A 57,671-nucleotide genomic window follows, 5' to 3' on the forward strand; every position below is an offset into this window, starting at 1 on the left:
GAGTAAGCAAAGATCGCAGTACAGATCAGCAATACAAGCACTTGACTGTAAGTATTTTTAGGCATGCCGAAGAGGTAATGCAGACCTTCTCCGATCAAAGGTGCAGCTAAGCCTAAACTGGTTGCTGCGCCGCCAAGTAGACCGAAGATAAACAGTACGTCAACAATCTTGCCAGCGGTACCTTTGCTGCGTTCTTCGCCAAGTACTGGCATCAATGCACTGGAGACTTTCAGTACGGGTTGTTTTCTTACGTAGAAGAAGTACGCAATTGGTAATGCAGGAATAAGGTAGATAGACCAGGCAATTGGTCCCCAGTGGAACAGACCGTAAGTTGCAGCCCAACGTACAGCTTCTTCGCTACCAGGCTCTAGTTGAAACGGAGGAGACTGGTAATAGTATGCCCACTCGATACAGCCCCAATAGAGGATACTTGCCCCGATGCCGCCACAGAACAGCATTGCGGCCCACGATGCCGTGGTGAATTCTGGCTTTTCATCAGGATCGCCTAACTTGATTTGGCCCATGTCGCTAAAAACGACATAAATCATGAAAATAAAAGCGGCAAGTCCTAGTGCAAGGTATAAGAAACCGAGCTTGTCAGTCATAAAGGTTTTAGCAACGGCAATCCATTGTGCACCTTCAGCCGGAAACAAAATTAAAGGGAAAACAATCGAAAGGAGCAGCGCGATTGCGCCAAAAAAAGTGGGTTTGTCTATAAGCGAAAATGCGTTTTTCACAGTTCATCGTCCGTTAATGAATAGTTTTCCATTATGGACTTGGACAAAAAAAGCGTTCAAATGAGGTTACTTATCGTAACGAAAGAAACTCTTGTTTAACCTGATGCTAAACGGTTAACCCCTAAACAAGAGCTAAGATGATACCACCAACCGTGAGGGCTGCTGAAAGATATTGACCTGCTGAGTAAGAGCCATCTTCCTCTTCTTCGATAGTGTGAGGATGGTCCATACCCAGCGCTCCATGAGCAAAAGATTCGACTTTGTCGCCAACGGTTTGGTTTTCGAGTTCCGCTTTCTTGCTTTCATGATCGATTTGCTGAAGCGCAGCGAGTAGTGCTTTCCCTTCACTAGAGAGTGATACTTTATTTTGCTCAATCTTTAATGGTGCGCCATCGGTGATTTTTTCGCTGGCTTTCGCTTGTTCAACTTTATTTTGTTGAGCAGCGTATGTATTGACTGAATTGCTTCCTACTGGATTCATCTGTTACCCCTTCGAACAACGACACTCTCTGATTGAGTGCAGGTAAAAAGCAGTTATCTTTATATCGACGGCAATAGATATATCTTGAATCAATCAGAAAAAAATAGGTCTGTTTTTGCCGCTTCTTAGGTATACAAACCAAGTTGCTTGCAAAAAGCAGACCTATTTCTCTATATCGGTTGTAAGATGCTTCTGATTACTTACATTGAAGGTCACTGTTGCGTGTTGCTAGGTGCTTGTACGCTGCCATTCGGTTGGCATCTTGTACATAACGAACTGGTGGAGAAAGTACTTCTAGTTGGTAATCCGAACTTTCCGAAGTAACCTCTGCTGTTGGGGTAATAACAACGACTTTTAGGTCTGGGTTACGGCGTAAAATGGAAGCAGCAGTGCCCAAACCATCTTCTGTGTGGAACTTACCGGCTATATGCACGACTTGAGTGTCAGGGTGTTTTGCAAGGTATTTGACGATCGAGTCCGCCATCGTTTCATCCCAAGTAACCTGAGCGGCGTATTGTTTCTCTGTTTGCTCTGGCTTGCCATGGTGCATAGATGCCATGAACTTTTCTTTGTATGGGCTGTTTGCCGTATTTACTTCATCAGCGATGAAGCTGCGCTCGTCACTGTCGAGCTTATTTATGTATTCCGCACCCTGACGACCGATACAGCGAACGATGTTCTTCGGTGCGTTTGCTGCGATCACAGGAATATCGGCTTGCTTAGCAAATTCCACCAAAGGACGGTAATCGCTTTCGTAGTTCGGCCATGCGTTGCTCTGCTTCATGAAGTACTGCTCGCCAATCTCTCCATCAAGGTAAGCGTCTAAGATAGCTTGTTTGTCGCGAGTAACTTGTTCCATTGAAAGTGCTATAGGACGGTCTGTCTTTGACAGCTGTTTGAGCATATCTGTTTGAAAACGATGGATACCTGCGTGAGTGTGCCATTCACCAATTAAAATAACGTCTGCTTGTTGTAATTCAGAGGGTAATTGATTGATTGAGATGGCTTTACCAGCAGGGTCATGTAGCTGGTAGTCATAGAAACTGGTTACGTCACCAGTTATCGCGTCAGGAGCGGTGGGTGCGTTTGAAGCACAGCCAGTTAGCAAGCCTGCAAAAATCAGACTTAGTGTAGAAAAGCGCATTAAAAAGCCTCCAAAAATGTCCGAACGATATTAATGGAGGCTGATAAATGAATCAATGGTAATGAGAATAATTAGCGTTACATTTATTCTTCGGTACCTGCTTGAGTCGTTTTCTTACGGTAGACACGCAACATAAAGTCAGCCTCACATTGGAAAAGTGTAGATGACTTTAGCTCGTCACGAAGTTCATCGCTGGCTTTCCATGCGAATGGTGTCATTTGCAGCAAATCGAATGCGACGCCATCTTTTAAGTCCATGGTGTAGTTCAGCTTCTGTTGGTACTCTAATTCGAAACCTTCGATGTGCTCTGGCTCTTCATTGTGCAGGCGAACTTCTTGATAAATGCGTTCGCGGAACTGATACAAGTGGCGACCCGCTGGCGTCACAGTGATCACCACACCATTGTCTTTGATAACACGCTGCAATTCTTCTGCTTTGCATGGTGCATAGATGCGCAAAATAGCATCCAGAGACCGATCTGCATATGGTAGCCGATGGCTTGATGCAACACTGAAATCGCAATGTGGGTAGCGTTTAGACGCATAACGAATAGCGACTTTTGAGATATCTAACCCATAGACATTGGCGTTTTCATCTTGTGCATGTAATGAGCGCTGAACTTGGTCTGTGTAGTAACCTTCACCACAGCCAATATCCAATAACTGATGACTTGTACCTTGAGTATAGGTTGCACAAAGACGAGCGACTTCTTGGCGCATTGGGTCGTAATGATTTCCCTCAAGAAAGCGACGACGCGCCTGCATCATCTCTTTGTTGTCACCTGGATCTTTTGAGCGTTTGTGGTGTGCTGGCATCAAGTTTACGTAGCCTTCTTTCGCTAGGTCGAATTGATGATTGTTTTCACATTTAAACGTCTTTGCGGTGAGCTCAAGAGGTTGATGACATAGAGGACATTGATAGTTCATGACGATCTCTGGACAAGAAGTAGGGCGGCAGATTCTATCAAAAAGGGGGTGGGTAAGCGAAACAAAAAAGAGCCGAAAATATCGGCTCTTTGATGGTTTTACTTGATGGCTTAGTGGAAGAAGTCCACTTGGTGTTTCAAGTTTTGTGCTTGCTGTTGCAGCTCGGTCGCACTGTGTGATGTTTTTGCACTCGTGTCACGGCTTTCACGGTTCAACTCACTGATAGAGTGAGCATTTGCCGCGATTTCTTGAGAAACTTGTGCTTGTTCTTCAGACGTTGCCGCAATTGCGTCTGCTTGAGAGGCGATGGATTGAACTTGACCCGCAATGGCTTCAAGCGCAGTGCCTGCTTCTTGTGCTTTATCAAGTACCTTATTCGCGTTTTGCTGACTTTCCGTCATCATGCTTACGGCATTGCTTGTTGAGCCTTTAAGTTTCTCAATGATTTCCACAACGTCTTTCACCGAGGTTTGAGTGCGATGAGCCAGTGTACGAACTTCATCTGCTACGACCGCAAAGCCACGACCCTGCTCACCAGCTCGCGCCGCTTCAATTGCAGCATTAAGAGCGAGTAGGTTAGTTTGCTCAGCAATTTCATCAATCATTTTCGTGACAGTTTGGATGCTTTCACTATCACGGTTTACTTGCTCAATCGCTGCCGCAGATTGGTCTAGCTGATCGTTGAGCTGTGCCACATCAATGCAAACCCCTTCAACTACGCCCAAACCAGATTGGCTATCTGTGTTTGCAGAGCGGACGTTTTCTGCAATTTGTTCAACCTGTTGTGCGACAGATTGAGCGGATGATGCCATCTCCTCAATCGCAGTCACAACTTGTTCAACCTGTTCTTGCTGAAGATCGGATTGCATCAAGTTGCGGTTCGCATCATCCACAACACTTGTTGAGTTGCTCTCAACTTGGTCGCTTGTTGTTCGAATTTGACCAACTAACTCGTTCAATTGCCCCGCCATGTTAGCGACGCCGTTGTTCAGGTTAATGATTTCATTTTTAGACGCTTTTCCTGATGCAGGAATATCAATACTTACTTCACCTTTCGCTAAGCGGTTCATATAACCGTTCAGTACAGTGAGTGGGTTTAGCATGCGGTTTAGAACCAATGTCAGCACCAAAAATGTCGCCGCAGCAACAATGACAGAGATAGTCGCGATCAGTTTAAGCAACGTTTGGCTGCCTTTGGTCACTTCGTGGATAAATGTGCCACCCAACAGCTTCCAATTCCAACCAGGCACTTGAGTGTAAACAAGGTATTTCTCACCTACCGTTCCTTGATATTCAAATGGGTATCGAATCAGACCACTGTCTTGTTCGAATAATTGGTGGAAAGGCTTGTTACCGTTGTAGTCAGCAACTTCTTGAATCGGTGGCTCACTTTCTGTTCGTGTTGGATGAAGAAGGTAGTGACCTTGGTTACTTTTCTCATTATCCAAGATAATGGTGTAACCCGTATCTCCCCATTTTACAGTCTTTAATGAGTTGAAGAGATCTTGTGTCGCGCGCTCAACAGGGAGACCGATAAAAGAAATTCCTTGGACCTTACCATTTGCATCTTTTAAAGGGGCGTAGTAGGTGATGTAGCGCTCACCATAAAGTTTGATTTGTGCGTAGTAAGGCTGACCACTCATAAGTTTCTGATAGCCCGGGTGATTTTGACCAAGTGTCGTTCCCAGAGCTCGCTTACCTTGAGGATCTTTTAATGATGTTGCAACACGAATGAAATCATTTCCTAGTGGGGCAAAAAGCGTTGCGATAGCGCCAGTATCACGCGTAAAGGTATCCACCAATTTTGTATCACCAATCAGGCTTTCGCTGTATTGGGTAATGTTTGGAACCTGGTGACCTTGAAAGTCGACAGTGTAATTCTCTACATATACACCAGCTAGATACCCATTACGGAAAGTTGATTCCAGAACTTCTGCCGTGTGTAAATAAGCGTTGAATTGACCGGCAATGGTTTTTGCCATCGATTCAACTTTAGATTGGTGTTCTTTGAGGGTGTTTTCTAAAAGTACGTTAGAAGCGTTTTGATAAACAAGCGCAGCAATGCTTGAAAATGCGATGAGTAGACACAGCGTGATTACCAGCTTTAGCTGAAAACCGACACTTTGGTTTCGATAATTGTCTAGCATGTAGTGTCATTCCTGATATTTTTCGATGTTATAAATCTTGTATCGGCATGCTATCGATTTATATGACGTGTTTTTTTGATTTTTATTAAGTTAGTTGTCAAAAAACCACCGCAACCAATAGCTTAGGCACTAACTGACCGTTAATTAAGCAATTTTCTTTCAAAAAAAGCTCGAAACTTTGATTTTAAGTTGGAGCAATGATGACCAATTTCCTTTCGCTAGATCGAGTTGTCGCCTAGAGATGTAAGATGACAAAACTCATACCTTAGATTTTTGTCACGTTTATCCTTGTTTTTTATAGGTATTGTTAGTGTTTTCTTGCGTGAAATAGATGCTCATATGACAAAGAAAATCATTCTAGACACAGACCCAGGTATCGATGATGCGATGGCTATTCTTTTTGCAGAAGCTCATCCGGATATCGAGCTTATGGGTATCACTACCGTTTATGGTAATGCGACCATAGACAATGCGACTCACAACGCGCTGTACCTAAAACAGAAGTTTGGTATGAATGCTATCGTTGCCAAGGGGGCGGATAAACCTTTAATAAAAGCACCTGTCGGAGCGACGGTTGTCGTGCATGGCGAAGAAGGCTTTGGCGATGTGAAGGCACCAAGCTCACTGAATGTAACTGCTATTGATAAGCCCGCTTATCAGTACATTATCGATAGTGTTCGTGAGCAGCCGGGAGAGATTACCTTAGTGGCTGTTGGCCCACTTACTAACCTTGCTCTGGCACTGGAAGCGGACCCTGAAATTGTTCACTTAGTTAAGGAAGTGGTTGTGATGGGTGGCGCTTTTGGTGAGAACGACCATAGAGGCAATGTCACGCCATACGCAGAAGCAAATATTCATGATGATCCTCATGCCGCAGACAAGGTATTTACTGCATCATGGCCGGTGGTGATTATTGGGTTAGATGTCACAGAGGAGAGCTTCTTTACTGGTCAATACCTTGATCAACTTCGAGATGATGCAGGGGAAGTGGGGCAGTTTATTTGGGATGTGAGCCGTTACTACCTGAAGTTTTATTCGGAAAAGGTAGGGATGGATGGATGTCATGTTCACGATCCTTCCGCTATTGCCTATGTGATTGACCCAACACTCTTCAATCTGCGTTGTGGGGCTGTAAGAGTGGTTACTGATGGACCGGCAGAAGGTATGACGATCCAGAAAGCCGATCAGCGCAAATATATGAATGATGAATGGAGCGTATTCTCTGCACAAAATGTCGGGGTAGGAGTGAAGAATGAGGCACTACTTTCGCTTTATCGAGAATCGATTATTCGTTATGGCACGAAATAACACAGATGAGCTTATCGGTAATAGTCGATGACTTGGACTGATTTCCACTGGTTGTCTGACTCGACGGGACGTATGAAAGCATTCATCTTTGAAGCTTGGTTCTGATTGTCGAAGGTTAGCCCTTCAATTTTCTTAAACGGTTTGTTCGTCTCGTAGAACCTTTCAAAGGTTACTTGGGTATACATCCAAATAAAAGGGTAGCGAACAGTGGTATCAAGAAAACAGTGTGTTTCATCATACGGACCTTATTTAGACGAATGTGCTTTTGCTCCGATGCTTGTACTTTAAAGTATGGCACTGGCTACCCAAACCTTGTGCCTGCTGGTGGCAAAAAGGTCGGTTGAACCGACCTTTGAGTAGTGTTAATGGGCAGAAATCACAGTAATAAGCTCGTGAGTCTCGCCTGGCTGCAAGGTTTTGCCTTGCTTGATACTTGGTGCATGTACCGTGGACTCAACACACAGCATGGTCTCGTAACCATTGTCTGCCATATCACCCATACCTTGTGCGCCTGTAGCCCAAGGGTTCCACAATACCGCAGAGTTATGACCTTGGTTTTCTACACTTAGTGTGCGATTCAGTACCGCGTCTTTCACCAAGATTTGTGCTTCTGGTTGAGTGTAAACACGGTCAATCGTATCAGTCAGTTGAAGGACATCACCGCCTTGGCAGATTTCACCTTCTTTTAAGCTGTCGATGTATTCAGGTCCCATGCCTGTTGTTTGTGCTTGCTTGATATCACCAACGTTTAAGTAGGTATGCAGTGCACCAGAGAATGTCCACTCTGCATCATCGATGTTGGTGACTTTTAATGTCACTTTCAATTGGTCGCTGATTTCAACCATCAAGCGAGCATCAAACATGTGTGGCCAGATGTCGTGAGTTTCTTCAGTTGGGAATAGAGCGAGTTCAACGATCACGCCATTATCATTTTCGCGGTGTTCAACTAGTTCCCATTCCGCCGTGCGAGCAAAGCCATGAGCCGGTGCCGCAATGCGACCAAACCAAGGCCAACAGACAGGAATACCACCGCGAAGTGCTGCTTTACCATCAAAAATTGCTTTCTCACTCATCCAGATGAGGTCTTCTTTACCCGCTGGTGTAAATGACACAACGTGACCGCCATGTAGCGCGATGCCTGCCGTTGCTTTCTCATGAATAATGCGGACGACTTTAACCTGATCAACTTCAACGATAGTGACATTGTCAGATAACACAGTGAGTGCTGGGAGAGTTTTTAAATCCATGTGTTATTTCCTATAGCTGGGGGAGAGCGTTGTCGATACTTGCAGAACAGATGTTATATCGATTTTATATTCTCTCAAATTCCAGATACAAAAAAGGCGACTCTAGAGCCGCCTTTTCTTTAACGAAGTTATTCGCTAATTGCTAACTGTCTAATTACTTAGAGATGTGAGCGATTAGGTCTAGAACTTTGTTTGAGTAACCGATTTCGTTGTCGTACCAAGATACAACTTTAACGAAGTTATCAGTTAGAGCGATACCAGCTTTAGCATCAAATACTGAAGTTTGAACTTCGCCGATGAAGTCTTGAGAAACAACTTGGTCTTCAGTGTAGCCTAGTACGCCAGCTAGTTCGCCTTCAGAAGCTTCTTTCATTGCTGCACAGATAGCTTCGTAAGATGCGCCTTCTTTTAGGTTAACTGTTAGGTCAACTACAGAAACGTTAGCTGTTGGTACGCGGAAAGCCATACCAGTTAGTTTGCCGTTTAGTTCAGGAAGAACAACGCCTACAGCTTTAGCAGCACCAGTTGATGATGGGATGATGTTTTGAGAAGCACCACGACCACCGCGCCAGTCTTTAGCAGAAGGACCGTCTACAGTTTTTTGAGTTGCTGTAGTAGCGTGAACTGTAGTCATAAGACCAGATTCGATACCGAACTTGTCGTTAAGAACTTTAGCGATAGGCGCTAGACAGTTAGTAGTACAAGAAGCGTTAGAAACGATGTCTTGACCAGCGTAAGTAGCGTGGTTAACGCCCATTACGAACATTGGAGTAGCGTCTTTTGAAGGACCAGTTAGAACAACTTTCTTCGCGCCAGCAGTGATGTGCTTACGTGCAGTCTCGTCAGTTAGGAAAAGACCAGTTGCTTCAGCTACTACGTCAACACCGATTGCGTCCCATTTTAGGTCTTCTGGGTTGCGCTCTGCAGTTACACGTACAGTTTTACCGTTAACGATTAGGTTACCGCCTTCAACTTCAACAGTACCGTTGAAACGGCCGTGAGTTGAGTCGTACTTAAGCATGTATGCCATGTAATCTACGTCGATAAGGTCGTTAATACCTACAACTTCGATGTCGTTGCGCTCTTGCGCTGCACGGAATACGAAACGACCGATACGGCCAAAACCGTTAATACCTACTTTGATAGTCATTATAGTTGCTCCACAACTTAATTTCTGATTAAAGATAACTGGTAGTAAAATTACAAAATCCAGTAAACATCTGCAACAGATAATCGGACTTAACTTGTTTAAAGTCAAAAAAAAGCGACGCTTTTTTTAACAATTCTTCGCAAATGCTCGTTTTTTAAACTTTTAACTGGTTATTCTACATTCCAGTTGGCGTAATATAACTTTCGAGATAAGAACTCGTATCAAATTAATTACACATGGTGTCCTGGTGAGAAAGTATGTGCTACAACTGTTACGAGAAGCAAGTTTTTTGCTAAAAAAGTCATTGCCAAAAATAAGAAATAAGGAACAGAAATTGGTAGAACAAAGCGGAAGAAAAGTAACGAAGTCCGATGAACAGTGGCGTGAGCAGCTTTCAGAGGAAGAGTTTCGCGTGTGTCGTGAGCATGGTACAGAGGCTCCGTTCAGCGGTAAACTGCTTCACAATAAAGACACAGGTGTGTATACCTGCACATGTTGTGATGCCCCTCTATTTATCTCCGATAACAAGTACGATTCAGGGTGTGGATGGCCAAGTTTTGATGCACCAATTAATGATACCGCGGTGCGCTATCTAAAAGATCTAAGTCACGGAATGGTTCGTACAGAGATCCGATGTGCGGCTTGTGACAGCCATTTAGGTCACGTTTTTGAAGATGGACCGCAAACAACAGGCGAACGCTATTGTGTAAACTCAGTGTCGTTAATTTTCAACAAATCCGACCAATAACGCCATTTTGGACTGAAAGAATGTTTCATCCTTTCAATTAATATAAGACAAACGATTACTCTACAAATAAAAAAACTCCCTATATGAATGGGAGTTTTTTTATTTTATAAATCGCTTGGGATCATCCTTGGTGAATAATTTCCTTTCTCTATTGCCTTAGATATTGATTTAGCAAGATCGTCTAATTGTTCATATTTCTCTGGCTGTGCAAAGTTGAACATGCGTTTTAACTGCTGCTCATCTGCAAGGGGAACATCGAAGCGTTTAGCCACCATTGCCCACAAGTACGCTTGTGCTTTGTTTCCCTGACCTTGGTTGATGCTTGCTAAGGATTTTAAAATCTCAGGGTTTAAGTTGTCCTCATTCGACATCGATAGTGAATTATGAAGTAATGTTAATGTTTTTTGCTGATCGCGGTTGGTATAGAACGTTGCCAAGGCGTATTGCATTTCTGCTGTATTCAGTTCTGGCGAACCTTCCATTTGTAAAAACTGTCGGCGAGCTTGTGTGTCACCTGTTTGCGACCATAAAAAATAGAAAGTGGCAGGGTCTTTTGTACCTTTGAGTTCATTCACAATGCGATCTAGTTCATCAATGCTGTGCACCAAGGCATCAAAGCGTTTACGTTTTAACGCACTTTGATCGATAGGCGTGATTTGCGAAGCGAGTTCTAGACACTTGCGGTACTCTGCCACCAAGCCATATTCGATCACTTGATTGGCTTCGGTCGGGCTCTTGAGCAATTCAAAACGATGCCAGACAAGATTCGTTCGCGGAATTCGACATTGACCATCGTCCATATTTAACTTCTCGCAGCGAAGTTTGGGGTTGTTTTGACACAATTCTTCCGTTGTGACATTGCCTTCAAAGCAGCCAGTTAATGTTAGGCTGAAAAGGCTTGCTAGTAACCAGTATGTTCGTTTCATGGTTTTGCTTGTGATCCGTTACACCAATTCATTTTCAGGTTCTTGACTCTGTTTTCTATACCGTTATGTTCTGTAAATAGAATGTAATAAGAAGGTACATTATGGACGCAGAACAATTATTAGATGCGATAACTCCAGAAGTCTATGATCGATTGGTTTACGCAGTAGAAACAGGTAGATGGCCCGAGGGTACACCACTTTCTCAAGAGCAGCGAGACTCATGTATGCAAGCTGTGATGTTGTATCAATCAAAACATAATACTGAAGCTCAACATATGACGGTTGCCGCTGGTGGTGAAATCAGCTTTAAGTCCAAGCAAGAATTGAAAAAACAGTTTAAACAAGAAGAGAGTGACATCGTTCGAGTTAATCCAAACCTCAACTGATTCACCTTTTAGATGTAAAAAGCCCAATCATTTCGATTGGGCTTTTTCGTGTTCGGTGGAGTCATTAACGTGTTATAGACTCATTTCACCTTGAAGCACTTCTTGCATCTTCAGTTTGATCTCTTCATACGACAAGTTTTGGCTTAGAAGATAGTGAAGTTTCGCAAGTGCCGCTTCTGGTGTCATATCAAAGCCGCTGATCACGCCAGAATCTGCCAGGGCACAACCTGTCGCATAGCCGCCCATGTTCACTTTACCTGCCAAACATTGAGTCAGGTTTACGACGATCACTCCACGTTCTGAGGCTTCTTTTAAATGGCCAAGTAGCTCAGGGTTTTGTGGTGCGTTACCTACACCGAACGTCAACAGGATCATAGCGTTAACTGGTTGGCGTAGCGTGTTGCGGATTACTTCGTGTGAAATGCCAGGGTACATGGTGATCACACCAATTGGCTGTGGCGTGATGTTGTGTACTTTGAACTCACCTTCTGGTTTTGCACCAACCGTAACATTGTTACTGATTTGGATATTGATCCCTGCTTCCAAAAGCGGTGGCAGGTTAGGTGAAGTAAAGGCATTGAATCCATCTGCGTGAGATTTGGTACTACGGTTACCACGCATCAACTGGTTGTTGAAGAACAGTGTTACTTCGTTGATTGGGTAGTTGGCCGCAATGTGCAGGGCATTAAGGAGGTTTGCTTGTCCGTCTGAGCGTAGCTCAGCCAACGGAATCTGTGAGCCTGTCACGATAACGGGCTTACCTAAATTTTCCAACATGAAAGACAAGGCTGAAGCGGTGTATGCCATGGTGTCAGTACCATGCAAAATCACAAAACCATCATATTTTTCGTAGTTGTCACGGATGTCGTCTGCGATTTGCTGCCAGTCAGCAGGCGTCATATCTGAAGAGTCGATCAGTGGTTCGTACTCGTGGATAGTGTATTCCGGCATTTCTGGACGGTGGAACTCGGGCATACTGGCTAGTTGCTTTTCCATAAAGCCAGCCACAGGCACGTAGCCGTGATCCGATTTTTGCATACCGATGGTGCCACCGGTGTAAGCGATGTAGATATGTTTTCTAGTCATCGTTCTACTTTACTTCATGTAGGGGAACAGTGGCGGGGATTATAGCGAAATGAAACCTAATAAAAAGGGGCATCTCGCACAGAGACGCCCCTTTTTGGCTAAGCTAGGAAAGCTATTGCACTTGGCAGTTCAAACAGAACGCATATTGACCTTTTGGATCGTTAAAGCTTTGCAGCATGCTTGCGTCTTGCTCAAATTGTTGAGCGACAGGTTGAAGGCTCTTTGGTAAAAACGCAGTCGCGTCGATACCGAGAGATACTTTGACCTGATTCATAAACTCTTGGATCAGTTGTTCTGTTGGCGATAGTGGCTCTTCGACCCAGTAGATATCGTAGTTGTCGACTTCTGCTAATTTCGCAGCCAGTTCTACCGCATCATCGAAGTCACCCATTTGGTCCACCAAGCCGAATGACATTGCGTCTTGACCTGTCCAAACTCGACCTTGTGCCACTTTGTCGACGTCTTCCACAGACATATCACGGTTGGACCCCACCAGTGAAATAAAGCGCTTGTAACCGTGCTCAATGCCAAGCTGGAATGCTTGAGACGCACCTTCAGACAATCCCGTTGTGATACCGTCACCTGAGAATGGTGAAGTGCCTACGCCATCGGTGCTGATACCAAGTTTAGTGAAGCCTTTTTCAAATGTAGTGATCACACTGAAGATACCAATTGAGCCTGTCAGCGTTGTTGGTTGAGCAACGATCTTGTCTGCGCTCATTGAGATCCAGTAACCACCTGAAGCAGCAAGGCTAGACATAGATACGACCACAGGTTTACCTGCTTCTTTAAGCGCTTCCACTTCATTACGGATCACTTCTGAAGCAAATGCACTACCGCCAGGGCTGTCCACTCGAAGTACGACTGCTTTTACCTTGTCGTCATTACGAGCTTGGCGTAGTAGGCTTGCAACCGTATCGCCACCAACAGTGCCACGTGGTTGCTGACCATCCATAATCGCACCGCTCGCGACGACAACAGCAATGTCATTTTCAGACGGCATTAAGTTAGGGCGCATGGTCGCTAGGTAATCGTAGTAACCAATTGCGTTGTAACTGTCCTTGCCATCACTACCAAATTCTTTTGCGAATAACTTTCGAACGTCTTGACGCGTTGCAAGTTCATCTACTAGACCCATTTTCACAGCAAGTTGTGCAAGATCACCATCAACGGATTTCATTTCAGCAAGGAGCTCATCCATTGTTGGGTTTAGTACTTTTGCATCAATGTTACGGTTAGTCGCAACGTCATCGACAAAGGCACTCCAAAGTTGGGTTATCCAGCGTGTTGCTGATTCTTTCGCTGCATCAGACATATCGTCACGGATGAAGGGCTCAATTGCGGATTTGTAGGTACCAACACGGAATACGTGTGTTGATACGTCCAGCTTCTCTAACAAGGTTTTGTAGTACATTGAGTAAGAGCTGTAACCCTTGATCAACACGCCACCATCAGGTGCTAGGAACACTTTATCTGCATAACTTGCCAGGTAGTATTGGCTCTGGTTGTAGAAGTCCCCGACGGCATAGACAGGCTTGCCTGACGTTTTAAATTCGTTCAACGCTTTGGCGATGTAGCGAAGCTTGGTCAGGTTGGTTTCCGGCATATCGCGTAAAGCTAGGACTAAGCCAGAAACTTTCGGATCGTCTTTGGCGTAACGAATGGTATCGACGATATCGAAGAGTACGTTTTCTTTCGGAATTTCGTTACCTAGGATTGAACCTGCGACGGAGTCCATCGGATTAACATAACGGCGCTGCTCAACGATAGGACCAGAAAGGTTCATCACAAGAGCCGATTCTTTTTCAACAGTAGGTTGACCTTCACCAGTGTATGTAAAAGCAAAGTAAAAGACGGCAATCATCACTAGGAAGATCAAATTTGCCAGAGCAAGTCTGACAAAGGTAATGGCTTTCCATATTCCCTTAAATATCAGACCAATAAATTGGAAGATTTTTTTCATCTTGTCTCCATAACGAGATAGTCATTCCCTAATATTACAAAGTATGGGGTCTTATCTCTAAGATCTCAAAAGATAACAATTTTTTTAGCTTATCACGCTCATTCAACAATTGGCATAGTTTAGCGCGAGATTGACGTGTGTTGCAAAAATGTAAACGCTTGTTTGATTTTTTGGTTTTTGCGGCGTACTGTGGTCAGACCACAACAATAAAAATGGATGTTTAGTGATGTCTGCCATGTACCCAAATTTGTTAAAACCATTGGACTTAGGTTTTACACAGCTACGAAACCGCGTCTTGATGGGATCAATGCACACCGGTTTAGAAGAACACAAAGAAGGACTACAAAAGCTTGCGGCGTTCTATGAAGAGCGTGCGAAGGGCGGTGTAGGTCTTATCGTGACGGGTGGTTTTTCTCCAAACTTACGTGGTCGACTACACCCTTTGAGTGCTGAGTTTAGTAAGCCGAAACACGCTAAAGCACACCAGGTTGTGACAGAAGCCGTACATAAACATGGTGGCAAAATCGCTTTGCAAATTCTTCATGCCGGACGTTATGCGATGCACCCATTCGCGCAAAGTGCGTCGGGAATCAAAGCTCCGATCGCAAAATTTGCACCTAGTGAAATGAGCGAACGTCAGATCAAAAAGACCATCGACGCTTTTGCTAACAGTGCTGAATTGGCACAGCTTGCGGGTTACGATGGCGTGGAACTGATGGGCTCTGAAGGTTATTTGATTAACCAGTTTTTATGTAAGCGCACCAACATGCGTTATGACGAGTGGGGCGGCAGCTACAAAAAACGCATGCGTTTCCCGGTTGAAATTGTCAAAGCGGTGCGCAAAGCGGTTGGTGAAAAGTTCATTATTATTTTCCGACTCTCTATGCTTGATTTGGTTGAGCAAGGCAGCACCTTTGATGATGTGATTGAACTGGCAAAGGCACTAGAAGAAGCGGGTGTAACCATCATCAATACGGGTATCGGTTGGCACGAGGCTCGTATCCCAACGATTGCGACTCAAGTTCCGCGAGGTGCGTTTACTTGGGTTACTGAAAAAGTCAAACCTCACGTTTCGGTTCCTATTATTACTTGTAACCGAATCAATACCCCTGACGAAGCTGAACGTATTCTCTCTTCTGGACACGCTGATATGGTATCAATGGCGCGACCTTTCTTAGCTGATCCTTACTTTGTCGCTAAGGCTGAACAAGAGAAGTCCCAATTGATTAATACTTGCATTGGTTGCAACCAAGCGTGTCTGGATAACGTATTTAAAGGCAAGCGAGCGAGCTGTTTGGTTAATCCGCTCGCCTGTTATGAAACAGAAATTGTCGTAGAGCCCGCATTCAAGAAGAAAAACATTGCCGTTATTGGGGCGGGTCCTGCCGGTCTTGCGTGTGCTACTACATTGGCTGAGCGTGGACACAAAGTGGATCTGTTTGAGAAAAATGACCGCATTGGAGGGCAGTTCCGCTTAGCGATGCAAATCCCGGGCAAAGAAGAATTCCGTGAAACGATTCGTTACTTTGCAAATCGCATTGAGGAAACGGGCGTTAACCTTCACCTAGAAACAGAAGCTAACTATGACTTATTGACCGAATACGATGAAGTGGTGATGGCTTCGGGTGTAGAGCCTCGTAAAGTTAAAATCGATGGCATCGATAATCCAGAAAAAGTGATCGACTATCAAACACTCATTCGAGATAAAACTCCTGTAGGCGAGAAAGTTGCCATTGTTGGTGCTGGTGGTATTGGTGTCGATGTAGCCACCATGCTCACTGAGCCAGTTGGTCAGACGTTGGATGATTGGCTACACGAATGGGGAATCGACAAAGAGATGTCTCAACCGGGCGGTTTATACCCTTATCCCGACGCTGTTAGTGATAAAGAAGTATGGGTTCTACAACGTCGTAAAGGTCGTGTCGGGAAAGGTCCGGGTAAAACTACGGGTTGGATTCATAAACGCACATTAGAGAAACGCGGTGTTCACTTATATGGTGGCGTGTCTTACGACAAGATAGATGATACTGGTTTGCACATTCATGTGAATGGCAAAGAACAATTGTTAGCTGCAGATAAAGTGGTGATTTGTGCCGGGCAAGAGTCGGTTCGTCCATTTGAAGACAAGTGGCACGAGCTTGGTGAAAAACTGCATATTATTGGCGGCGCAGATCATGCAGGAGAACTTGATGCGGTGCGCGCTATCCGCCAAGGCGTCAAACTTGCTGTAAAACTGTAGTTATCTGTGACGGATCTTTTTCATTCTTAACCTTTTGTGGCTGCGCCTTGTGCGCAGCTTTTTTTATGGTTTTAAACCCTATAAAACAGAGTGTTATTTGCCAAAGTGGATTATGCTAAAGTGAACGCGTAAAAATAATAACTCACCTAATAAGGACTTGTTCATGGAAGCTCTCGATCTTTTGCTCAACCGCCGTTCTATTGCCAAGTTGTCTGAGCCTGCACCAGAAGGGCAAGCTCTAGAAAATATCATTCGTGCAGGTCTGCGAGCGCCAGATCACGCAGGATTGACGCCTTGGCGTTTTGTTATTGCTCAAGGGGATGGTCTTAAAAAGTTGTCAGATATCCTTGTGAGAGCAGCAGAAGCTGAAAACAGCGAAGACGCGGTGATAGAAAAAGTGAAAAACGCGCCTTTTCGCGCGCCAATGGTTATCACTGTGATTGCTAAAGTGACAGAACACGAAAAAGTCCCAGAACTGGAACAATATCTGTCTGCAGGTTGTGCGGTGCAAGCGATGCAAATGGCGGCGGTTGCCCAAGGTTTCCAAGGCTTTTGGCGTTCAGGAAAGTGGATGTTCCATCCAGAAGTACATCAAGCGTTTGGTCTTGAAGGCAAAGACCAAATCGTAGGCTTCCTGTATTTAGGCACCCCTGGTTGTACGCCAATGAAAGTGCCAGAGCGTGAACTGTCTCAATTCGTTGAGTTTCAATAATCTAGAATCGTGACCTTATCACTGTTCATCTGTACAGTTTTTTCTTGATTTGTGAGGGGGACATTAGATAATGTCCCCCTCATTGTTTTGATTTTCTGAACTTTATGTCTCGTCTGTTTATTGCTGAAAAACCAAGTCTAGGTCGCGCTATAGCGGCTGCGTTGCCAAATCCTCAAAAGAAAGATCAAGGCTTTATTCGCTGTGGAAACGGCGATGTCGTAACTTGGTGTATTGGTCACCTGTTAGAGCAAGTAGAGCCTGACGCTTATGACGAACGGTATAAGAAATGGAATCTGGCTGATTTACCGATTGTTCCACAGCAATGGCAACTGAGACCGAGGAAGAGTGCCAGTAAACAACTCACAGTGATCCGTAAACTTCTCAAAGAGGCTACGGAGGTCATTCATGCAGGAGACCCTGATCGAGAAGGGCAACTGTTAGTGGATGAGGTTCTGGACTATTGCAAACTCTCCAAAACCAAAAAAGAAGCCACTCAACGATTGTTGATTTCGGACTTGAACTTGCCTGCAGTAAAACGAGCCTTAAGCTCGATGCGCAGTAACCGCGACTTTATTCCTCTTTCTGTTTCTGCTTTGGCGCGTTCTCGAGCCGATTGGCTTTACGGAATGAACATGTCGCGTGCTTACACTTTGCTGGGCCAAAAAGCGGGCTATCAAGGTGTTTTGTCAGTAGGGCGGGTGCAAACTCCAGTGTTAGGTCTGGTGGTGCGTCGTGACGAAGAAATCGAGAACTTTGTGCCGAAAGACTACTTCACGCTGCATGCTTTAATTCCATATCAAGATCAAAATGGTTCGTTTGATATACGTGCGCGTTGGAAACCTAGTGAGGCGTGTAAACCATGGCAAGACGAAGAGGGGCGTGTTCTGAGTAGAAAGCTCGTAGAGAACGTGGCGAATCGCATTGCCAATCAGCCCGCCAAAGTGACCGAGTCAGAACAAAAGCAAACCAAGCAATCGGCTCCGCTTCCCTATTCACTATCTGCGTTACAAATCGATGCTGCTAAACGTTATGGGATGAGCGCACAACAAGTACTAGATACCTGTCAGGCTCTCTATGAAAAACATAAGTTGATCACTTACCCGCGTTCGGATTGTCGTTACTTGCCTATGGAGCATTACGCACAAGCGGGTTCTGTTACCTCTGCTATCTCCAACAATGCCAAAGAGCTACAAAGTGCGGTGCAAGGTGCGGATTTGTCAATTAAGTCCAAAGCGTGGAACGACAAAAAAGTTGATGCTCACCACGCAATTATCCCAACGCCTAAACAAGCAAATGTGAACGCGTTGTCAGGTAATGAGATGAAGGTGTATCAACTCATTGCACGTCAATATTTAATGCAATTCTATCCAGCTGCCATTTACGCAGAAGCGAAGCTTGTATTTGATATCGCTGGTGGCACGTTTATCGCTAAAGGTCGCCAGTTGGTTTCTCCGGGGTGGAAAGCACTCATGGGGAAAACGGACAAAGAGGACGAGGGCATCGATGCTGTACCGCCATTACAAGAAGGTACGGTACTGACGTGTCGGGAAGGGGAAATTAAAGACCGTAAGACAGAACCTCCAAAGCATTTTACTGAAGCGACATTGCTGCAAGCGATGACTGGGATTGCGCGTTACGTAGCAGACAAAGAACTGAAGAAGATCTTACGCGATACAGACGGTTTGGGAACAGAAGCGACCAGAGCCGGCATTTTAGACACTTTGTTTAAGCGCCAACTTTTAACGCGTCAGGGAAAGTCGATTTTAAGCTCACCAGCAGGTCGTGGTTTGATCCATGCTTTGCCGATGGACTCGACTTATCCCGATATGACAGCACATTGGGAACACCAATTACAGGGTATGGCAGAGCGAAATCAAGCTTATCAACCTTTTATGCAGGCGTTAGAGCAACGTATCGATGGTTTGATGGGCGAGGTGAAGTCCGGTCCTATTCCAGATTCTTTACGTCACCTTCCTAAGGTCGAGCGTCCTGCATTTAAACGCAAGAAGCGCAGCTATTCCAAAAAGAGCACATCAAAGTCGAGTACAGGCAAACGTATACCCAAGTGACTTCAAGATGCAGGATTCAGAGCGTTGTCATTGATTCGAGGTCAAGGAAAACAACGCAGCGTAATAGCCAGCTCTTTCCAAGTTGTTTGACGCAGCCATTTGTTTGACTAAAAAAGCGAGTCAAAGACACGCTCCCAAAGGGCACTCTTTGCAAATATAAGGGTCTTGGCTTGTATACTTTGTTGCCGATTCTTGATTTAGACCCACTAAACCTTTAAATCGCAGTCGCGTCTACAAACCAAGTCATTCTCGCTGAACCTAGCATCTCGAGGTTACTTAGGTAGAAAGTGTCTAAATAATCAATACGCGAAGCGGCACCTGGAGTGCCGCTTTTTATCATTTATGGATCGCTGCTAATCAAATAGCTCCCCATTACTTTGTATCGCACCGCGCACATCATCTTGCGTTAAAACACGCTTTCCTAAATCTTGCTTTACTTGTCGTCCCAAGTCGACAAGCGTGTCTCGGTTCGCTTGAGTTTGACGTTTACCTGCACTTCTCAAGCAGTAATTGAGCTCATGATCTTCACTGAAATTGACCAGATCTTTATCTGCAGCCATGGTTACTCTCCTTAGTGGTCGATATCCTCACTAAGTCTGGATAGGAATGAGTGAAATTCAAGTAAAGTGATGAGATAAAGAAGGGGGGATAGAAAGATCACGACACGATTAGATTGTCGTGACCCAACTTTAAGCTATTGATTGCGAAAGATTACCAAGGAAGCATGGTTCCGTCGTAGTTGATGAACTGACCAGAGTTTTCCTGCGAGCTTTGCTCTATTACTTTTGCAAGACCTGCTGCGGAGGTTTGAGTATCGATAAGGGCGTTTGGTCCGCCCATTGCTGTTTGTACCCAGCCAGGGTGTAGGGCGAGTACGGTAAAACCTTCTCCTGTTAAATCATTACTTAAGCTTTTTACTACTGAGTTTAGTGCAGCTTTAGAAGAGCGATAGATGTAACCTCCTCCAGAGGTATTTTCTGTCATGCTGCCAACTTTAGAAGAGATACATGCGATCTTCTTAGTTGTCCCTTTTTTCATTACAGGATAGAAGCTCTCGACAAGCTTTAAGGGCGCGATCGTATTTATCTCGAATACTTGACGCCATTCATCAGCGTCTGTATTCCCAAAACCATAACCTTTCGGCCCGTAATACCCAGCATTGTTGATCAGCAGATCGATAGCAGGGAGTTGGTTAGCTAACTCAGTAACATCGTCGTAATTGGTGACGTCTAACTCATGCAAAGTTAACGTGTCATAGTTTGATGCTAACGCTTGCAGATCTTTGCTTTCTGCTAGATTGCGACTGGTCGCATGTACGTGAGCACCTTGTTGTAAATACAGTGTTGTTAGGCTCAAGCCTATGCCGCGATTTGCTCCGGTGATAAAGACTGTCTGACTCATGGGTGTGCCTATCTGTGTGATTCAATTAGGTGATATAGAAGTAAGATCATTGTGTTAGCTCAGAGCAATAAAATCAACCAGCCACCAAGCTCCAACCATCATTGACATGAAAAGCGATATCGCGCAAAAAGAGCCAAAGAAAGCGCCAAGGATCGTATATAACGTTTTGTTCATAATGAAAGGAAATTAATTGATATTGAAAATCATTATCAATTAATTTCCTTTTTAATCAACTCTTGGAGTTGGTACTATTTCACAATGATTGTTGAAAAGAATGTCTCATGTTGCCACTGATCTATCATCCCATCTACTCACAACTGGAACTGCCGGAAGGTCACCGTTATCCAATTATGAAGTACCAATACCTTTATCAAGCAGTGAAGGACAAGTTGGTTCAACAAGATTGGGGACAACATATCGAATTTTCCCAACCTCAACCGCTTAACGTGGATGAGATCAAGCTGGTTCATAGTGAGGAGTATGTGGATTTGCTTGTTAGTGGCGATATGCCAGCAGCTAAAATGCGTCGAATAGGATTTCCTTGGAGTGAGACCTTAGTCTCGCGGACGCTTATGTCGACAGCGGGCACCGTTTTGACTGCAGAAAAGGCATTAGAGCACGGTGTCGCGATTCACCTTAGCGGTGGCTACCATCATGCGCATAAAGATTTTGGAAGTGGTTTTTGTCTATTCAATGATTTGGTGATCGCGGCAAAACACATGCTGGAGACAGAGCACGTAGACAAAGTGCTTATTATTGATAGCGATGTGCACCACGGTGATGGTACTGCAACTTTATGTGCAGACGAGCTTGATATCATCACCCTGTCTTTCCATTGTGATAAGAACTTTCCCGCGAGGAAACCGGATTCAGATCTCGACGTTCCGTTGAGCCGAGGAACCAGTGACGATACTTTCTTAATGACGTTTAAAGAAGTGATTGAAATGGCGCTCAACCTGCACCGCCCGGATATGGTTATCTATGATGCGGGTGTAGATATACATACCGACGATGAACTTGGTTATTTTGACGTATCTACGCAAGGGATATATGAACGAGACCGTTTCATAATGCAGCTGATGAAAGATAAAGGGATTCCTGTTGCCGCTGTTGTTGGTGGTGGGTATCGAAGTAATCACTCAGATTTAGTACCCATTCACATGCAGCTTATCAATGCCGCAGAAAGTGTATATAAACCACGATAGTAGAACCAATGATTGTGAAAGGTGAGGCACTGATGTCTCACCTTTTTTATTGTGGCAAGCCTAAGACCTATACTTAAGGTGAGTATTGTCAAAAAAGAGGCGGCAGCGTATGGATTTTACGGAAAAGCTGCGTTTGCGGGAGAAAGCAATCGAAGACCTATATTTTGCAGAAGTTGATAAAAAGTTAATCGAAGCTTTGCATGAAAAGCAAAATCAAGAAGGGTTAACCAAGTCGCGGGAATGCGATGAAGACGACATCAATAATTAACGGGTTTTACACTTGATTGGGATGTTAAGATGGGAATCCTTTCCCTTTTTATTTTCCTAGCCTTTGACGTTGTCTAAGCAACAAATAGATGGATTTAGCACATGCCAGAAAGAGAGTCCTGTCATTTGCCGAGATAAATATTAGGCTAGCTGTAACCTTAGCAACAGTTATAAACACCTTATAATTCGCCTAATAATAAATGTAAGTCACTCTCAAGGTGCACCTACACTTCAGGTTGTGGGCTTTTTTCTTATCAGTTGAGGAGTGATAAATGTTTGGAGTAGTGGCACTCTTTTTGATTCGCATCGCAACGAACATTTCTAAGAGTGGCTACGTATCGAGGTTGTACTCAACTAGGGATTTAGAAACCCCGTAATTCTCCGAGCGCTAAAACGATAAAAGCTCGTTGATTTCTCGACGAGCTTTTTAAATGTGGCTGAGTGCGGGGACGCCTAGTCCGGGGGGGCGCTCAACTAGGGATTTAGAAATCCCGTAATTTTCCAAACGCTAAAACGACGAAAGCCCGCTGATTTCTCAACGGGCTTTCTAAATGTGGCGGAGAGATAGGGATTTGAACCCTAGATACGCTATTAACGTATGCCGGTTTTCAAGACCGGTGCTTTCAACCACTCAGCCATCTCTCCGTTGTTGAGGCGCATAATATAAGGCTTTGAAAATCTTGTAAACCCTAAAATGAATCGTTTGGACGTTTAGTGCACGATTTTGTGTTGTTTGTGGAGAAAAGAATCAAAAAAGCTCTCCGGGTGGAGAGCTTTTGTTCAATTAATTGCTTTTAGAATAGAAGCGTTGAAGCTCTGTCAAACCTTGCATTAGAACAGGCAGTTTAGGCGATGTTTCGCGCAAACGCTTGTAATTGTCATCGTACAGCTTGTAGTTACCAAACTTATCGATAACGGTTGTTTGAGAGCCGGTGATCAGTGCGATTTCACGTGTATCGCCGGCTAAGATCCAACGACGGCGACTTTCATCAAACAGATTACGCCCGCTGCTGTAATCGTATGGGTTTGAAGATACGCCCAGCATGTCTTGCAACAGTGTCACTGACAAGTCTAAGTGGCTTGTACTGTGGGTAAATTCCGCTGGTAGCATACCTGGCCAATGGATAACCATAGGCACTTGCAGTTGATATTTGCTGTAGTTGCTGTTTGCGCCCCAACTGTTGGTATTGGTTTCGTTGAACTCGCTACCATGGTTTGAGGTAATAACCACAATCGTGTTTGCAAGCAGTTGCTTTTCTTCTAGGTCTGCGATGATCTTCGCAACTGTTTTATCAGCCGATTTTACCGCTTGCTCGTAAGCTTGCTTGAACCGCTCGCTAGCAGGGAGCTCTTCATTTGCTGCCATCGTTTCTGATTCGAAGTTATCAACGGTTGTCACTTCAATGAAGCTAAACCAAGGCTGCTGGGCTTGCTCTGTCAGCCATGTGTTCCAAGCAGAAATAGATTGTGGATCGGTATGAGCTTGGCTTCCATCGAGTGAGTTTGCCAAGTTTAAGCCGCGGAAGATAACTTCAGAATACAAGTCTTCTTCAAAGCCATTGCCACTGAATAAACCAAAGCTATAACCCTGATCTTTCAGTACATCTAGCATAACTGGTGCGCTACCTTGAGCTTTGATGCTACTTGCGTAGCTACTCGGTAAACCATAGAACAACCCAAATGCACCGTATGTATCATTGCTCGAACTGTAATGATTAACAAAGTTTTGATTGTCTTGTGCGAACTGGTACAAGCTCGGCATTTCGTCTTGGTTCAATGCGTCGGCACGTAAGTTGTTCACGCTGATCATCAGCACGTTTAACTTGTTAACACGACGATTGAATTCTAGCTTCTCTAGTGGGTAGCTTACTAAATCAATATTACCTTGGTTCTCAGCTAAGCGTTTTAGGTACTCTTCGCGGTCAAGAAGACCGTGTTTTTCCATAAAGCTCTTCGCTGTCATAGGGTATGACAGTGGGAAGTTAGAGCGTTGGCTGGTAATAGGATTGTAGAAGTAAGCATCAGCCCAGATATAAACCAAATGGCTTGCGATGAAGCTTAAGAAGAACACGGCAGCCAATGGTCGACCAACGTGTTTATGAGAAAGTTTGCGCTGTTTACGCCATACCCATTCAGATAAAGCGAGTTGAACAAGGAAGATCAGCGGCATCACAACAAATAAATGTTGGAGATCTGAGCTGAGTGCGCTTTTGTCTTCGCTAAACAACAACTCCCAAACCACAGGGTTTAGGTGCAGATTAATTGATTGATACGCTTGAGTATCAATCAGCAGCACGGTTTGACCAACCGTAGCAAATATCACTGCCACCAAACGGAAGAGTTTCCTAGATGGCAGGACAAACGTCAGCGGAAATAGAACCAATAAGTACAGAGCAAAAACAAGAAAGCCAAAATGCCCCACCCACGAAACCGCCAAATAGAATTGACCCATCAGGGTTTCTGGCCAAGGCGATTGAACGATATAGCGTGTACCTATCAACATCGAAGCGACGATGTTGAAGAATGCAAACCAATGCCCCCAACCTACTAGTCGGGATACGCGTTCGCCGTATGAGTTTCCGCTGTCTACCATGTACTTGTTCTATTATCCGTTTTTAGTGTGATTTTGGCGCTTCAAGAGAAGACATCAGTGCCTGAGCAAATTTTTCAGCAATAACTTTGCGTTGTGAAGCAGCAACTTGTTGATTTAAGACATTGGTTGCGATATTTCCGGCAATCATTAGCGTCAACTCAGGAGAAGCAGCGTGTTTTTCAAGAACAGCACCCACTTCAGCAAGAATTTTCTCTACTTGTTCGTCAGTATATTTAGATGTAATCGGCATAAAGACTCTAATAATGATAGTAAAAGCGGCTTATGATAACCTACAATGCCCAACAACTTAAACCTTGTAGCAAGATAAAATCACTATGAGCCTTCATCTTTCAAACGTTATTCTGCATCAATTGTGCAAAAACGATCAGGACGAACTGGTTGTTAAACTTCGCCCGGCGTCGTTAGAAAACGATACCTCAACAGAAAACCTTGTCGCGGAACTGCATCGCGTATTCCATTCTAAAGCAGGAAAAGGCTTCGGCTCTTTCCAATCAGACAGCGAATTTCAGTTTTGGCTTCAAGAAATGCGCAAAGGAGAGAGAGATTTTTATGATTTCTCACAAATTAGTGCAAATCGCTTGAAAGAAGAGTTGATCAAGTACCCATTTGCTGACGAAGGTATCTTAGTCTTTGCTGAGTATCAGAGCTTGGCTACGGATTATTTATTTATTGGTATCTTACCAATGAACCAAAGCCTAAAAGTGACAGAAGGCTTAGATATCGATGCTACGGATTATTTAGACATCACTAAGATGGACATCGCGGCACGCATCGATCTATCGAGTTATGACACTGATCGTGATTCAAACCGTTACCTTTCTTACATCAAAGGTCGCGTAGGTCGTAAAGTGGCAGACTTCTTCTTGGATTTCTTGCAAGCGGATGTTGGTTTAGACACTAAACAGCAAAACCAAGTGCTGATGCAGGCGGTGGAAGATTTCTGTGCCGATTCTAAGTTAGAAAAGCAAGAAGCGAACGAATACAAAAAGCAGGTTTACAATTACTGTAACGAGCAAATTAAATCAGGCGACGAGGTGCAAATCTCTGAACTGTCTGGTGAGCTTCCTCCTAGCCAAGATGGTACTAGCTTTATGGATTTCACCAAAGAGCAAGGTTACGAGTTGGAAGAGTCATTCCCAGGCGACCGTTCTACAGTGCGTAAACTAACTAAGTACGTTGGTGCTGGTGGCGGCTTAAATATTAGCTTTGATAGCCTGTTGCTGGGTGAGCGTATTTTCTACGATCCAGAGACAGACACGCTTACGATTAAAGGCACACCGCCAAACTTGAAAGATCAGTTGAGCCGTAATTAATTGAAAGAAGAGAGCATTGTGCTCTCTTTTTTTATGTGAAGTGTGCACACTAAAAGCGCAATTCATGGTATATGCTTGTTATTAATAGAGATAATTGAGGAATGGGCGTTGCTGCAATTCAAAGAGGGAATAAAACAAGCAATCTGGTTTTTGTTTGCGGTATGGTGTGCCTTTGCTGTGGGTATTTGGCTGCAAGCTCAACAAACCATACGTACGATTTCAACCGTTGATGAACTCAGCAGCAAGGTTGATGAAGTGCGTCATATCTTTAACTTTGAGCTGCCTTATCGTGCTCAGCACGTTGACCAAGTCTCTCTCAAACTTCAGCTTGTTTATGCAGTTCGTTTGCAATTGCAGAGCGAGTACTCTGACCGCTGGGGTGGTCCGGACTTAACGCAACTGCTTTATTCAACTGATCGCTTTCTTGAAGGCGCGAGAACATTTATCGGTAGCGATAGTGAGCTAGTCGCGCTGGCTGACCAACTCCATAATAGCCGAGAGTCAGCCAGTAACTCTGAGCAACTGAGAACCATGTACTATCGCTTAGGTGCTTTGGTCTTAGAAGCCATGTTTAGCGATGCAGCGACAAGCTCAGATACTTACCAAGAGCTTGATTCGCTTTTTACCGAGTCACAAAAGCTAGAGCAAAAAGAGCAAGGGGCGTTCCAACGTCGATTGGCTCAAACGTCAAATGTGCTTGCCGCTCATGCTCAAGGCAGCCACCTCGCTAACCAATTGCTTAACCCTGAATTTTCTAATCAGTTTGCCTCTGTCATTAGCTCTCTTGAACAAAAGCTGATGTTTTACATCTCCTTTTTAGTGTTAGTAAGTGGTTCCTTACTCGCGGTGGTTTCTTGGGCTTTGTTCTACAAGGAAACTCCAGTCTTAGATGCTCCAATTCAACCTTGTGAAAAAACGGATACACCAATGAAGCCGAACCCACCTGAAGTGATTTTGCCGACAGAGAAGCAAGTTACCGAGCCAAGTGGTGAGGAGCGCATGCCTGTGGATGTGGTAAAACCAACCACACCTCTAGAAGAAGAGAATGACGATGCATCTTCTTTAGCCGCCAGTGTGAGCGTGGAGACGGATGAGCCTTATATCGATATAGAGAAAATGCTTGATTCGCTCTCTGGTGATGAAGAGTCTGTGCGTATGTTGTTAGAGGTTTTCATACAAGATCATTCTGAAGATGGTACGAAGCTAAGAACATTGATAGCCGAGGGTAAGGATGAAGAACACGCTCAGCGTATCGCCCATAGCTTGAAGGGAGTGTCAGGCAGCATTGGAGCGATGCCTCTACACTATATATCTGGGGATATCGAATCTTTAATTAAACAAGGTCAGGAAGTCGTTAAAGGCAAGCTGGATATGTTGGAAGATACCCTGCAGAAAACGACACTTTTTGCTGAGGCAGTTCTTAATAGTGAAAACATTCGAGAAGTGCTAACAGATTGATATTCCTCTGACTTAAAATAGTAGAGATTCAGGTATTAAGGGGCGCTTGCGAACCTTATGCTTTGGTTCGTCACTGTTCCTGTCCTACACCATTTGATCATAGGTAATTTCATGTTCATCCGCCGACTGTCTTCTTGGTTGATAGCCTGTCTGGTTTTAAGCCTTTCGGGATGCTCTCTCTTAGAAGTAAAAATCGATAGTCAAACTGTACCGCTCACCAAACAAGAGCTAAACATGCGCATTATGACGCGTGAATACGCTCAGCAGTTCTTTGCTCAAGTAGAGCAAGCTGCCGATGTGCTCCAAGACAACTACGAGCCTAACGATAAAGTAAACCAATCTTATATTTTACTTTGGAAAATCAATGCGGAAGAAGGGCTTCAAGCTGCCGCTTACCAAGTCTCGCCAATGGCGGCTCTGATTGACACGTGGGTATTTACTCACCAAATGGACCAGTTCTTCAGTGTCGGTGCAGGGAAAGATCTATTCACTACCGGGGAAGCACAACAAGTGTCTGCTCACTTAGCCAAGGAAGTCGATAAGCTTGCACAATCTTTGTTGAAAAAAGACGTGTACTCGAAAACCAAAGTGTTTGTGGCTGACTTTGTTGAGAAATACCCATTCGCGGATTTGAGTATGATCCGTACACCAGCTTATCGAGGTTGGTTACAAGCGAATCAGATCAGTGAGGAAGAAGCTGTAACGACATTGGGTACGATGCCTGAGGCTATCGGTGATGTGTCTGATCGTTTGAGCTTAGTGTCTGAACAAACACCAAAAATCATGACGTGGAAAGCGCAGTTGCTCGCACTCAATAGCTCAGCAAGTATCGAACAAGTAAATGCAGCGCTAAACAGCTTGAAGGTTACTTCTGAGTCGTTGAAAGACTTTATCGATAATAACCCAGAGTATATGCGTAACTTGGCACAGCAAATGGCAGTGCAGTTGCAGCCACTTGTTGAAGATATCGACCAGAAAACAGAAGAGCGCTTGGTTCAGTTGAGTGAAGAGCGACAAGCACTAGAAAAAATGGTGGCGAGAGAACGCCAAGAGATTGCTCAAATTATTACAAACGAAAGAGAGAAGTTTGCGCAAGACCTCGACCACGTTTCACAAGAGGTTGTGAACCTTGCAATGGATAAACTGATCGAACTGGTGAAGAGCACCATCATCTACTTCATTTTGTTCATCCTAGTGATCTTCTTTGCTCCTCTTGTTTTGGGCTATGCCTTAGGTAAACGTTCAGCGGTAAGAGCAGGTACCAAATCTGCCTGATTAGCCAGAGCTTAGCCAAACGACAAACATAAAAAAGGACCGAATCGTCGGTCCTTTTTCTATTCTATTGAAAGTTAGAACTATTTAAGCCGTTTGCTGCTTTAGTTCACCTTCTGCTTGTTCTTCTGTTGCTGGTGCTGTTGGTTCGCATTTGTCGACAAACCAACCCATGTACGACGTGAAGATAGTGACGATAATACACACGAAGCTCAACCACATGAATGGCGCGTAAGACAATGTTGCCACACCCAGAATACTCGCCATGTAGATGCCGTTATCACTCCAAGGCACCATACCTGACGTTAACGTACCGCCGAACTCGGCGTTACGAGATAGGTTTTTACGTTTGTAGCCAAGGCGATCGTAGTTTTTCGCACAGATTTTTGGTGTCAGAATCAGTGATACGTACATCGCCGAGCCGAATACGTTACCCATGAAAGCTGTACCAATGGTGCTTGTCGCCAGAGAACCCGCACTTTGAACACGTCGCTCGAACAGTTTCGCAATTGTCTCAAGCACGCCCACCTTATCTAGCAAGCCACCAAAACCAAGACCAAATACGATAACTGCAACAGAACCTAGCATAGAAGACATACCGCCTCGGTTTAGAATCGAGTCAATGAAGTCCACACCTGAAGAAATTGCAAATGGTGCCCAAGCGGTATTGAATGCCGTTAGGAAGTCTACATCCTGAATCATTACTGCCCAGATAATACCTAGTAGTGAACCGAAGCTGATCACAGGGAAAGAAGGCATGCGCATAGCGAGTAGAGCCAATACGATAATGACTGGAACAAAAGAATAAGGCGTAATGAAAAATTGTTGTTCCATAGCCTGAATTACTGAGTCAACTTGGCTCATATCCACTTTACCTGCGAAGTGGAAGCCAAATGCAGTAAACATAATACCCGTAATGATGTAACTGATCAGGGCAATAGGCAGCATCCCTTTGATGTGCTCTACGACTTCTACGTTTGACATTGAAGAAGCAAGAATCACGGAATCAGAAAGTGGAGACATTTTGTCGCCAAAGTAACAACCTGATAAAACCGCGCCAGCTGTAATTGGTGCTGGAACCCCAAGACCTTGACCAATTCCCATCATGGCAATACCAGCAGTACCTGCCGCACCCCAAGAAGTGCCTGTTGCTAACGCAGTCAAAGAACAGATGATCATTGTCGCTAACAAGAAGATAGAAGGGTGAATGGCTTTTAAGCCGTAGTAGATGATGGTTGGTACGATACCACCAGAGATCCAAGTACCGACTAATGCACCTACAGCAAGAAGGATCAGCACGGCACCTAAACCATTAGAAATCCCGTTTAGTGCTGCTTTTTCAAGGTCTTTGTATTGGTGACCTAATCTTAGACCCAATAACATGATAATGAACCAACCAATGTACAGCGCAAGCTGGATTGGAAGGTCTAATTTGGCAGTAAATGAAAATGCCAAAAGAAGAAACAAACCTAGTGAGATAAATACCTGTATCAGACTAGGAAGACGTGTTGTAACTTGCTTCATATGTGCCTCTGTCGTTCATGGAGCAATAGAGGAAGGCCGCTCCCTGTTTTAATCGCGCATAACATACATTAACAAAAATTATATTTCGAACATTTGGTGCTTTATCTTGACTTTCATCCGATAAAACGTTTGCTTGTGAAATTAATAACTAAAAAACTTTAAGTTTAATAGTTTGAAATGTTTTGTGATGTAAAAAATATGTGCTGCAAATGTTGTTTTCTCACGGAGTGGTAAGACCATGTAGCACAGTGTTGGCAGTTTTCTCGGTAGGTTTTAGTGCTGAACCGATAAGAAAAGAGAAGAAAATACCTTGGATTATAAAAATTCGCGGTAAACGTTAAAAAAGTTGTGTTTATTTGCAAATTAGGGCTTGAGATTTTGTGTCGAAAATTGAACTATGGAGAAAGTTTCAAAAATATACATGGAGAGTTAGTGCGATGAGAGTAGGTTTAGTTGGTTGGCGCGGCATGGTGGGTTCAGTCCTAATGCAACGTATGGTTGAAGAGAAAGATTTCGATTTGATCGAGCCAGTTTTCTACAGTACGTCTCAAATAGGTATCCCAGCTCCAAACTTAGGTAAAGAAGCTGGTTTACTTCAAGATGCGTTCGATATTGACAGTTTAAAACAACTTGATGCAGTGATTACGTGTCAAGGTGGTGGTTATACGGAGAAAGTTTATCCAGCGCTTCGTCAAGCTGGCTGGAAAGGTTACTGGATCGATGCTGCTTCGACACTTCGTATGGTCGACGACTCTATCATTACGCTGGACCCTGTTAACCTGAAACAAATTCAACAAGGTATTCACGGTGGTACAAACACGTTTGTTGGTGGTAACTGTACCGTTAGCTTGATGCTTATGGGTCTTGGCGGTCTGTTTGAGAAAGGTCTTGTCGAGTGGACGAGTGCGATGACGTACCAGGCGGCATCTGGTGCAGGTGCGCAAAACATGCGTGAGCTGATTTCTCAGATGGGCGTAATCAACGACTCAGTAAGCTCTGAACTAGCAAATCCAGCGAGTTCAATTCTCGATATCGATAAAAAAGTTGCCGACACCATGCGCAGTTCTTCATTCCCAACCGATAAGTTTGGTGTGCCACTAGCCGGCTCTTTGATTCCTTGGATCGACGTCAAGCGCGACAACGGTCAAAGTAAAGAAGAGTGGAAAGCGGGTGTAGAAGCGAACAAGATCCTTGGTTTCCAAGATGCACCAGTGCCAATTGATGGTACGTGTGTTCGTATCGGTGCAATGCGTAGTCACTCTCAAGCACTGACTATCAAGCTTAAGCAAAATGTGCCAATGGATGAAATCGAAGAAATCATCGCAACGCACAACGACTGGGTAAAAGTGATTCCGAATGACCGCGACATCACGGCTCAAGAACTTACGCCTGCGAAAGTAACAGGTACCCTGTCAATCCCTGTTGGTCGTCTACGTAAGATGGCAATGGGCGATGACTTCCTAAATGCGTTCACTGTCGGTGACCAGCTATTATGGGGTGCAGCAGAGCCATTACGCCGTACTCTACGCATCATTCTTGCTGAGAAAGCGTAGCTTGTCTCAACTTTGAGATGTCTATTTTGAAAGCGCCCAACTGGGTGCTTTTTTGATATTCACGTGACAAAAAATTGACTTTTGACCTTTAGCTTTGCTGCGTCTTACAAATCGGAGTGCTGTTATGAAGCAAACATCTAAAGGTTTCACCCTTATTGAACTCGTTGTTGTCATTGTTATTTTAGGCATTCTTGCAGTCGTTGCTGCACCGCGCTTTTTAAACTTACAGCATGACGCTCGGGTCTCTTCAATTCAGGGCATGGCAGCCTCTGTGCACAACGCTGCGGAACTTGCTTTCGGTAAATCAGCTATTGAAGGACAAGAAAAGCTTCCGGCGTACCATGTTGATGGTGCAGGTAGCGTCCAATTTGGTTATCCAATTGTAGAAAATGGTGGTCTAGAGCAGTTTATGACGGCTGAGATGAACTACAAAAACGGTGATGGTGAATGGGTCTGGGATGCATTCAATGCTGGTAAAACTCCAGCCAATCCAAACTATCGAGTTATCACACAATCAAAGTGGGTGAAAGCTTATGACCGAGACTCAATCAAAGCAAGTAACTGCTATGTAAAATACACTACTGCAATGGAAGAGGGTGATGATTACAAGGTTGAAGTCTTCACTGATGGTTGCTAAACCAAGAACGGGCTTCGTCCTGCGGGAATGTTTTTTGCGTGAGAGCTAAAAGCTATATAAAAGCCGATGTGAATTCATCGGCTTTTTTGATCGTAAGTCTGGAGTACGGAACGGGCTGTACTTTGCGAAAGTTCTTTATTAAGAGAGACAAATAGAGGGGCTGGCACCCTCGTTCTTTAGAGTGAGAGATATTGTTCTCCAAACTAACGCCGCGTCATTCCCGAAAGCGACGAAGGAGCGCAGTCGGGAATCTCTTGTTGGAGGCATTACGCCCTGAGACTCGGGAGCGCTCCACTTTAGGCATCGAAAGCCGATTCCTGTTCTATTCTTCCTCGTCCGCACTCACGACGCGATTATCAGGATCTGCTAGTTCACTGCCACAATGCTTACAGTGCATCGCATCTGAATCATGACCAGAGCGATTACAATTCGGGCACTTTACTAATTGTTTGTGCGCATTCATCTCATTACTGAGTTCTGCAGTGATAATGCCGGTTGGGACCGCAAGTATCGAATAACCGAGCAGCATAGTTAATGATGCGATGGCTTTCCCAAGGTGAGTTTGCGGCACCATGTCGCCATACCCAACAGTGGTAATCGTTACGATCGCCCAGTAGATGCTTTTAGGAATACTCGTAAAGCCGTTGTGCGGACCTTCAATAACGAAAATCAGTGCGCCGAAAATGGTGACCAGAATACCTACGGTGCTAAAGAAGATAAGAATCTTACGACGCGCCATCAATAGAGAGCGTAGCAATATGTTGGAATCTTGTAGGTAGCGCACCAATTTCAAGATGCGGAAGATACGCATGACACGTAGTAATCGCACTACACCCATAAACGAAGCACCAGGGAAGAAGATCGCTAAATAGGTCGGCAGAATCGCTAACAGATCAACTACACCATAAAAGCTGGTGGCATAAGACTTAGGTTTTGGAGAGCAGTACAGTCTTAATAAATACTCAATAGTGAATAGGGCTGTGAAGGTGTATTCGATGTAACGCAGTTCTCGCGACCATTCAGTCATTACCGATGGCAGTGATTCTAGAATCAAAACCACGAGAGAAGTAATGATCGCAATAATCAGTGCGATATCGAAGGCACGCCCAGCACGTGTATGAGTACCGAAAATAATGACGTATAAATGATGCTTGAAAGACTTGCGAGGCATGATGTTGCACTGTCAGCGTTAAAATGAAACGGATTGCAACATCATACCAGAAGTTATGAAATTTAGGCTAAACCAGGGAATAGGTTTCTTAAACCGTTAGCAATAAACTCAATACCAAGAGCGCCCAAGATTAGACCCATAATACGGGTAATCACGTTGATGCCTGTTTGACCAAGGAAACGAACGATCAAAGGCGCAGAGCGGAACAACAACCAAGAGCAAAAACAAAACAGCATGATCGTAACGCTAATACCAACCGTGTCGAGTGCACTTGGGTAACGTGCGCCATAAACAATGGTTGAGCTGATTGCACCTGGACCTGCCATCAAAGGCATCGCTAGCGGTACTACACCTATTTGTTCGCGGCTTACGTATTCCGACTTCTCTTGTTTATTTTGCTTATCTTCACCCAGTTTACCGCTCATCATCGAGAACGCGATACTCAGAAGTAGTAAACCGCCCGCAACACGGAAAGAGTCCAGAGAAATACTGAACATATCCAACAACAACTGACCAGCAAAAAGAGAAATGATCAAAATAATCGCAACGGCAACGTTGGCTGTCGTGGCGGTCTTATTTTTCTCTTCTGGTGTCATATGACCGGTTAGTGATACGAACACAGGCATGATACCAACAGGGTTCACTGCTGCGACCAAACCTAAGAAAAACTGTAGGAAAATAGCTAACTCTAAAGTCTGCATGTTGCTTACTCGTAAACGTTCACAATAGTGAAAAAGAGAGGGGGTAATTTTAGGCGGTAATGTAAGGCAAAAGTGCGGTAGGAAGAAATGAAAAAAACTAACGTATTTGGGCTAGTATTTGTGAGAAAAACTAATTATTGAAGAAAATGTATTCAATCTGGAAACGAATTGTTACGTAGAAAATTGGTGAGAGAGCATACTGATTTACACAAACGTTAACATTCGCACATTTTTCACAAAAAGAAAGGTGGTTTGTAGAGAGATAAGACGTATTCGATATACTCTCAGTAGCACAAAAATTAGGGTCCACATGTAATTTTGTTGGCTAAAAATGAAACTTTTTTACAGATTGTTGTTATTTCTTTTAGTTTTTAGTTCGTTTGCTTCTTTTTTGTCCAATAAAAAATGAAGTTTAATTTATTTGTTTATCAATGGTTTATGTTGTTTTGTTGTGGTAAACCACTACTTTGGGGGTATTTCAGTTGTGAGAACTGATCCAAGTCAATTTTTTTCACACTCTGAAATATTATACTCAGCCCTGAAAGCAATTTACTAAGATGGTTGTTAGTTAAGTCGCTGATAAACAGTAAAAACGAAAGACAATAACCTTACTAAAAAGTTTTTAATATTTATTATTTTAGGAGATCCACCATGCCTGTAACTAACTTAGCTGAACTAGATGCTCTAGTAGCACGCGTTAAAGCAGCACAAGAAGAGTTCGCAACATTTTCTCAAGAGAAAGTAGATGCAATCTTCCGCGCAGCTTCTCTTGCAGCTAACCATGCTCGTATCCCACTAGCACAACAAGCAGTTGCTGAATCTGGAATGGGTATTGTTGAAGATAAGGTAATCAAAAACCACTTCGCTTCAGAATTTATCTACAACAAATACAAAGACGAAAAAACATGTGGCATCTTAGAAGAAGATGACAACCTAGGCACAATGACTATCGCTGAGCCTGTAGGTATCATCTGTGGTATCGTTCCAACGACTAACCCGACTTCTACTGCTATCTTCAAATCTCTAATCTCTCTAAAAACTCGTAACGGCATCATCTTCTCGCCACACCCACGTGCGAAGAACTCAACTAACGATGCGGCGAAACTAGTTCTAGATGCAGCAGTAGCAGCTGGTGCACCAAAAGACATCATCGGTTGGATCGACCAACCATCTGTAGAGCTTTCTAACGCTCTTATGAAGCACGACGGTATCGCTCTTATCCTTGCAACTGGTGGTCCAGGCATGGTTAAAGCAGCTTACTCTTCTGGTAAGCCAGCTATCGGTGTAGGTGCAGGTAACGTTCCTGTAGTTATCGATGAAACAGCTGACATCAAACGTGCTGTTGCTTCTATCCTAATGTCTAAAACTTTCGATAACGGCGTAGTATGTGCTTCTGAGCAAGCTGCAATCGTAGTTAGCGAAGTTTACGACGAAGTGAAAGAGCGTTTCGCTTCTCATAAAGCTCACGTTCTATCTAAAGCTGACGCTGATAAAGTACGTAAAGTACTTCTTATCGACGGCGCACTAAACGCGAAAATCGTAGGTCAACCTGCTCCAGCAATCGCTGAAATGGCTGGCGTTAAAGTTCCTGCTGACACAAAAGTTCTTGTAGGTGAAGGTCTAGGTAAAGTTTCTTACGATGATGAGTTCGCTCACGAGAAACTATCTCCAACTCTAGGTCTATTCCGTGCTGACAACTTCGAAGATGCAGTTGCTCAAGCGGTAACAATGGTTGAAATCGGTGGTATCGGTCACACATCTGGTCTTTACACTAACCAAGACGTAAACGCAGACCGCATCCGTTACTTCGGTGACAAGATGAAGACTGCACGTATCCTTGTAAACATCCCGACTACTCACGGTGGTATCGGTGACCTTTACAACTTCAACGTAGCACCTTCTCTAACTCTAGGTTGTGGTTCTTGGGGTGGTAACTCTATCTCTGAGAACGTAGGTCCTAAGCACCTTATCAACAAGAAAACTGTAGCTAAGCGAGCTGAAAACATGTTGTGGCACAAACTACCTAAGTCTATCTACTTCCGTCGTGGTAGCCTTCCAATCGCAATGAGCGACCTAGAAGGTAAGAAACGCGCATTCCTAGTAACTGACCGTTTCCTATTCAACAACGGTTACGCTGATGAAGTAGTTAAACTGCTTAAAGAGCAAGGCATCGAAGTTCAAACATTCTTCGACGTAGAAGCGGATCCAACACTATCTGTTGTTGAGAAAGGTGCAGAAGCAATGAAGAGCTTCCAACCTGACGTAATCCTAGCTCTAGGTGGTGGTTCACCAATGGATGCTGCGAAGATCATGTGGGTAATGTACGAGCACCCAGAAACTCACTTCGCTGAACTAGCAATGCGCTTTATGGACATCCGTAAACGTATCTACAAGTTCCCTAAAATGGGTAAGAAAGCTGAGCTTGTATGTATCACTACAACTTCAGGTACTGGTTCAGAAGTTACTCCATTCGCTGTTGTTACAGACGACAAGACAGGTGCTAAGTACCCACTAGCTGACTACGAAATCACGCCAAACATGGCTATCGTTGATGCTAACCTAGTAATGAACATGCCTAAGTCTCTAACAGCATTCGGTGGTTACGATGCAGTAACTCACGCTCTAGAAGCTTACGTATCTGTTCTTGCGAACGAGTACTCAGATGGTCAAGCTCTACAAGCGCTTAAGATGCTTAAAGAGTACCTACCTTCAAGCTACGCGAACGGTGCAAACGACCCAATCGCTCGTGAGAAAGTACACAACGCGGCAACGATCGCTGGTATCGCGTTTGCTAACGCATTCCTAGGTGTTTGTCACTCAATGGCGCACAAGATTGGTGCTGAGTTCCACCTACCTCACGGTCTAGCGAACGCACTACTAATCTCGAACGTTGTACGTTACAACGCGAACGACAACCCAACTAAACAAACTGCGTTCTCTCAATACGACCGTCCACAAGCACGTCGTCGTTACGCTGAGGTTGCTGACCACCTAGGCCTAAGCCAAGAAGGTGACCGTACTGCTCAGAAGATTGAACGTCTACTAGCATGGTTGGACGAGCTGAAAGGCGACCTAGACATCCCAATGTCTATCCAAGCTGCAGGTGTTTCTGAAGCTGACTTCGTAGCGAAACTAGACGAACTAGCTGTTGAAGCGTTCGATGACCAGTGTACAGGTGCTAACCCTCGTTACCCTCTAATCACTGAGCTAAAAGAAGTTCTAATGGCTTCTTACTACGGTAAAGCATTCGTTGAAGGCGAAACTTTCGAAGGTACAACTGTTATCAAGAAGAAAGCAGACCAAGTAGCGAAAGAAGCAGCACCAAAAGCTAAGAAAGAAAAAGCTAACGCATAAGTACGACGTTAGTTATGAAGTAGGTTTTCGCTAGCACGAAACTTACAATCGGGAAAACTCAAAGCCCCAGTCGAAAGACTGGGGCTTTTTTTGTTCTTTACATTACCAACGGCTCTGTTAGGTGGCGGATTTAGGTAGGAAGGTTTACTTAGACTTCGGTCGTGACGACGCGTCCGCTAAAGTACTCATTTGCGACAATGTAGGCGGTATTTCTTACCAACTCATCTTGGATCTGAGCCCAATGTCGCTCGTCTAGATCTTCGCTGGTATGGTTTACGGATGGGATGACGCCACCCACACGAATATTGAAAGGGGTCAGCTCTTTTGCCCAGCTGTGAGTAAAGCCAGACACCAGTGCTGCCATGCTCTCTACTCCAGTGAGATCTTCATGGTTGTCATGTGAGATAACGTTAACGATCACGCCTTTCTTCTCTCTCGAACGAAATCGTTCAGCACTGACTTGCCCATAGGTATAGAGAAAGCGAGCCGCAGAAGAAAGGTGGTCAATGTAGGTACTCATTGGCTCTGGAGCCATTAAGCTTGGCATTGGTGAGCTAGTCCAGCAGTTTACGATTACATCGGGAGTCGCACCTAATTGCGACTCTATTTGGTCGAACAATAAGTTGATGGATGTCGTGTTGTCATTGCACACATTCATCGCATATACCCTGTCGGAAAACGCACTGATTTGCTCGTAGCTTGCCTTCAAGGCACTAGGGTTCTGATCACAAAGTACCAACGTTGCCCCAAGATGGGCAAAGTGGTTGGAGCAAGTTCTGCCCAATACAGAGCCTGCAGATGTGACGAGAATGATTGAGTCTTTAATATCCATAGCACCTTCACTGTAATTTCTTGTGTTAAACAATACATCAGTGGTTTGTGCTATCAGCATGGATGAATTTATTTGAGCTCAGTGTGAAAAGGCTCAAACTAACGCTTTTGCGCGACAATTATTGTTTAGGAATTTGTAAGGCGTCACATTTCTGACGTGCTTGGAATGTAAGCGCTTGGCGGAAAAGTGAAACGTTATGCTTGAGTTTGGATTTGGTAATGACGTTGAGCCGTCACTAGTTGATTGTACAAACCTGCATCGGGAATAAGGGTTTTGTTGCGCTCACCTAAGCTGCGGCGCTCGTGACCTGAAAGGTTGTGATAAACCTCTTCTGGTAGATTAAATGTGTCTTCAGGAAGGTAAGTGAGTGCATCAGGCTTTAGGTAGTGGCTCAGTTTTGCCGAAGGCAAGCCAGCATCATGAAACTGTTTCGCTTGTTCTGCTGCGAGTTCATAGCTACTGCTATCAGAACGTAGAGACTGAGGTTGAGATAAACCGAATTGTTGACGAAGAATGTCATCACTGGTGATCACTTCTTGGACTTCTTCAACCGGAACCACATCGCGGACATCGTTAGAAAACATAGACAGAATCAACGAGAAATCAGCGCGACGACCTTCGTGTACGGCATGGTTAATACCATTACCGAACTGAAGTTCGTTGATGATTGCTGCTTTGTCTAAAGTATGGATTTGCATGATGTTCCTCGCTTGATGCATTTTTAGCGGCAACGGAGAGAAGAACTTTAGGAAAAAGAGGGGATTAATTGAAGAAATCGGTTGGAGATGTAATAAAAAAGCCCGCAACAATGCGAGCTTTTTGAATATGACTAAATTGAACTTAGGGGGAAGTTAATTACTTCGCTAGGTTCTCAGCTACGAAATCCCAGTTTACAAGCGCCCAGAAGCCGTTCATGTAATCAGGACGTACGTTGCGGTAATCGATGTAGTACGCGTGTTCCCACAGGTCAACAGTTAGAAGTGGAGTCGTACCTTCTTCTGTTAGAGGTGTAGCAGCGTTAGAAGTGTTAACGATTTCTAGAGAACCGTCAGCTTTCTTAACTAACCAAGTCCATGAAGAACCAAAGTTGTTGATTGCTGCGTCAGTGAACTTCGCTTTGAATTCTTCGAAAGAACCGAATGCAGCGTTGATTGCATCAGCAACTGCACCAGTTGGCTCGCCGCCCGCGTTTGGCGCTAGGCAGTGCCAGTAGAACGTGTGGTTCCAGATCTGTGCTGCGTTGTTAAATACGCCACCAGTAGAAGTCTTGATGATCTCTTCTAGTGTTTTGCCTTCGAACTCAGTACCAGGGATAAGACCGTTTAGCTTAACAACGTAAGTGTTGTGGTGCTTACCGTGGTGGAAATCTAGAGTCTCTGCAGAGATGTGTGGTTCTAGTGCGTCTTTCGCGTAAGGAAGAGCTGGTAGTTCAAATGCCATTGCTCGATTCTCCATAGATATGAAAGGGTTACCTTTCGATTGCTTCCAGTGTTTTTATTTATATGTAGTCGTTACGACTGACTTGAAAAGTATTTTAGCAAGTTTTTACTTTATTAAAACCCCGATATGAAAATATTTTAAGAGGAAAGGGGCAAAGACTTACTAATTATATGGTTTTTATTCTGTGTTTATTGAGTAGAATGTGGCAATAATTAAAGTTCACGTCCATGAATGAGGAAGCGATGGAAACTATCGATAAAATCAAACAGCAGATCTCTGAAAACGCAATCCTGCTGTACATGAAAGGATCACCGAAACTACCTAGCTGTGGTTTCTCTTCTCAAGCAGCACAAGCTCTAATGGCATGTGGTGAGAAGTTCGCTTACGTAGACATTCTACAAAACCCAGATATCCGCGCTGAGCTACCAAAATACGCTCAATGGCCTACATTCCCACAACTGTGGGTTGAAGGTGAGCTGATCGGTGGTTGTGACATCATTTTGGAAATGTTCCAAAAAGGTGAACTTCAGCCTCTTATCAAAGAAGCTGCGGCACGCGTTGAAGGTGACGCTGAGTAATTCGTAAATACTCACATTTGGCGATAGAATACAAAGGAGCCGCATTGGCTCCTTTTTCTTTTTTAGGTTAGTGGAATGAACTTGAAGCTTTACTACGTACATGATCCAATGTGCAGCTGGTGTTGGGGCTACAAACCAACCATCGAAAAATTGAAGCAGCAACTGCCAGGTGTGATTCAGTTTGAGTATGTTATGGGTGGGCTTGCGCCAGATACTAATCTGCCGATGCCTCCGGAAATGCAGCAAAAGATTGAACAGATTTGGAAGCAAATCGAAAGTCAGCTTGGTACCAAGTTTAACTACGATTTCTGGACGTTGTGTACACCAGTACGTAGTACTTACCAATCTTGCCGTGCAGTTATCGCTGCAGGTTTCCAAGACTCTTATGAGCAAATGCTGGAAGCGATTCAGCACGCTTACTATTTACGTGCGATGCCTCCTCATGAAGAAGCAACCCATCTGCAACTCGCAAGAGAGATTGGCTTAAACGTCCAACAGTTTAAGAATGATATGGATGGCACTTTGCTGGAAGGTGTTTTCCAAGACCAACTCAGTCTTGCAAAGAGCTTGGGTGTTAGTTCTTACCCGAGTTTGGTACTGCAAATTAACGACGCTTACTTCCCGATTGAAGTGGACTATTTGTCGACAGAAAATACGTTGAAGCTTATCCGCGAGCGCATCATCGACAACATGCCAGCGCAGTAAACTGAAACTGGTTTTCAAAGCCCAAATAACAAAAAGCCGCTCAATGAGCGGCTTTTTCGTAACGAATTGTATCCATTTAAATGATGCGACTACAGCACCATTGCAGCAATCCAACCGAAGATGATCAAAGGGATGTTGTAGTGGATAAATGTCGGCACTACGGTTTCCCAGATGTGCTCGTGCTGACCATCTGCGTTTAGACCCGATGTTGGACCTAACGTTGAATCAGAAGCCGGAGAGCCTGCATCACCTAGTGCTGCTGCTGTACCTACTAGTGCGATTGTCGCCATCGGTGAGAAACCAAATGCTAGTGAAAGCGGCACATAGATAGTTGCAAGGATTGGAATCGTAGAGAACGATGAGCCGATACCCATTGTTACCAACAGACCAACGATCAGCATTAATAGTGCTGCAAGAGGCTTGTTGTCACCGATGCTGGTTGATAGCGATTGTACAAGCGTCTCAACGCCGCCGGTTTGCTTCATTACTGCAGCGAAACCTGCCGCCGCAATCATGATGAAGCCAATCATTGCCATCATGTGTACACCTTTAGTGAACACGTCGTGCGTCTCTTTCCATGCGATAACACCACCGAAAGTGAACACCATGAAGCCAGCTAGTGCACCGATGATCATTGAGCCCGTGTATAGCTGTACGCTTAGCGCAGCAAGAATACCTAAGCCTGCAACCACAATATGTTTTTTGTTTAGCTTCTCTTCAGATTCTTGAACAACGGTCAGTTCAGTTTCTTTGTATTCACGAGGCTTACGGTAGCTAAAGAAGATTGCAGTTAGAAGACCAAACAACATACCCGCGCCCGGCAACAGCATTGCCGTTGGAACTTGGCTTGCCACGACATCTGTTAGACCATTGTCATGTAAGTTCTTCAATAGGATGTTGTTTAGGAAGATGCCACCAAAACCTATTGGTAGAACCATGTATGGCGTGATCAAACCAAAGGTAAGCACACAAGCAACCAAACGACGATCCAGCTTCAGCTTAGCGAATACGCCCAAAAGAGGTGGAATCAAAATTGGAATGAAGGCGATATGTACCGGAATCACGTTTTGAGATGACATGGTAACAAGTACAAGAGCAACCAATACTGCGTATTTTAGACCCGTAGTCGACGCAGAGCTCTCTTTACCATTTAGGCGTTTGATAACGCTTTTTGCCAAAAGGTCAGTGATGCCAGAACGAGAAATTGCAACAGCGAAAGTACCAAGCATTGCGTAGCTTAGCGCGATAGTCGCACCGCCACCCAGACCGCTTTCAAATGCAGCAACGGTATCCCCAAGGCTCATGCCTGCAACAAGGCCACCAACGATGGCACTAAACGTGAGGGCAACCACCACGTTCACGCGCATCAATGCTAACACGAGCATGACGCACACAGATATAACGACAGGATTCATACTTTTCCTAATATGTTGTGTTTACTTATTATTCTTCGTCTACAAGCGGCCAACCGCCTAGGGCCTTCCATTTGTTGACGATGCCACAGAATAACTCTGCAGTTTGTTGTGTATCGTAGAGGGCTGAGTGTGCCTCACGATTGTCGAATTCCATCCCTGCTGCTTTACATGCTTTAGCGAGAACAGTTTGACCATAAGCAAGCCCACTTAATGTTGCGGTATCAAAAGTGGCAAATGGATGGAAAGGGACTCTTTTAAGTTTACAGCGTTCATTCGCTGCATTAACAAAACCTAAGTCGAAAGCGGCGTTGTGTGCAACCATGATGGCACGCGAACAGTCTGCTGCTTTTTGTTCTTTGCGAATCAGTTTGTAGATTTCTTTAAGTGCTTCTTGTTCGGAAACTGCACCGCGAAGAGGGCTGAATGGGTCACGAATGCCATTAAACTCCAGCGCTTCTTTTTCTAAGTTCGCGCCTTCGAAAGGTTCGATATGAAAATGAATGGTTGAGGCAGGATGCAGATCGCCATTTTCATCCATACTTAGGGTGACGGCGCAGATTTCTAAAAGTGCATCAGTTTGAGCATTGAAACCTGCGGTCTCAACGTCTACTACCACTGGAAAATAACCACGAAAACGCTTTTTCAGGGTTAGAGCTTCATTTTCTATTGTCATGTTGGCTTATATTTGTGTGACGAAGGCTGCATTATTGCAGATTCTACCGATGAGAAAAACCGCAATTTGGGAGAAATGTAGAATTCTATTCCCCATTAACCAGTGAGGGTTATAACCAAAAACAAGGGAGCTGGTCACCTGTTATTCTCGTGATGTTATTTACCATTTTATACCCAAGTCATTCTCGCTGAAGCAAGCATCTCGATGTTACTTGGGTATATGCACTTGCCAAAGTGAGCGTTAACTCCTTATAACCACTTGTAAATTCCATGTTGGCGGGATTTTTGCATTGTTCTGCATGTTTTCAATTGATTCAAGTAAGCGGCAATAGACTGCCGTTTGAGAGATGTACCTAGATGAATAAATGGCTAGTAACCAGTGGTATCGTGATGTCTTTGCTTAGCGCAAACAGTTTTGCGTCGATGGGCAAGCGTTATGTCGCCACACCGCAACAATCACAGTGGGAGATGGTGATAAATACGCCATTGGAGTGCCAGCTTGTGCATCCTATCCCTGGGTTTGGTGATGCGGTATTTTCGTCTCGTGCGAGTAAAAAGATAAACTTGGATTTTGAGCTGAAGATGCGTCGACCTATGGGTGAAACACGTAATGTCAGTTTGATTTCTATGCCTCCTCCATGGCGTCCCGGCGAGCATGCTGATCGCATTACTAACCTCAAGTTCTTCAAACAGTTTGATGGTTATGTTGGTGGGCAAACCGCTTGGGGCATTCTTTCTGAGTTAGAAAAGGGACGTTACCCAACGTTTAGCTACCAAGATTGGCAGAGTCGGGATCAGCGTATTGAAGTGGCGTTGTCATCGGTACTATTTCAGAACAAATACAACGCGTTTAGTGACTGTATTTCTAACTTGTTGAAGTACAGCTTCGAGGATATTGCGTTTACGATCCTTCATTATGAACGCCAAGGGGATCAGCTCACCAAAGCATCGAAGAAACGCTTATCGCAAATCGCAGATTATGTGCGTCACAATCAAGATATCGATTTGGTGCTGGTGGCGACCTACACCGATTCAACTGACGGTAAGAGCGCAAGTCAAAGCTTATCGGAGCGACGTGCTGAATCGCTGCGTACTTACTTTGAGTCTCTTGGTTTATCTGGTGATCGGATTCAGGTCCAAGGTTATGGTAAGCGTCGCCCGATCGCAGACAATGGCTCACCAATTGGCAAAGATAAAAACCGTCGCGTAGTGATTTCACTTGGGCGAACTCAGGTTTAATCTGACATTTGACACAATAAAAAACGCCAGAGAATAAAATCTGGCGTTTTTGTCGCTATTTGACGTTGTTTGAATACTATTGTTAATCGTATTGGCTTATTGCCGAAAATTAGTTGAGTCGGAACTTGGCGATAATCTCACAATTCGTCGCGGTATCAATCTTCTCAACTTGTTTGGCAATCGTTGGATTTGGATGGCGTTTCATAAAGTCAATCAAGGCTTTTGTACAGCATCCAATTGAATCAATAAAGCTTGCGCAATCTTTGTTTGGACACTGAGGGATCAGTGTCAGTACTTTTTCAGACGCTAACTGAAGGTATTTGAGCTCGTACTCTGTATCACCTGCCCAACGCCAAAACTGAGCTAGGTTGTGGCATGAAATCACCGAAATCAATAGTCTCTCATCGGCTTCTATTTCCACGCATTCGCTAATATCTTCACTCAGGCTAAGGGCTTGCTGGTAATGAAGAATGCTGCGAACAGGGTCATCTAGTTGAAGTGCTGTATCGGCTAGAAGTGTGTGTTTTTCCCATTCACTGATCATTATCGTTATCCCACATATCGATGTTGCTGACAAATCTAAACGATAACTATTATCAAGTAAAGCAATTTGTTTATAAACAACAGGCAGGTCTCAGACCTGCCTGCAACAACATAACATGTTTCAATAGAGAAAGGGATTAACCTTCTAAACCTGCCGAAGCTTGTTTATTTTGAATCAGTTCTACCATGTAACCATCGGGGTCTTTGACAAAAGCGATGTGGGTTGTACCGCCTTTAACTGGACCCGGCTCACGAGTTACGTTCCCACCTGCCGCTTTGATCGCGTCACACGTTGAGTAAATATTGTCTACACCGATCGCAATGTGACCAAATGCAGAGCCTAGGTCATACTCAGTTGTGCCCCAGTTGTACGTTAGTTCAATGACAGCTCCTTGAGACTCATCTCCGTAGCCAAGAAATGCAAGGGTGTATTCGTACTCTTTATTTTCATTGGTACGAAGCAATTGCATGCCCATTACTTCAGTGTAGAACTTGATAGATTTGTCTAAGTCACCCACGCGCAGCATGGTGTGAAGAATTCGACCGTTTGACATTTTTTTGCTCCTAGCGATTGTTTCAGACAGGGTTATTCGTCTGGATACACTTTATCTTTGAATTCACACAGGTCTTCGATGATACAACTACCACAACGCGGCTTTCGTGCAACACAGGTGTAGCGACCATGAAGGATCAGCCAATGGTGTACATCAAGCTTAAACTCTTTTGGCACCACTTTAAGAAGTTTTTCTTCCACATCGTCGACAGTTTTGCCCATCGCAAACTTTGTACGGTTCGAAACACGATAGATATGTGTATCTACCGCAATTGTTGGCCAACCGAATGCGGTGTTCAGTACAACGTTAGCTGTTTTACGACCCACACCGGGTAACGCTTCAAGCGCTGCGCGATCTTCTGGCACTTCACCGTTGTGTTTTTCGAGCAGGATCTTACAAGTCTTAATGGTGTTTTCGGCTTTTGAGTTAAACAGACCGATGGTTTTGATGTATTCCTTTAAACCATCGACGCCCAAATCAAGAATGCCCTGCGGTGTGTTGGCAACTGGGTAGAGTTTATCTGTTGCTTTGTTCACACTTACGTCTGTCGCTTGCGCAGAAAGTAGTACGGCGATAAGGAGTTCAAACGGAGTGCTCCAATTGAGCTCCGTTTGAGGATTAGGATTGTTTTCTCTTAATCGTTCGAGAATTTCAATTCTTTTGACTTTGTTCATTGCTGACTTCCAAACCCGTCTTTGCGGTTTATGAAAAAGGCCCTACGAGTGGTAGAGCCTTGATTTTAGAATTTTTACATTATGCGTTAGTTACGCGAGCACGCTCAATGGCTGGTTTTTCTTCTTTTGGCTGACGTGACTGAATTGAGCTATCGATAACATTTTTCAACGCTATCAAAAGTCCTACCCCGATGAAAGCGCCTGGTGGTAATAATGCAAGTAGGAAGCTGCTATCGAAGTGGAATACTTGAATGCGCAGTGCTGCAGCCCAATCGCCAAGGAGTAGGTCTGCACCATCAAACAGGGTGCCATTACCGATAAGTTCACGCATTGCGCCAAGTACAACCAGTACAGTTGTCATTCCCAGACCCATCCAAAAACCATCTAGTGCTGCTGGCAGTGGATCATTTTTAGATGCGTAAGCTTCCGCACGACCAATGATAATACAGTTGGTTACGATCAGAGGAATGAAAATACCAAGAGATAGATACAAGCCGTAGGCATAAGCATTCATGAGCAGTTGAACGCAAGTTACCAAAGAAGCAATGATCATAACGAAAACGGGAATACGGATTTCTTTTGGTACGTAGTTACGAATCAGTGAAACCGTCACGTTCGAACCGACAAGCACCAACAAAGTCGCAATACCCAAACCAAGCGCGTTGGTAATGGTGGAAGAAACCGCAAGTAGAGGACACAAACCCAGAAGTTGCACTAGGGCTGGGTTATTACTCCACATGCCGTTTTTCATTAGCAGTTTATTTTCACTCATGGTTGCCTCCTGCGCAGTCTAGGGGCTGGTTCAGAATCTCATCACGAGATTTATTAACATAGTTTACCGTGTTTCTTACCGCTTTCACTACCGCGCGAGGGGTAATCGTAGCACCAGTGAACTGATCGAAATCGCCACCATCTTTACGAACGCGCCAAGAATTCCAGTTACTTTCTGTCACTTGTTTACCCGTGAAACTCAAAATCCAGTCGGTAACACGTAAATCGATTTTATCGCCCAACCCCGGTGTTTCTTGATGGCTTAGGATACGAGTACCAAGGATCTTGCCTTGGTTATCGATGCCAGTGATGATTTTGATTTCACCGTTGTAGCCATCTGGAGCGATGGATTCAATCGCCATTGCCGTTGGTTGACCATCTTTAGTTGCGATGTAAGTTGGCATCGCTCGAACCGTACCTAGATCGGGCGCTGACACCATCGTACACGCTGTAACAAGATTGTTGTCATGCATTTCTTCCGGAATCACTTGGTTAAGAACCGACAGCAATTGCTTTTGTTCCTGAAGTTTAATTTGATCTTTTGTTAGGTACTGAGTCAGTGCCACAAGACCGGTTGTAGCACAAGCGAAGATCGCAAGTGTCAGACCATTTTTTCTAATAGCGGTTAACATGTTTACCTCAGTGACCGTAAGTTCTTGGTTTGGTGTAGTAGTCGATCAACGGTACACACATATTGGCAAGCAGAACGGCAAAGGCAACGCCATCTGGGAAACCGCCCCAACTACGAATAATAAATACCAATGCACCAATAAGCGCACCAAAAATCAAACGACCTTTCACGGTAGTGGATGCTGATACAGGATCAGTTGCGATAAAGAATGCGCCCAACATCGTAGCACCCGAAAGTAGGTGGAAGATTGGTGAAGCAGTTTCTCCTGGCGTGATTAAGCTAAATACTGTGCTAAACAGCGCCAAACTGCCTAGGAAGCCAACAGGAATGTACCATTGGATGATGCGCTTTTTGATCATAACCAGTCCACCGACTAAGTAAGCAAGGTTTACCCATTGCCAACCGATACCAGCAAGACCACCAAACATAGGTTGTGATAGCACTTCACTTGGTGTCGCACCAGTGTGGATACCGGTTTTAAATGCGTCTAATGGGGTTGCCATTGTCACGCCATCCACTCCAGCGCGAACTTGTTGTAGTGACAAGCCATCAAAATCATAACCAGTGAAGATCAGAGATAACGCGTCTGCAAAACTAACGTGCTCAGACATCAATGAAACAGGTGCGCTCCAACTTGTCATCTGGACAGGGAAGGAGATAAGTAGCACCACGTAGGCGACCATCGCTGGGTTAAATAGGTTTTGACCAATACCACCGTATAGGTGCTTCGCGATCACGATGGCAAAAATCAAGCCGATGACCATGATCCACCACGGAGACCATGGTGGGATAGCAACGGCTAATAACCATGCTGTCACGATGGCACTGTTATCACGAAGTGCACGCATTGGTGAACGCTTACGCACAAGCATGACTAGCGCTTCTAGCGACACCGCGACCGCAATAGCGAACACAAGTTGAATGATGGTGCCCCAACCAAAGAAGTAGGTTTGAGCCACTAAGCCAGGAATTGCACACAGCGCTACCCATTTCATCAAATCAGGCGTACTACGACGGCTGTGAGCGTGTGGTGAACTGGCAATAAAAAACGACATTACTCGTTCTCCTCAGTATTGTTCTTATTCGCTTCTTGCTGAGCCTTACGCGCTTTAGCGCGGGCAATGGCAGCGGCAACTGCAGCTTTCTTTGGATCCACTTCTGGCTCTTCAGAAGGCGCTTCTTCAACGGATTCAGATTGTGCTTCTTGCTGAGCCTTACGTGCTTTAGCGCGGGCAATGGCAGCGGCAACTGCAGCTTTCTTCGGATCCACTTCTGGCTCTACAGAAGGCGCTTCTTCAATGGATTCAGCTTGTGATTCTTGCTGAGCCTTACGTGCTTTAGCACGAGCAATCGCAGCGGCAACTGCGGCTTTCTTTGGATCTTCAACTTGTTCAGCAGGAGCTTCAGTTTCTACAGGTTCTGTAGAGTTTTCTTGCTTAGCTTTGCGCGCTTTTGCACGAGCAATCGCAGCGGCAACTGCGGCTTTCTTTGGATCTTCAACTTGCTCTGCAGGCGCTTCCGCTTCAACAGATTCTGTTTGTGCTTCTTGCTGAGCTTTGCGTGCTTTAGCGCGAGCAATGGCTGCGGCAACAGCGGCTTTTTTCGGATCTTCAGCTTGTTCAGCAGGAGCTTCCGTTTCTACAGGTTCTGTAGAGTTTTCTTGCTTAGCTTTGCGCGCTTTTGCACGAGCAATCGCTGCAGCAACTGCGGCTTTCTTCGGATCTTCCGCTTGTTCTGCAGGTGCTTCCGTTTCTACAGATTCAGTTGATTCTTCTTGCTGAGCTTTGCGCGCTTTTGCACGAGCAATCGCTGCAGCAACTGCGGCTTTCTTAGGATCACCGCCTTGCTGTTCAGACGTTTCTGATTCTACAGGTTCGGTTGAATCCTCTTGTTGTGCTTTTTTCGCTTTAGCTCTGGCGATAGCTGCCGCGACGGCTGCTTTTTTGTCACCAGCTTCAGCAGGTGTTGATGTGTCTTCTTGCTGAGCTTTCTTGGCTTTTGCACGGGCAATAGCGGCTGCAACTGCAGACTTCTTATCGTCAGCATTATCCTCAGATGTGTCACCTTGCTCTTTTTGTGCTTTACGCTCACGAGCAATACGTTTGCGCTCTTCGCGTAGCTTCGCCATTTCTGAGTTATCAGGCTCCGCTGCACCAGATTGAGCCGCCGCAGCTTGTTTTGCTTTTGCTTTGGCAATCGCGGCAGCAACCGCTGGTTTCACTGCTGGCTCGGCTTTCGCTTCAGCGTTCTCTTTTTGCGCTTTCACACGAGCGATCGCTGCAGCAATCGCATCGTCACCGCCAGAGGCTTTCATGTCTTTACGACGATCATCCGCGGCTTTCTTGAAGCGATTCTCACGTTCTGCTTTTTCGCGTTCCATACGCGCTTTTTTCTCTTCAAAGCGCAGTTTAGCTCGTTCAGCGGCTGCCGCTTCTTGAGCGCGAGTACGGATTTCAGCTTTCGCTTGACGATAATATTGAACCAGTGGAATCTCACTTGGACACACAAATGCACACGCACCACATTCAATACAGTCTTTTAAGTTCAGCTCTTCCAGCTTGTCGTATTCTTGGCTTTTCGCATACCACTGGAGCTGCTGTGGCAGTAGTGAGGCAGGGCATGCCTCAGCACATTGGCTACAACGAATGCATTCCATTTCGTGTTGGTCAGAGGCGATCTCACGACGTTTCGGTGCCAGAATACAGTTTGCCGTTTTAGTGATAGGAACCTGAGCGTGAGGTAGGGTAAAGCCCATCATTGGACCACCCATGATCAGACGCTGCAGCTTTTTATCTGCTTTATAGCCAAACTCATCTAAAAGCGCTTGTACTGGCGTACCAAGAAGCGTCCAAACGTTACGTGGTTGTTTGAAGGTTTTACCTGTAAGCGTCACGATGCGATTGACCATAGGTTCGCCATCGATCACTGCACGTTTAATTGAGTATAGAGAACCAACGTTTTGAACCAGGATGCCAATATCTGCAGGGATAGCACCGCTAGGAACTTCTTTATTGGTCAAAATCTTGATGAGCTGCTTCTCACCACCAGAAGGGTATTTGGTTGGGATAACGCGGATCACGATGTCTTTGTTCATCGCCGCTTGTTCCAGTGCTTTGATTGCTGCTGGCTTGTTATCTTCAATACCGATGATGGTCAGTTTTGGCTTAAGGATATGCTCGACGATCTCGATCCCTTGGATCAATTCGTCAGCATGTTCTTGCATGAGTTTGTCATCGGCGGTGATGTAAGGCTCACATTCGGCTGCGTTGACAATAAGAATTTCGGTACGTGCGATACCCGATTGGATCTTCTTAGCAGTAGGGAAGCCTGCGCCACCCATGCCAGAGATACCAGCAAGGCGAATCACATCGATTAACGCATCAGCGGATTCTTGAGTGTAATCGGCAACGGGCGTTTTCTCACACCAAGCATCGTTACCATCAGGTGTAATCACTGCGCACAGTTCGCTCAAACCCGATGGGTGAGCAACGGTTCGTGGCTCAATAGCCGTCACTTGACCGGAAGTTGGTGCATGAACCGGAACGGTAAAGCCACTGTCTGACGCCGTTAGTTGCTGACCTTTCAACACCTTGTCGCCAACAGCAATCAATAGATTACCTGCTTTACCTATGTGTTGTTTTAGAGGTAGGACGATTTCCGACGGAATGGCTGCATGAACCAATTCAGTTTTGTTGGATTGCTTTTTGTTTTCTGCCGGATGCACGCCACCTGGGAAATCCCATAGCGAACCAGTACGAATTTGTTCAATCAAAGACAACATACGAAACCTTATTTAATTGAATCAGTCACGTTCGCTGCACTGGCAGCATCCGTAATGTTAACTACTGGAATAGCGTTAAGCTTCCACTTCCAGCTCTCTGTGGTAGTTTCCACAGGAATCATTTCAATACAGTCAGTTGGACAAGGAGCAACGCACAAGTCACAACCGGTACACTCGTCTTTGATAACGGTATGAAGGGCTTTAGTACCACCAACAATCGCATCGACAGGACACGCTTGAATACACTTGGTACAACCGATACACATGTCTTCATGGATGAAAGCAACGGTTTTGACTTTGTTGTCGAGATCGTGTGCCGACTCTTCCGCTTCGACGCCCATCAAATCCGCCAGTTTTTCAATGGTCGCTTGACCACCTGGGGGACACTTGTTGATTTGATCGCCGTTAGCAATCGCTTCTGCGTACGGACGACAACCTGGGTAGCCACACTGACCACACTGAGTTTGAGGAAGAATAGAATCGATTTGATCGACGATCGGGTCGGCTTCTACTTTGAAGCGAATCGACGCAAAACCGAGTATGGCCCCAAATACAGCGGCAAGCGCTGCAAGGGCAATGATCGCAATTAAAATAGTACTCATTGTCTACTTCACCAAACCAGTAAAGCCCATGAAGGCAAGAGACATAAGACCTGCGGTGATCATTGCAATCGAAGCACCTTTAAAGGGTACAGGTACGTCAGCTGCAGCAATACGTTCACGCATTGACGCAAATAGGATCAATACCAAAGAGAAGCCAACTGCCGCACCAAAACCGTAAATGATCGATTCAATGAAGTTGTGGTTTTCATTGATGTTAAGCAGGGCAACACCCAAAACAGCACAGTTCGTTGTAATCAATGGTAGGAAGATACCCAACAGACGATAAAGCGTCGGGCTGGTTTTGTGCACGACCATTTCGGTGAACTGTACTACAACAGCGATCACCAAAATAAAGCTCATGGTTCGTAGATATTCGATGCCCAGTGGACGTAAAACATAGCTTTCCACTAAGTATGCACACACAGACGCGAGCGTTAGTACAAAAGTTGTAGCTAAGCCCATGCCAATTGCTGTTTCCAGTTTTTTAGACACGCCCATAAAAGGACACAAGCCTAAAAACTTCACCAGTACAAAGTTGTTCACCAGCACAGTGCCGACCAACAACAAAATATATTCGGTCATAGTTATTACGTTCTTAAAATCCGATCCCAATATTATCGTGTTTTGTGACACCAATAACAACCAAAGAACGGTGTGGTTTTATGCACCCGATGGAAAATTATACGTGTATGTGATGTGAGTGGATGGATTAATAAGAAATTGAAAAGTTTGGTGAATGGTTGTTAACAAAGGAAAACGCAATTTTTGTTACTGATTTAACGCACGCTTTGCTGGCGGCTTCACTCTTCATTTCTTGGATAAAACGAAATAGAAAATGCTCATACCCCTAATGGACTAGGGGGATGAGCTAAGGTTAACGTTTCTAAATTGACTTACAGTTTTTCTGTAAAGGTACGGCTGATAACGTCTTGTTGCTGCTCTCTCGTTAGCGAGTTAAAACGCACTGCGTAACCAGACACTCGAATCGTCAATTGAGGGTATTTTTCAGGATGTTCAACCGCATCTAACAGCATCTCTCGGTTGAGAACATTAACATTGAGATGCTGACCACCTTCAATCGCAATAGTCTCATTGCTTGCTTCATGATGGAAGTACCCATCCATTAGTGCTGCAAGGTTCTTCTTCTGGCTTGACTCATCTTTACCTAATGCATTGGGTACAATTGAGAAGGTGTAAGAAATGCCATCTTTCGCGTAAGCAAACGGCAGTTTGGAAACCGAAGCTAACGAAGCAACCGCTCCTTTTTCATCACGACCATGCATTGGGTTTGCACCTGGACCAAACGGCATACCTGCGCGGCGACCATCTGGCGTGTTACCCGTTTTTTTGCCGTAAACCACGTTAGATGTGATGGTTAGGATCGACTGAGTTGGCACAGCTTCACGATAAGTGTGCATCTTCTGAATTTTTTTCATGAAGCGCTCTACTAGATCACAAGCGATGTCATCAACGCGTGGATCATTGTTACCGAATTTCGGGTAGTCACCTTCGATTTCAAAATCAACGGCGATGCCATTCTCGTCGCGAATCGGTTTCACTGTTGCGAATTTGATTGCAGCTAAAGAGTCTGCCACCACAGATAGACCCGCAATACCACACGCCATGGTTCGATGTACGTCACGATCCATCAGTGCCATTAATGACGCTTCGTAGCTGTAACGGTCATGCGAGTAATGGATGATGTTCAACGCAGTGACATATTGAGTCGCTAACCATTCCAACATGTTATCGAAGCGCGGCATTAGTGCGTCAAAGTCGAGAATTTCATCTTGAACTTTTTCTACAGATGGACCTACTTGCGCTTTAGATTTCTCGTCTATGCCGCCGTTGATTGTGTATAGCAGCGCTTTTGCAAGGTTGGCTCGTGCGCCAAAGAACTGCATGTGTTGACCAACAATCTGTGGACTCACACAACAAGCTATCGCGTAATCGTCGTTATTGAAATCTGGGCGCATCAGATCGTCGTTTTCGTACTGAACGGAAGACGTATCAATTGACACTTTTGCTGCGTATTGCTTAAACGTCTCTGGTAATTGCTCTGACCACAGGATCGTCATGTTTGGCTCTGGTGCTGGTCCCATAGTATGCAATGTATGTAAGTAGCGGAATGTCGTTTTAGTTACGAGCGTGCGACCATCTACCCCCATCCCAGCCATGGCTTCTGTTGCCCAGATTGGGTCACCAGAAAACAGTGAATCGTATTCTGGTGTACGCAGGAAGCGAACCATGCGCAATTTCATGATGAAGTGGTCGATCATCTCTTGCGCTTGTGATTCATCAATCAAACCATTTGCGATATCGCGTTCTAGATAAACGTCTAAGAAGGTTGATGTTCGACCCAATGACATTGCAGCGCCATTTTGTGATTTAACCGCCGCTAGGTAGCCAAAGTAGGTAAATTGAATCGCTTCTTGTGCTGTTTTTGCGGGTAGCGACATATCAATGCCGTATTTCAGACCCATTTGACGAATGTCTTCAAGTGCTTGAACTTGATCGGCAATCTCTTCACGCAGGCGAAGTGTCTTTTCAAGATCACTGCCACGCTCTAGGAAAGTTTGTGTTGAGTTGTATTGCTCTTTTTTATCTGCTTTTAAGAATTCGATACCGTAAAGGGCGATACGTCGGTAATCACCGATGATACGTCCACGACCATAAGCATCTGGAAGACCAGTAATGATGCCTGATTTACGACACGCTAGGATCTCTTTGGTGTACAGATCGAAACACGCTTTGTTGTGAGTTTTGCGGTATTCGGTGAAGATCTTTTCTACGGTTGGGTCTAGCTCTCGACCGTACACTTCGCACGAGTTTTTCACCATACGAATGCCGCCATTGGCGATAATGGCACGTTTGAGTGGCTGTTCGGTTTGTAAGCCAACGATCTTTTCTAAATCTTTGTTGATGTAACCCGCATCGTGAGAAGTAATTGTTGATGGCAGAGCGGTATCGAAATCAACAGGCGCGTGTGTGCGGCTTTCTTGTTTAATGCCTTCAAGCACTTGGTTCCACAATGCTGACGTAGATTCACTTACCTCAGCTAAGAAGGACTCGTCTCCTTCATAAGGGGTGTAGTTTTTTTGGATGAAGTCACGAGTGTTGACAGCATTTTGCCATTCACCAGCAGCGAATCCAGTCCATGCGTCAAGCATATCAGTCGTCGGAATAGTCATTAGTAAATCCCTAAGTTATTGATAAATAGAATGGAGGCGACGAGTAGGACGGAACCATTCTTAACCCTTTCAATCGTATGGACTTACTATCTATGAGTAAAATGAATGCTTTTCATTTTTTAAATGATTAAAATGCATTAATTTTTGAATCATAGGCTTATGGTTGGCTTTTGCTTTTGGAACCACACATTTAATGCTTGGTATCGTGAATTTATCGGCGAATTAAAAGTATACCCAAGTGACTTCAAGATGCAGGATTCAGAGCGTTGTCATTGATTCGAGAGCAAGGAAAACAACGCAGTGTAATAGCCAGCTCTTTCCAAGTTGTTTGACGCAGCAATCGGGTCAATGACACGCTCCCAAAGGGCGAGCTGCCTTGGCTTGTATACTTTGTTGCCGATTCTTGATTTAGACCCACTAAACCTTTAAATCGCCGCCGCGTCTACAAACCAAGTCAGTCTCGCTGAACCTAGCATCTCGAGGTTACTTGGGTATAAAACAGAGTAATGAGCAGATTTGCCGTCATTCGAATTAGGAAGAAGCGGTGTGTATGAAGAGATTGTGTAACTGTATTTACTAAGCTTATTTGTGCTGAGATTCTAGAGGAGCAGATACGAAAAAGCCGCGTCTTTCGACACGGCTTTGTCTGGAATTTGGCTCCTCCTGCTGGATTCGAACCAGCGACCTGCGGATTAACAGTCCGTCGCTCTACCGACTGAGCTAAGGAGGAATTGCTTTGCTTGAAAGCGGGTCGAATCTTACCGAGCACCTATATTTCTGTCAACACCTAAAAAACACATTTCTAGTAAAAAATAATGGAATTTTATCTTTACTTTCTTGTAATCCTTGCCAGTAAAGGGCTGGAGTTACTTATCCACCAAATTTGTGGATAACTATGTTGATGAGATCTGAGTAAAGATCTTTTATATGCAACAGTGTTGTTTTGTTTTGAATTTTTAAGCAGAAATAGGCACTGAATAAGCAAATAAAACAGTGATTTATTTAGATTGACGCAGAATTAGTTAAAGTGGATAAAATTTAGCCTTTTGGGGATAAAGGATAATATTAGGTCTTTCTGGGGAAAAGTTGTGGAAACTAAATTGTGATGATTTGGGGAGTATCACCAAGTAGGGCGAAAGACTATAACAGAGTCATCAGACTAAGGCTAGATCAAAATAGAGAAAGCACAAAAATTAGTAACAATGAGCTATAAATCTAAAATAGACGTAGATTTCATCTAATAAGGTGTATATATATACAGCCAAAGTGCAGTGAATTTGAGGAAGGGTATGAGTAAAGTTTATGAACTGGTCTCTGAGTATCAACCATCTGGTGATCAGCCAACCGCTATCAAACAGTTATTGGAAGGGTTAGACGCAGGTCTTGCTCATCAGACGCTATTGGGTGTAACTGGCTCAGGTAAAACATTCACGTTGGCAAATGTGATTGCGCAAGCGCAGCGTCCTGCCATCCTTCTTGCACCAAACAAAACGCTGGCAGCTCAGCTGTATGGTGAGATGAAAGCCTTCTTCCCAAATAATGCCGTAGAGTACTTCGTCTCTTACTATGATTACTACCAACCCGAAGCATACGTTCCAACGACGGACACCTTTATTGAAAAGGATGCTTCAGTTAACGCTCATATTGAGCAAATGCGTTTATCGGCCACTAAAGCCTTACTAGAACGCAAAGATGCGATCATCGTAGCGTCGGTATCGGCTATTTATGGTTTGGGTGATCCGGAATCGTATCTGCAAATGATGTTGCACCTGCGCCGTGGAGATGTGATTGATCAGCGTGATATGCTGCGCCGTCTTGCAGAGTTGCAATATTCTCGCAATGACGTTGCATTCGAACGCGGTCAGTTCCGCGTTCGTGGTGAAGTGATTGATATCTTTCCGGCAGAATCAGACCAAGATGCGGTCCGTGTCGAAATGTTTGATGATGAAGTGGATTGCATTAGCGTATTCGACCCTCTGACTGGAGTGGTGAAACAGCGTGACTTACCACGTTATACCATCTATCCAAAGACTCACTATGTGACCCCGCGTGAGCGTATCCTTGATGCGATTGAAAGCATCAAAGATGAGCTTGAAGTTCGCAAGAAGCAGTTGCTAGATAACAACAAGCTTCTAGAAGAGCAACGCATCAGCCAACGAACTCAGTTCGATATTGAGATGATGAACGAGCTAGGCTTCTGTTCAGGTATCGAAAACTACTCCCGTTACTTAAGTGGTCGAGCGGAGGGTGAGCCGCCCCCAACACTATTCGATTACTTACCTCATGATGGTTTACTGATCATCG

General features: G+C 44.6%; 50 protein-coding genes and 2 tRNA genes (2 of these 52 running past the window's edge). 18 read left to right on the forward strand and 34 right to left on the reverse strand.

What is annotated here, in order from left to right; all coding sequences use genetic code 11:
- The 5 genes from QMY49_RS02965 to QMY49_RS02985 form a co-directional block, all read right to left on the reverse strand.
- Positions 1-737 carry the start of a BCCT family transporter gene (locus QMY49_RS02965; RefSeq protein ID WP_005452055.1) on the reverse strand. Its footprint begins 1,162 nt before the window's first position, so the window shows 737 of its 1,899 coding nt (coding positions 1-737); it begins with the start codon at positions 735-737; the stop codon falls past the left edge of the window.
- A gap of 121 nt (positions 738-858) precedes the next feature.
- On the reverse strand, positions 859-1,218 hold the full coding sequence (locus QMY49_RS02970; RefSeq protein ID WP_005452054.1) for a hypothetical protein: 360 nt from the start codon (positions 1,216-1,218) through the stop codon (positions 859-861).
- A gap of 196 nt (positions 1,219-1,414) precedes the next feature.
- On the reverse strand, positions 1,415-2,362 hold the full coding sequence (locus tag QMY49_RS02975) for a ChaN family lipoprotein (RefSeq protein ID WP_053053025.1): 948 nt from the start codon (positions 2,360-2,362) through the stop codon (positions 1,415-1,417).
- A gap of 83 nt (positions 2,363-2,445) precedes the next feature.
- Positions 2,446-3,288: a 23S rRNA (guanine(745)-N(1))-methyltransferase gene (gene rlmA, locus QMY49_RS02980; RefSeq protein WP_017189340.1), complete on the reverse strand. Its 843-nt coding sequence runs from the start codon at positions 3,286-3,288 to the stop codon at positions 2,446-2,448.
- Between the two features lie 110 nt (positions 3,289-3,398).
- A complete protein-coding gene (locus QMY49_RS02985; RefSeq protein ID WP_009698536.1) occupies positions 3,399-5,435 on the reverse strand; it encodes a methyl-accepting chemotaxis protein in 2,037 nt (678 codons plus the stop codon).
- 339 nt (positions 5,436-5,774) lie between these two features.
- Here QMY49_RS02985 and QMY49_RS02990 point away from each other — a divergent pair, with 339 nt between their 5' ends.
- On the forward strand, positions 5,775-6,743 hold the full coding sequence (locus QMY49_RS02990) for a nucleoside hydrolase (protein WP_053050166.1): 969 nt from the start codon (positions 5,775-5,777) through the stop codon (positions 6,741-6,743).
- A 362-nt stretch (positions 6,744-7,105) separates the two neighbouring features.
- Here the strand turns inward: QMY49_RS02990 and QMY49_RS02995 are convergent, their stop codons facing one another.
- Together QMY49_RS02995 and gap are read right to left on the reverse strand one after the other, a co-directional pair.
- The gene (locus QMY49_RS02995; protein WP_009698535.1) at positions 7,106-7,990 is read right to left on the reverse strand and encodes a D-hexose-6-phosphate mutarotase; all 885 of its coding nucleotides are present in this window, start codon (positions 7,988-7,990) and stop codon (positions 7,106-7,108) included.
- 154 nt (positions 7,991-8,144) lie between these two features.
- A complete protein-coding gene (gene gap / locus QMY49_RS03000; RefSeq protein ID WP_005452046.1) occupies positions 8,145-9,140 on the reverse strand; it encodes a type I glyceraldehyde-3-phosphate dehydrogenase in 996 nt (331 codons plus the stop codon).
- A gap of 334 nt (positions 9,141-9,474) precedes the next feature.
- Between gap and msrB the strand changes: the two genes are divergently transcribed.
- Complete coding sequence (gene msrB / locus QMY49_RS03005) at positions 9,475-9,888, forward strand: peptide-methionine (R)-S-oxide reductase MsrB (RefSeq protein ID WP_005452043.1); 414 nt, start codon at positions 9,475-9,477, stop codon at positions 9,886-9,888.
- 104 nt (positions 9,889-9,992) lie between these two features.
- Here the strand turns inward: msrB and QMY49_RS03010 are convergent, their stop codons facing one another.
- Positions 9,993-10,814, reverse strand: a complete 822-nt coding sequence (locus tag QMY49_RS03010) for a DUF2989 domain-containing protein (protein WP_283312742.1) — start codon at positions 10,812-10,814, stop codon at positions 9,993-9,995.
- Positions 10,815-10,915: 101 nt separating this feature from the next.
- On the opposite strand from QMY49_RS03010, the gene QMY49_RS03015 reads away from it, so the two are divergent.
- Positions 10,916-11,200, forward strand: coding sequence for a YeaC family protein (locus QMY49_RS03015; protein WP_005444637.1), 285 nt, complete (start codon positions 10,916-10,918; stop codon positions 11,198-11,200).
- Between the two features lie 72 nt (positions 11,201-11,272).
- On the opposite strand, the gene ansA is transcribed toward QMY49_RS03015, so the two are convergent.
- Positions 11,273-12,286: an asparaginase gene (ansA, locus tag QMY49_RS03020; RefSeq protein WP_283312745.1), complete on the reverse strand. Its 1,014-nt coding sequence runs from the start codon at positions 12,284-12,286 to the stop codon at positions 11,273-11,275.
- Between the two features lie 112 nt (positions 12,287-12,398).
- Complete coding sequence (gene sppA / locus QMY49_RS03025; protein ID WP_005444641.1) at positions 12,399-14,249, reverse strand: signal peptide peptidase SppA; 1,851 nt, start codon at positions 14,247-14,249, stop codon at positions 12,399-12,401.
- A 226-nt stretch (positions 14,250-14,475) separates the two neighbouring features.
- On the opposite strand from sppA, the gene QMY49_RS03030 reads away from it, so the two are divergent.
- The 3 genes from QMY49_RS03030 to QMY49_RS03040 all read left to right on the forward strand — a co-directional run bounded on the left by QMY49_RS03030 (position 14,476) and on the right by QMY49_RS03040 (position 19,269).
- Positions 14,476-16,488 carry an NADPH-dependent 2,4-dienoyl-CoA reductase gene (locus QMY49_RS03030; RefSeq protein ID WP_009698533.1) on the forward strand — a complete coding sequence of 671 codons (2,013 nt, stop codon included), beginning with the start codon at positions 14,476-14,478 and terminating at the stop codon, positions 16,486-16,488.
- A gap of 163 nt (positions 16,489-16,651) precedes the next feature.
- The gene (locus tag QMY49_RS03035; RefSeq protein ID WP_005444644.1) at positions 16,652-17,200 is read left to right on the forward strand and encodes an NAD(P)H nitroreductase; all 549 of its coding nucleotides are present in this window, start codon (positions 16,652-16,654) and stop codon (positions 17,198-17,200) included.
- A gap of 104 nt (positions 17,201-17,304) precedes the next feature.
- Positions 17,305-19,269, forward strand: a complete 1,965-nt coding sequence (locus QMY49_RS03040; RefSeq protein ID WP_017817824.1) for a DNA topoisomerase III — start codon at positions 17,305-17,307, stop codon at positions 19,267-19,269.
- A gap of 353 nt (positions 19,270-19,622) precedes the next feature.
- Here QMY49_RS03040 and QMY49_RS03045 read toward each other — a convergent pair whose 3' ends face one another.
- Together QMY49_RS03045 and QMY49_RS03050 are read right to left on the reverse strand one after the other, a co-directional pair.
- Entirely contained in the window at positions 19,623-19,829 is a 207-nt protein-coding gene (locus tag QMY49_RS03045; RefSeq protein WP_005444646.1) for a hypothetical protein, read from the reverse strand.
- Positions 19,830-19,980: 151 nt separating this feature from the next.
- Complete coding sequence (locus QMY49_RS03050) at positions 19,981-20,670, reverse strand: SDR family oxidoreductase (RefSeq protein ID WP_283312747.1); 690 nt, start codon at positions 20,668-20,670, stop codon at positions 19,981-19,983.
- 281 nt (positions 20,671-20,951) lie between these two features.
- On the opposite strand from QMY49_RS03050, the gene QMY49_RS03055 reads away from it, so the two are divergent.
- Positions 20,952-21,875 carry a histone deacetylase family protein gene (locus QMY49_RS03055; RefSeq protein ID WP_069219112.1) on the forward strand — a complete coding sequence of 308 codons (924 nt, stop codon included), beginning with the start codon at positions 20,952-20,954 and terminating at the stop codon, positions 21,873-21,875.
- Between the two features lie 109 nt (positions 21,876-21,984).
- Positions 21,985-22,143 (forward strand): hypothetical protein, encoded by a 159-nt coding sequence (locus QMY49_RS03060; RefSeq protein ID WP_005444649.1) that lies wholly within the window; start codon positions 21,985-21,987, stop codon positions 22,141-22,143.
- A 553-nt stretch (positions 22,144-22,696) separates the two neighbouring features.
- On the opposite strand, the gene QMY49_RS03065 is transcribed toward QMY49_RS03060, so the two are convergent.
- The 3 genes from QMY49_RS03065 to QMY49_RS03075 all read right to left on the reverse strand — a co-directional run bounded on the left by QMY49_RS03065 (position 22,697) and on the right by QMY49_RS03075 (position 24,985).
- A tRNA-Ser gene (locus tag QMY49_RS03065) sits at positions 22,697-22,787 on the reverse strand.
- A 139-nt stretch (positions 22,788-22,926) separates the two neighbouring features.
- The gene (locus tag QMY49_RS03070; RefSeq protein WP_009698525.1) at positions 22,927-24,735 is read right to left on the reverse strand and encodes a DUF3413 domain-containing protein; all 1,809 of its coding nucleotides are present in this window, start codon (positions 24,733-24,735) and stop codon (positions 22,927-22,929) included.
- 22 nt (positions 24,736-24,757) lie between these two features.
- Positions 24,758-24,985, reverse strand: coding sequence for a YejL family protein (locus QMY49_RS03075; protein WP_005444651.1), 228 nt, complete (start codon positions 24,983-24,985; stop codon positions 24,758-24,760).
- A gap of 85 nt (positions 24,986-25,070) precedes the next feature.
- Here QMY49_RS03075 and yejK point away from each other — a divergent pair, with 85 nt between their 5' ends.
- From yejK to QMY49_RS03090, 3 genes are all read left to right on the forward strand, one after another.
- Entirely contained in the window at positions 25,071-26,069 is a 999-nt protein-coding gene (gene yejK / locus QMY49_RS03080) for a nucleoid-associated protein YejK (protein WP_005444652.1), read from the forward strand.
- A gap of 108 nt (positions 26,070-26,177) precedes the next feature.
- Complete coding sequence (locus QMY49_RS03085) at positions 26,178-27,527, forward strand: Hpt domain-containing protein (protein ID WP_283312750.1); 1,350 nt, start codon at positions 26,178-26,180, stop codon at positions 27,525-27,527.
- 111 nt (positions 27,528-27,638) lie between these two features.
- Entirely contained in the window at positions 27,639-28,802 is a 1,164-nt protein-coding gene (locus tag QMY49_RS03090) for a hypothetical protein (protein ID WP_009698523.1), read from the forward strand.
- 84 nt (positions 28,803-28,886) lie between these two features.
- On the opposite strand, the gene nhaC is transcribed toward QMY49_RS03090, so the two are convergent.
- Positions 28,887-30,323, reverse strand: a complete 1,437-nt coding sequence (gene nhaC, locus QMY49_RS03095) for a Na+/H+ antiporter NhaC (protein ID WP_005444657.1) — start codon at positions 30,321-30,323, stop codon at positions 28,887-28,889.
- 437 nt (positions 30,324-30,760) lie between these two features.
- Here nhaC and asd point away from each other — a divergent pair, with 437 nt between their 5' ends.
- Positions 30,761-31,876 carry an aspartate-semialdehyde dehydrogenase gene (gene asd / locus QMY49_RS03100; RefSeq protein ID WP_009698522.1) on the forward strand — a complete coding sequence of 372 codons (1,116 nt, stop codon included), beginning with the start codon at positions 30,761-30,763 and terminating at the stop codon, positions 31,874-31,876.
- A 124-nt stretch (positions 31,877-32,000) separates the two neighbouring features.
- Positions 32,001-32,513: a type II secretion system protein gene (locus QMY49_RS03105; protein WP_005444659.1), complete on the forward strand. Its 513-nt coding sequence runs from the start codon at positions 32,001-32,003 to the stop codon at positions 32,511-32,513.
- A gap of 322 nt (positions 32,514-32,835) precedes the next feature.
- Here QMY49_RS03105 and QMY49_RS03110 read toward each other — a convergent pair whose 3' ends face one another.
- Both QMY49_RS03110 and QMY49_RS03115 read right to left on the reverse strand, forming a co-directional pair.
- Entirely contained in the window at positions 32,836-33,684 is an 849-nt protein-coding gene (locus QMY49_RS03110; protein WP_005444660.1) for an ion transporter, read from the reverse strand.
- A gap of 62 nt (positions 33,685-33,746) precedes the next feature.
- Positions 33,747-34,385, reverse strand: coding sequence for a YchE family NAAT transporter (locus tag QMY49_RS03115; protein WP_005444661.1), 639 nt, complete (start codon positions 34,383-34,385; stop codon positions 33,747-33,749).
- A gap of 651 nt (positions 34,386-35,036) precedes the next feature.
- On the opposite strand from QMY49_RS03115, the gene adhE reads away from it, so the two are divergent.
- Entirely contained in the window at positions 35,037-37,739 is a 2,703-nt protein-coding gene (gene adhE, locus QMY49_RS03120; RefSeq protein WP_005444662.1) for a bifunctional acetaldehyde-CoA/alcohol dehydrogenase, read from the forward strand.
- A 148-nt stretch (positions 37,740-37,887) separates the two neighbouring features.
- On the opposite strand, the gene QMY49_RS03125 is transcribed toward adhE, so the two are convergent.
- From QMY49_RS03125 to sodB, 3 genes are all read right to left on the reverse strand, one after another.
- On the reverse strand, positions 37,888-38,631 hold the full coding sequence (locus QMY49_RS03125; RefSeq protein WP_017189356.1) for an SDR family oxidoreductase: 744 nt from the start codon (positions 38,629-38,631) through the stop codon (positions 37,888-37,890).
- A gap of 134 nt (positions 38,632-38,765) precedes the next feature.
- Complete coding sequence (locus QMY49_RS03130) at positions 38,766-39,269, reverse strand: VC2046/SO_2500 family protein (protein WP_009698520.1); 504 nt, start codon at positions 39,267-39,269, stop codon at positions 38,766-38,768.
- 157 nt (positions 39,270-39,426) lie between these two features.
- Positions 39,427-40,011 (reverse strand): superoxide dismutase [Fe], encoded by a 585-nt coding sequence (gene sodB, locus QMY49_RS03135; protein ID WP_005444665.1) that lies wholly within the window; start codon positions 40,009-40,011, stop codon positions 39,427-39,429.
- A 242-nt stretch (positions 40,012-40,253) separates the two neighbouring features.
- On the opposite strand from sodB, the gene QMY49_RS03140 reads away from it, so the two are divergent.
- Together QMY49_RS03140 and QMY49_RS03145 are read left to right on the forward strand one after the other, a co-directional pair.
- Complete coding sequence (locus QMY49_RS03140) at positions 40,254-40,589, forward strand: Grx4 family monothiol glutaredoxin (RefSeq protein WP_005444666.1); 336 nt, start codon at positions 40,254-40,256, stop codon at positions 40,587-40,589.
- A 75-nt stretch (positions 40,590-40,664) separates the two neighbouring features.
- Complete coding sequence (locus tag QMY49_RS03145) at positions 40,665-41,294, forward strand: DsbA family protein (protein ID WP_005444667.1); 630 nt, start codon at positions 40,665-40,667, stop codon at positions 41,292-41,294.
- Positions 41,295-41,383: 89 nt separating this feature from the next.
- On the opposite strand, the gene QMY49_RS03150 is transcribed toward QMY49_RS03145, so the two are convergent.
- Both QMY49_RS03150 and rnt read right to left on the reverse strand, forming a co-directional pair.
- Positions 41,384-42,709 (reverse strand): Na+/H+ antiporter family protein, encoded by a 1,326-nt coding sequence (locus QMY49_RS03150; RefSeq protein WP_005444668.1) that lies wholly within the window; start codon positions 42,707-42,709, stop codon positions 41,384-41,386.
- A gap of 28 nt (positions 42,710-42,737) precedes the next feature.
- Positions 42,738-43,382: a ribonuclease T gene (rnt, locus tag QMY49_RS03155; RefSeq protein WP_009698519.1), complete on the reverse strand. Its 645-nt coding sequence runs from the start codon at positions 43,380-43,382 to the stop codon at positions 42,738-42,740.
- A gap of 356 nt (positions 43,383-43,738) precedes the next feature.
- Between rnt and motY the strand changes: the two genes are divergently transcribed.
- On the forward strand, positions 43,739-44,620 hold the full coding sequence (gene motY / locus QMY49_RS03160; protein ID WP_005444670.1) for a flagellar protein MotY: 882 nt from the start codon (positions 43,739-43,741) through the stop codon (positions 44,618-44,620).
- Positions 44,621-44,729: 109 nt separating this feature from the next.
- On the opposite strand, the gene QMY49_RS03165 is transcribed toward motY, so the two are convergent.
- From QMY49_RS03165 to QMY49_RS03215, 11 genes are all read right to left on the reverse strand, one after another.
- A complete protein-coding gene (locus tag QMY49_RS03165) occupies positions 44,730-45,164 on the reverse strand; it encodes a DUF2753 domain-containing protein (protein WP_005444671.1) in 435 nt (144 codons plus the stop codon).
- 136 nt (positions 45,165-45,300) lie between these two features.
- Positions 45,301-45,717, reverse strand: coding sequence for a lactoylglutathione lyase (gloA, locus tag QMY49_RS03170; protein ID WP_239910732.1), 417 nt, complete (start codon positions 45,715-45,717; stop codon positions 45,301-45,303).
- 32 nt (positions 45,718-45,749) lie between these two features.
- The gene (nth, locus tag QMY49_RS03175; RefSeq protein ID WP_005444675.1) at positions 45,750-46,391 is read right to left on the reverse strand and encodes an endonuclease III; all 642 of its coding nucleotides are present in this window, start codon (positions 46,389-46,391) and stop codon (positions 45,750-45,752) included.
- A 79-nt stretch (positions 46,392-46,470) separates the two neighbouring features.
- On the reverse strand, positions 46,471-47,163 hold the full coding sequence (locus QMY49_RS03180; protein ID WP_239910731.1) for an electron transport complex subunit E: 693 nt from the start codon (positions 47,161-47,163) through the stop codon (positions 46,471-46,473).
- Positions 47,156-47,794, reverse strand: a complete 639-nt coding sequence (gene rsxG / locus QMY49_RS03185) for an electron transport complex subunit RsxG (protein ID WP_005444679.1) — start codon at positions 47,792-47,794, stop codon at positions 47,156-47,158. Before rsxG ends, QMY49_RS03180 begins: the two co-directional genes overlap by 8 nt.
- 7 nt (positions 47,795-47,801) lie before the next feature.
- The gene (gene rsxD, locus QMY49_RS03190) at positions 47,802-48,848 is read right to left on the reverse strand and encodes an electron transport complex subunit RsxD (protein WP_009702728.1); all 1,047 of its coding nucleotides are present in this window, start codon (positions 48,846-48,848) and stop codon (positions 47,802-47,804) included.
- Positions 48,848-51,574 carry an electron transport complex subunit RsxC gene (gene rsxC / locus QMY49_RS03195; RefSeq protein WP_283312755.1) on the reverse strand — a complete coding sequence of 909 codons (2,727 nt, stop codon included), beginning with the start codon at positions 51,572-51,574 and terminating at the stop codon, positions 48,848-48,850. Before rsxC ends, rsxD begins: the two co-directional genes overlap by 1 nt.
- Positions 51,575-51,582: 8 nt before the next feature.
- A complete protein-coding gene (gene rsxB / locus QMY49_RS03200; protein ID WP_005444686.1) occupies positions 51,583-52,176 on the reverse strand; it encodes an electron transport complex subunit RsxB in 594 nt (197 codons plus the stop codon).
- Between the two features lie 3 nt (positions 52,177-52,179).
- A complete protein-coding gene (gene rsxA, locus QMY49_RS03205) occupies positions 52,180-52,758 on the reverse strand; it encodes an electron transport complex subunit RsxA (protein ID WP_005425202.1) in 579 nt (192 codons plus the stop codon).
- 311 nt (positions 52,759-53,069) lie between these two features.
- Positions 53,070-55,367, reverse strand: coding sequence for a formate C-acetyltransferase (gene pflB, locus QMY49_RS03210; RefSeq protein WP_283312757.1), 2,298 nt, complete (start codon positions 55,365-55,367; stop codon positions 53,070-53,072).
- A gap of 654 nt (positions 55,368-56,021) precedes the next feature.
- Positions 56,022-56,097: transfer RNA gene (locus QMY49_RS03215), tRNA-Asn, on the reverse strand.
- A gap of 559 nt (positions 56,098-56,656) precedes the next feature.
- Here QMY49_RS03215 and uvrB point away from each other — a divergent pair.
- Positions 56,657-57,671: the 5' portion of an excinuclease ABC subunit UvrB gene (gene uvrB, locus QMY49_RS03220; RefSeq protein ID WP_005444695.1), read on the forward strand. Its footprint extends 1,016 nt past the window's final position; the window shows 1,015 of its 2,031 coding nt (coding positions 1-1,015); the start codon lies at positions 56,657-56,659; the stop codon falls past the right edge of the window.

Origin of the sequence: Vibrio harveyi, assembly GCF_030060435.1 — a bacterium.
GTDB lineage: Bacteria > Pseudomonadota > Gammaproteobacteria > Enterobacterales > Vibrionaceae > Vibrio > Vibrio harveyi.

Bases quoted from the DNA above. Each gene is read 5' to 3' on its own strand.
- ansA (WP_283312745.1), bottom strand. From the start codon at position 12,286: ATGACTAGAAAACATATCTACATCGCTTACACCGGTGGCACCATCGGT.
- QMY49_RS02975 (WP_053053025.1), bottom strand. From the start codon at position 2,362: ATGCGCTTTTCTACACTAAGTCTGATTTTTGCAGGCTTGCTAACTGGC.
- QMY49_RS03015 (WP_005444637.1), top strand. From the start codon at position 10,916: ATGGACGCAGAACAATTATTAGATGCGATAACTCCAGAAGTCTATGAT.
- rsxC (WP_283312755.1), bottom strand. From the start codon at position 51,574: ATGTTGTCTTTGATTGAACAAATTCGTACTGGTTCGCTATGGGATTTC.
- rsxB (WP_005444686.1), bottom strand. From the start codon at position 52,176: ATGAGTACTATTTTAATTGCGATCATTGCCCTTGCAGCGCTTGCCGCT.
- QMY49_RS03180 (WP_239910731.1), bottom strand. From the start codon at position 47,163: ATGAGTGAAAATAAACTGCTAATGAAAAACGGCATGTGGAGTAATAAC.
- motY (WP_005444670.1), top strand. From the start codon at position 43,739: ATGAATAAATGGCTAGTAACCAGTGGTATCGTGATGTCTTTGCTTAGC.
- QMY49_RS03030 (WP_009698533.1), top strand. From the start codon at position 14,476: ATGTCTGCCATGTACCCAAATTTGTTAAAACCATTGGACTTAGGTTTT.
- QMY49_RS03075 (WP_005444651.1), bottom strand. From the start codon at position 24,985: ATGCCGATTACATCTAAATATACTGACGAACAAGTAGAGAAAATTCTT.
- sodB (WP_005444665.1), bottom strand. From the start codon at position 40,011: ATGGCATTTGAACTACCAGCTCTTCCTTACGCGAAAGACGCACTAGAA.
- adhE (WP_005444662.1), top strand. From the start codon at position 35,037: ATGCCTGTAACTAACTTAGCTGAACTAGATGCTCTAGTAGCACGCGTT.
- QMY49_RS02990 (WP_053050166.1), top strand. From the start codon at position 5,775: ATGACAAAGAAAATCATTCTAGACACAGACCCAGGTATCGATGATGCG.
- QMY49_RS03090 (WP_009698523.1), top strand. From the start codon at position 27,639: ATGTTCATCCGCCGACTGTCTTCTTGGTTGATAGCCTGTCTGGTTTTA.
- QMY49_RS03130 (WP_009698520.1), bottom strand. From the start codon at position 39,269: ATGCAAATCCATACTTTAGACAAAGCAGCAATCATCAACGAACTTCAG.
- rsxG (WP_005444679.1), bottom strand. From the start codon at position 47,794: ATGTTAACCGCTATTAGAAAAAATGGTCTGACACTTGCGATCTTCGCT.
- gloA (WP_239910732.1), bottom strand. From the start codon at position 45,717: ATGTCAAACGGTCGAATTCTTCACACCATGCTGCGCGTGGGTGACTTA.
- QMY49_RS03110 (WP_005444660.1), bottom strand. From the start codon at position 33,684: ATGCCTCGCAAGTCTTTCAAGCATCATTTATACGTCATTATTTTCGGT.
- QMY49_RS02995 (WP_009698535.1), bottom strand. From the start codon at position 7,990: ATGGATTTAAAAACTCTCCCAGCACTCACTGTGTTATCTGACAATGTC.
- rsxA (WP_005425202.1), bottom strand. From the start codon at position 52,758: ATGACCGAATATATTTTGTTGTTGGTCGGCACTGTGCTGGTGAACAAC.
- QMY49_RS03125 (WP_017189356.1), bottom strand. From the start codon at position 38,631: ATGCTGATAGCACAAACCACTGATGTATTGTTTAACACAAGAAATTAC.
- QMY49_RS03150 (WP_005444668.1), bottom strand. From the start codon at position 42,709: ATGAATCCTGTCGTTATATCTGTGTGCGTCATGCTCGTGTTAGCATTG.
- QMY49_RS03140 (WP_005444666.1), top strand. From the start codon at position 40,254: ATGGAAACTATCGATAAAATCAAACAGCAGATCTCTGAAAACGCAATC.
- QMY49_RS03045 (WP_005444646.1), bottom strand. From the start codon at position 19,829: ATGGCTGCAGATAAAGATCTGGTCAATTTCAGTGAAGATCATGAGCTC.
- QMY49_RS03055 (WP_069219112.1), top strand. From the start codon at position 20,952: ATGTTGCCACTGATCTATCATCCCATCTACTCACAACTGGAACTGCCG.
- nhaC (WP_005444657.1), bottom strand. From the start codon at position 30,323: ATGAAGCAAGTTACAACACGTCTTCCTAGTCTGATACAGGTATTTATC.
- QMY49_RS02970 (WP_005452054.1), bottom strand. From the start codon at position 1,218: ATGAATCCAGTAGGAAGCAATTCAGTCAATACATACGCTGCTCAACAA.
- QMY49_RS03145 (WP_005444667.1), top strand. From the start codon at position 40,665: ATGAACTTGAAGCTTTACTACGTACATGATCCAATGTGCAGCTGGTGT.
- QMY49_RS03165 (WP_005444671.1), bottom strand. From the start codon at position 45,164: ATGATCAGTGAATGGGAAAAACACACACTTCTAGCCGATACAGCACTT.
- asd (WP_009698522.1), top strand. From the start codon at position 30,761: ATGAGAGTAGGTTTAGTTGGTTGGCGCGGCATGGTGGGTTCAGTCCTA.
- QMY49_RS03010 (WP_283312742.1), bottom strand. From the start codon at position 10,814: ATGAAACGAACATACTGGTTACTAGCAAGCCTTTTCAGCCTAACATTA.
- rnt (WP_009698519.1), bottom strand. From the start codon at position 43,382: ATGACAATAGAAAATGAAGCTCTAACCCTGAAAAAGCGTTTTCGTGGT.
- pflB (WP_283312757.1), bottom strand. From the start codon at position 55,367: ATGACTATTCCGACGACTGATATGCTTGACGCATGGACTGGATTCGCT.
- rsxD (WP_009702728.1), bottom strand. From the start codon at position 48,848: ATGTCGTTTTTTATTGCCAGTTCACCACACGCTCACAGCCGTCGTAGT.
- QMY49_RS03040 (WP_017817824.1), top strand. From the start codon at position 17,305: ATGTCTCGTCTGTTTATTGCTGAAAAACCAAGTCTAGGTCGCGCTATA.
- gap (WP_005452046.1), bottom strand. From the start codon at position 9,140: ATGACTATCAAAGTAGGTATTAACGGTTTTGGCCGTATCGGTCGTTTC.
- QMY49_RS03035 (WP_005444644.1), top strand. From the start codon at position 16,652: ATGGAAGCTCTCGATCTTTTGCTCAACCGCCGTTCTATTGCCAAGTTG.
- yejK (WP_005444652.1), top strand. From the start codon at position 25,071: ATGAGCCTTCATCTTTCAAACGTTATTCTGCATCAATTGTGCAAAAAC.
- QMY49_RS03050 (WP_283312747.1), bottom strand. From the start codon at position 20,670: ATGAGTCAGACAGTCTTTATCACCGGAGCAAATCGCGGCATAGGCTTG.
- QMY49_RS03115 (WP_005444661.1), bottom strand. From the start codon at position 34,385: ATGCAGACTTTAGAGTTAGCTATTTTCCTACAGTTTTTCTTAGGTTTG.
- nth (WP_005444675.1), bottom strand. From the start codon at position 46,391: ATGAACAAAGTCAAAAGAATTGAAATTCTCGAACGATTAAGAGAAAAC.
- QMY49_RS02985 (WP_009698536.1), bottom strand. From the start codon at position 5,435: ATGCTAGACAATTATCGAAACCAAAGTGTCGGTTTTCAGCTAAAGCTG.
- QMY49_RS03105 (WP_005444659.1), top strand. From the start codon at position 32,001: ATGAAGCAAACATCTAAAGGTTTCACCCTTATTGAACTCGTTGTTGTC.
- rlmA (WP_017189340.1), bottom strand. From the start codon at position 3,288: ATGAACTATCAATGTCCTCTATGTCATCAACCTCTTGAGCTCACCGCA.
- QMY49_RS03060 (WP_005444649.1), top strand. From the start codon at position 21,985: ATGGATTTTACGGAAAAGCTGCGTTTGCGGGAGAAAGCAATCGAAGAC.
- QMY49_RS03070 (WP_009698525.1), bottom strand. From the start codon at position 24,735: ATGGTAGACAGCGGAAACTCATACGGCGAACGCGTATCCCGACTAGTA.
- sppA (WP_005444641.1), bottom strand. From the start codon at position 14,249: ATGAAAAAAATCTTCCAATTTATTGGTCTGATATTTAAGGGAATATGG.